50 protein-coding genes, 1 CRISPR repeat array and 1 riboswitch (1 of these 52 running past the window's edge) are annotated in these 57671 nt (G+C 58.8%); of the genes, 19 read left to right on the forward strand and 31 right to left on the reverse strand.

What is annotated here, in order from left to right; all coding sequences use genetic code 11:
* Nucleotides 1-49 precede the first annotated feature (49 nt).
* Nucleotides 50-798: direct repeats of the CRISPR family, unit length 28 nt; unit sequence TTTCTAAGCTGCCTGTACGGCAGTGAAC.
* A 251-nt stretch (nt 799-1049) separates the two neighbouring features.
* Entirely contained in the window at nt 1050-1493 is a 444-nt protein-coding gene (locus tag ACR6A7_RS16875) for an NUDIX hydrolase (protein ID WP_434126238.1), read from the forward strand.
* A 53-nt stretch (nt 1494-1546) separates the two neighbouring features.
* Here the strand turns inward: ACR6A7_RS16875 and lpdA are convergent, their stop codons facing one another.
* The 4 genes from lpdA to pdhR all read right to left on the reverse strand — a co-directional run bounded on the left by lpdA (nt 1547) and on the right by pdhR (nt 8733).
* Entirely contained in the window at nt 1547-2971 is a 1425-nt protein-coding gene (lpdA, locus tag ACR6A7_RS16880; protein WP_033749657.1) for a dihydrolipoyl dehydrogenase, read from the reverse strand.
* Nucleotides 2972-3269: 298 nt separating this feature from the next.
* Entirely contained in the window at nt 3270-5165 is a 1896-nt protein-coding gene (gene aceF / locus ACR6A7_RS16885) for a pyruvate dehydrogenase complex dihydrolipoyllysine-residue acetyltransferase (RefSeq protein WP_434126240.1), read from the reverse strand.
* Between the two features lie 14 nt (nt 5166-5179).
* Entirely contained in the window at nt 5180-7846 is a 2667-nt protein-coding gene (gene aceE, locus ACR6A7_RS16890) for a pyruvate dehydrogenase (acetyl-transferring), homodimeric type (RefSeq protein WP_434126242.1), read from the reverse strand.
* 122 nt (nt 7847-7968) lie between these two features.
* Entirely contained in the window at nt 7969-8733 is a 765-nt protein-coding gene (gene pdhR / locus ACR6A7_RS16895; RefSeq protein WP_434126243.1) for a pyruvate dehydrogenase complex transcriptional repressor PdhR, read from the reverse strand.
* A 515-nt stretch (nt 8734-9248) separates the two neighbouring features.
* On the opposite strand from pdhR, the gene aroP reads away from it, so the two are divergent.
* From aroP to ACR6A7_RS16915, 4 genes are all read left to right on the forward strand, one after another.
* Nucleotides 9249-10607, forward strand: coding sequence for an aromatic amino acid transporter AroP (gene aroP / locus ACR6A7_RS16900; protein ID WP_434126245.1), 1359 nt, complete (start codon nt 9249-9251; stop codon nt 10605-10607).
* Nucleotides 10608-10724: 117 nt separating this feature from the next.
* Complete coding sequence (locus ACR6A7_RS16905; protein ID WP_434126247.1) at nt 10725-10979, forward strand: hypothetical protein; 255 nt, start codon at nt 10725-10727, stop codon at nt 10977-10979.
* Between the two features lie 158 nt (nt 10980-11137).
* Nucleotides 11138-12550 carry a glycoside-pentoside-hexuronide (GPH):cation symporter gene (locus ACR6A7_RS16910; RefSeq protein WP_434126249.1) on the forward strand — a complete coding sequence of 471 codons (1413 nt, stop codon included), beginning with the start codon at nt 11138-11140 and terminating at the stop codon, nt 12548-12550.
* Entirely contained in the window at nt 12547-13506 is a 960-nt protein-coding gene (locus tag ACR6A7_RS16915) for a glycoside hydrolase family 43 protein (RefSeq protein ID WP_434126250.1), read from the forward strand. Before ACR6A7_RS16910 ends, ACR6A7_RS16915 begins: the two co-directional genes overlap by 4 nt.
* Here ACR6A7_RS16915 and ampE read toward each other — a convergent pair.
* Nucleotides 13488-14342, reverse strand: coding sequence for a beta-lactamase regulator AmpE (gene ampE, locus ACR6A7_RS16920; protein ID WP_434126251.1), 855 nt, complete (start codon nt 14340-14342; stop codon nt 13488-13490). The two genes, ACR6A7_RS16915 and ampE, sit on opposite strands and share 19 nt — an antisense overlap.
* Nucleotides 14343-14358: 16 nt before the next feature.
* Nucleotides 14359-14910, reverse strand: a complete 552-nt coding sequence (gene ampD, locus ACR6A7_RS16925; RefSeq protein WP_434126252.1) for a 1,6-anhydro-N-acetylmuramyl-L-alanine amidase AmpD — start codon at nt 14908-14910, stop codon at nt 14359-14361.
* 197 nt (nt 14911-15107) lie between these two features.
* Here ampD and nadC point away from each other — a divergent pair, with 197 nt between their 5' ends.
* The 4 genes from nadC to hofC all read left to right on the forward strand — a co-directional run bounded on the left by nadC (nt 15108) and on the right by hofC (nt 19205).
* Nucleotides 15108-16004, forward strand: coding sequence for a carboxylating nicotinate-nucleotide diphosphorylase (gene nadC / locus ACR6A7_RS16930; protein ID WP_434126253.1), 897 nt, complete (start codon nt 15108-15110; stop codon nt 16002-16004).
* A gap of 181 nt (nt 16005-16185) precedes the next feature.
* Complete coding sequence (gene ppdD / locus ACR6A7_RS16935) at nt 16186-16641, forward strand: prepilin peptidase-dependent pilin (protein WP_434126255.1); 456 nt, start codon at nt 16186-16188, stop codon at nt 16639-16641.
* Entirely contained in the window at nt 16628-18019 is a 1392-nt protein-coding gene (gene gspE, locus ACR6A7_RS16940) for a type II secretion system protein GspE (protein WP_434126257.1), read from the forward strand. The genes ppdD and gspE overlap by 14 nt, the downstream gene beginning before the upstream one ends.
* A complete protein-coding gene (gene hofC, locus ACR6A7_RS16945; protein WP_434126258.1) occupies nt 18006-19205 on the forward strand; it encodes a protein transport protein HofC in 1200 nt (399 codons plus the stop codon). Before gspE ends, hofC begins: the two co-directional genes overlap by 14 nt.
* 32 nt (nt 19206-19237) lie before the next feature.
* Here hofC and ACR6A7_RS16950 read toward each other — a convergent pair whose 3' ends face one another.
* Complete coding sequence (locus ACR6A7_RS16950; protein WP_434126259.1) at nt 19238-20278, reverse strand: GMP reductase; 1041 nt, start codon at nt 20276-20278, stop codon at nt 19238-19240.
* Nucleotides 20279-20494: 216 nt separating this feature from the next.
* Between ACR6A7_RS16950 and coaE the strand changes: the two genes are divergently transcribed.
* The 3 genes from coaE to yacG are packed head-to-tail and all read left to right on the forward strand — an operon-like array spanning nt 20495 to nt 22057.
* Nucleotides 20495-21103, forward strand: a complete 609-nt coding sequence (gene coaE, locus ACR6A7_RS16955; protein ID WP_434126260.1) for a dephospho-CoA kinase — start codon at nt 20495-20497, stop codon at nt 21101-21103.
* 4 nt (nt 21104-21107) lie between these two features.
* The gene (zapD, locus tag ACR6A7_RS16960) at nt 21108-21851 is read left to right on the forward strand and encodes a cell division protein ZapD (protein ID WP_434126262.1); all 744 of its coding nucleotides are present in this window, start codon (nt 21108-21110) and stop codon (nt 21849-21851) included.
* 8 nt (nt 21852-21859) lie between these two features.
* Nucleotides 21860-22057 (forward strand): DNA gyrase inhibitor YacG, encoded by a 198-nt coding sequence (gene yacG, locus ACR6A7_RS16965; RefSeq protein WP_434126263.1) that lies wholly within the window; start codon nt 21860-21862, stop codon nt 22055-22057.
* 24 nt (nt 22058-22081) lie between these two features.
* On the opposite strand, the gene mutT is transcribed toward yacG, so the two are convergent.
* The 22 genes from mutT to ilvI all read right to left on the reverse strand — a co-directional run bounded on the left by mutT (nt 22082) and on the right by ilvI (nt 48057).
* Complete coding sequence (mutT, locus tag ACR6A7_RS16970) at nt 22082-22477, reverse strand: 8-oxo-dGTP diphosphatase MutT (protein WP_434126264.1); 396 nt, start codon at nt 22475-22477, stop codon at nt 22082-22084.
* Nucleotides 22478-22764: 287 nt separating this feature from the next.
* On the reverse strand, nt 22765-25470 hold the full coding sequence (gene secA / locus ACR6A7_RS16975; protein ID WP_434126266.1) for a preprotein translocase subunit SecA: 2706 nt from the start codon (nt 25468-25470) through the stop codon (nt 22765-22767).
* Nucleotides 25471-25540: 70 nt separating this feature from the next.
* Nucleotides 25541-26047 (reverse strand): secA translation cis-regulator SecM, encoded by a 507-nt coding sequence (gene secM, locus ACR6A7_RS16980; RefSeq protein ID WP_434126267.1) that lies wholly within the window; start codon nt 26045-26047, stop codon nt 25541-25543.
* A 302-nt stretch (nt 26048-26349) separates the two neighbouring features.
* Nucleotides 26350-27267: a UDP-3-O-acyl-N-acetylglucosamine deacetylase gene (gene lpxC / locus ACR6A7_RS16985; protein ID WP_033749496.1), complete on the reverse strand. Its 918-nt coding sequence runs from the start codon at nt 27265-27267 to the stop codon at nt 26350-26352.
* 101 nt (nt 27268-27368) lie between these two features.
* On the reverse strand, nt 27369-28523 hold the full coding sequence (ftsZ, locus tag ACR6A7_RS16990) for a cell division protein FtsZ (RefSeq protein ID WP_033749494.1): 1155 nt from the start codon (nt 28521-28523) through the stop codon (nt 27369-27371).
* Between the two features lie 69 nt (nt 28524-28592).
* Nucleotides 28593-29849, reverse strand: a complete 1257-nt coding sequence (gene ftsA, locus ACR6A7_RS16995; protein WP_033749492.1) for a cell division protein FtsA — start codon at nt 29847-29849, stop codon at nt 28593-28595.
* Nucleotides 29846-30682, reverse strand: a complete 837-nt coding sequence (gene ftsQ / locus ACR6A7_RS17000) for a cell division protein FtsQ (protein ID WP_434126270.1) — start codon at nt 30680-30682, stop codon at nt 29846-29848. Before ftsQ ends, ftsA begins: the two co-directional genes overlap by 4 nt.
* 1 nt (nt 30683) lies before the next feature.
* Nucleotides 30684-31604, reverse strand: a complete 921-nt coding sequence (locus ACR6A7_RS17005; RefSeq protein ID WP_434126271.1) for a D-alanine--D-alanine ligase — start codon at nt 31602-31604, stop codon at nt 30684-30686.
* Nucleotides 31597-33072 carry a UDP-N-acetylmuramate--L-alanine ligase gene (murC, locus tag ACR6A7_RS17010; RefSeq protein WP_434126273.1) on the reverse strand — a complete coding sequence of 492 codons (1476 nt, stop codon included), beginning with the start codon at nt 33070-33072 and terminating at the stop codon, nt 31597-31599. The genes ACR6A7_RS17005 and murC overlap by 8 nt, the downstream gene beginning before the upstream one ends.
* A gap of 68 nt (nt 33073-33140) precedes the next feature.
* On the reverse strand, nt 33141-34199 hold the full coding sequence (gene murG / locus ACR6A7_RS17015; RefSeq protein WP_434126274.1) for an undecaprenyldiphospho-muramoylpentapeptide beta-N-acetylglucosaminyltransferase: 1059 nt from the start codon (nt 34197-34199) through the stop codon (nt 33141-33143).
* The gene (gene ftsW / locus ACR6A7_RS17020) at nt 34196-35422 is read right to left on the reverse strand and encodes a cell division protein FtsW (protein ID WP_434126276.1); all 1227 of its coding nucleotides are present in this window, start codon (nt 35420-35422) and stop codon (nt 34196-34198) included. The genes murG and ftsW overlap by 4 nt, the downstream gene beginning before the upstream one ends.
* Nucleotides 35422-36738: a UDP-N-acetylmuramoyl-L-alanine--D-glutamate ligase gene (gene murD, locus ACR6A7_RS17025; protein ID WP_434126277.1), complete on the reverse strand. Its 1317-nt coding sequence runs from the start codon at nt 36736-36738 to the stop codon at nt 35422-35424. The genes ftsW and murD overlap by 1 nt, the downstream gene beginning before the upstream one ends.
* 2 nt (nt 36739-36740) lie before the next feature.
* Complete coding sequence (gene mraY / locus ACR6A7_RS17030; RefSeq protein WP_033749483.1) at nt 36741-37823, reverse strand: phospho-N-acetylmuramoyl-pentapeptide-transferase; 1083 nt, start codon at nt 37821-37823, stop codon at nt 36741-36743.
* A complete protein-coding gene (murF, locus tag ACR6A7_RS17035; protein ID WP_434126279.1) occupies nt 37817-39175 on the reverse strand; it encodes a UDP-N-acetylmuramoyl-tripeptide--D-alanyl-D-alanine ligase in 1359 nt (452 codons plus the stop codon). The genes mraY and murF overlap by 7 nt, the downstream gene beginning before the upstream one ends.
* Entirely contained in the window at nt 39172-40659 is a 1488-nt protein-coding gene (murE, locus tag ACR6A7_RS17040) for a UDP-N-acetylmuramoyl-L-alanyl-D-glutamate--2,6-diaminopimelate ligase (protein ID WP_434126281.1), read from the reverse strand. The genes murF and murE overlap by 4 nt, the downstream gene beginning before the upstream one ends.
* A complete protein-coding gene (locus ACR6A7_RS17045) occupies nt 40646-42415 on the reverse strand; it encodes a peptidoglycan glycosyltransferase FtsI (RefSeq protein WP_434126284.1) in 1770 nt (589 codons plus the stop codon). The genes murE and ACR6A7_RS17045 overlap by 14 nt, the downstream gene beginning before the upstream one ends.
* A 16-nt stretch (nt 42416-42431) precedes the next feature.
* Nucleotides 42432-42752: a cell division protein FtsL gene (gene ftsL / locus ACR6A7_RS17050; protein WP_434126286.1), complete on the reverse strand. Its 321-nt coding sequence runs from the start codon at nt 42750-42752 to the stop codon at nt 42432-42434.
* Nucleotides 42749-43690, reverse strand: a complete 942-nt coding sequence (gene rsmH / locus ACR6A7_RS17055; RefSeq protein WP_434126287.1) for a 16S rRNA (cytosine(1402)-N(4))-methyltransferase RsmH — start codon at nt 43688-43690, stop codon at nt 42749-42751. Before rsmH ends, ftsL begins: the two co-directional genes overlap by 4 nt.
* 2 nt (nt 43691-43692) lie before the next feature.
* Entirely contained in the window at nt 43693-44151 is a 459-nt protein-coding gene (mraZ, locus tag ACR6A7_RS17060; RefSeq protein ID WP_434126288.1) for a division/cell wall cluster transcriptional repressor MraZ, read from the reverse strand.
* Nucleotides 44152-44638: 487 nt separating this feature from the next.
* A complete protein-coding gene (cra, locus tag ACR6A7_RS17065) occupies nt 44639-45649 on the reverse strand; it encodes a catabolite repressor/activator (RefSeq protein ID WP_434126290.1) in 1011 nt (336 codons plus the stop codon).
* Between the two features lie 189 nt (nt 45650-45838).
* Nucleotides 45839-46330, reverse strand: a complete 492-nt coding sequence (ilvN, locus tag ACR6A7_RS17070) for an acetolactate synthase small subunit (RefSeq protein WP_434126291.1) — start codon at nt 46328-46330, stop codon at nt 45839-45841.
* A gap of 2 nt (nt 46331-46332) precedes the next feature.
* On the reverse strand, nt 46333-48057 hold the full coding sequence (gene ilvI, locus ACR6A7_RS17075) for an acetolactate synthase 3 large subunit (RefSeq protein ID WP_434126293.1): 1725 nt from the start codon (nt 48055-48057) through the stop codon (nt 46333-46335).
* A 728-nt stretch (nt 48058-48785) separates the two neighbouring features.
* On the opposite strand from ilvI, the gene leuL reads away from it, so the two are divergent.
* The 5 genes from leuL to leuD all read left to right on the forward strand — a co-directional run bounded on the left by leuL (nt 48786) and on the right by leuD (nt 53626).
* Nucleotides 48786-48869, forward strand: a complete 84-nt coding sequence (leuL, locus tag ACR6A7_RS17080) for a leu operon leader peptide (protein WP_127908400.1) — start codon at nt 48786-48788, stop codon at nt 48867-48869.
* A gap of 90 nt (nt 48870-48959) precedes the next feature.
* The gene (leuA, locus tag ACR6A7_RS17085; protein ID WP_033749470.1) at nt 48960-50516 is read left to right on the forward strand and encodes a 2-isopropylmalate synthase; all 1557 of its coding nucleotides are present in this window, start codon (nt 48960-48962) and stop codon (nt 50514-50516) included.
* 2 nt (nt 50517-50518) lie between these two features.
* The gene (leuB, locus tag ACR6A7_RS17090; protein WP_048785145.1) at nt 50519-51610 is read left to right on the forward strand and encodes a 3-isopropylmalate dehydrogenase; all 1092 of its coding nucleotides are present in this window, start codon (nt 50519-50521) and stop codon (nt 51608-51610) included.
* Nucleotides 51611-51614: 4 nt separating this feature from the next.
* Entirely contained in the window at nt 51615-53018 is a 1404-nt protein-coding gene (gene leuC, locus ACR6A7_RS17095; RefSeq protein WP_434126294.1) for a 3-isopropylmalate dehydratase large subunit, read from the forward strand.
* A gap of 2 nt (nt 53019-53020) precedes the next feature.
* Nucleotides 53021-53626, forward strand: a complete 606-nt coding sequence (gene leuD, locus ACR6A7_RS17100; RefSeq protein WP_434126295.1) for a 3-isopropylmalate dehydratase small subunit — start codon at nt 53021-53023, stop codon at nt 53624-53626.
* A 177-nt stretch (nt 53627-53803) separates the two neighbouring features.
* Here the strand turns inward: leuD and ACR6A7_RS17105 are convergent, their stop codons facing one another.
* Nucleotides 53804-54982, reverse strand: a complete 1179-nt coding sequence (locus ACR6A7_RS17105; RefSeq protein ID WP_434126296.1) for an MFS transporter — start codon at nt 54980-54982, stop codon at nt 53804-53806.
* The gene (locus ACR6A7_RS17110; protein WP_434126298.1) at nt 54948-55208 is read right to left on the reverse strand and encodes a hypothetical protein; all 261 of its coding nucleotides are present in this window, start codon (nt 55206-55208) and stop codon (nt 54948-54950) included. The genes ACR6A7_RS17105 and ACR6A7_RS17110 overlap by 35 nt, the downstream gene beginning before the upstream one ends.
* A gap of 16 nt (nt 55209-55224) precedes the next feature.
* Between ACR6A7_RS17110 and sgrR the strand changes: the two genes are divergently transcribed.
* Nucleotides 55225-56886 carry an HTH-type transcriptional regulator SgrR gene (gene sgrR, locus ACR6A7_RS17115; protein WP_434126299.1) on the forward strand — a complete coding sequence of 554 codons (1662 nt, stop codon included), beginning with the start codon at nt 55225-55227 and terminating at the stop codon, nt 56884-56886.
* A gap of 35 nt (nt 56887-56921) precedes the next feature.
* A riboswitch (TPP riboswitch) is annotated at nt 56922-57014 on the forward strand.
* 44 nt (nt 57015-57058) lie between these two features.
* A protein-coding gene (gene thiB, locus ACR6A7_RS17120) for a thiamine ABC transporter substrate binding subunit (protein ID WP_434126300.1) crosses the window boundary here: on the forward strand, nt 57059-57671 show its 5' portion. It continues 374 nt past the right edge of the window; the window shows 613 of its 987 coding nt (coding positions 1-613); it begins with the start codon at nt 57059-57061; the stop codon falls past the right edge of the window.

The raw sequence follows: 57671 nt of genomic DNA on the forward strand, positions 1-57671 counted from the left end.
CCTGTACGGCAGTGAACCCGGCGCATCTACTCTGCAGGTTACCGTTGCTTTTCTAAGCTGCCTGTACGGCAGTGAACACTCCCGGTGGTGGATTACTATTTTTGTGCGTTTTCTAAGCTGCCTGTACGGCAGTGAACCCGGCGCATCTACTCTGCAGGTTACCGTTGCTTTTCTAAGCTGCCTGTACGGCAGTGAACCATCATCTGAACGCGCCAGCGTCTTGCCACCATTTCTAAGCTGCCTGTACGGCAGTGAACTTTCTGACAGTGATTGATGTTGTCATCTGCACTTTCTAAGCTGCCTGTACGGCAGTGAACGGCACTTTTACGCGTATCCAGCCATTTTTGCTCTTTCTAAGCTGCCTGTACGGCAGTGAACGTAGCCTGCCTGTTTTAAAAGTTTTTTCGAGTTTTCTAAGCTGCCTGTACGGCAGTGAACGATTGTATCGTGCGCTACACCGAAGCGGGCAATTTCTAAGCTGCCTGTACGGCAATGAACGCGGCTATCGCCGTGTTGCGAGTCATGCCAGCTTTCTAAGCTGCCTGTACGGCAGTGAACTTCCGGCATGTATGGAGCAAGGAATGCAGGCATTTCTAAGCTGCCTGTACGGCAGTGAACAGTTCGATACATCCTGGAAAACGCTGCATAGCTTTCTAAGCTGCCTGTACGGCAGTGAACTGCGGATTGCGAGCGCTCATCGATAACAATCATTTCTAAGCTGCCTGTACGGCAGTGAACGTAACGTAAATTGGGCGTACCCAGGCGCAAGCTTTCTAAGCTGCCTGTACGGCAGTGAACTGTTGCTCATACACTCTAACCTACTCAAAAGAAGTCATTTTTGACCAAAATCTCTTAAAAAACCCTTTTTTACAGGGCTAATATAAAAACATTAAAAATCAGCCAGTTATAAAATGGATGAAAAAAAGGGTCTTCCCCATGGTGCTTATCGTTCATCCTGTTCCTTAATCTGCATCCTGTAATCGCCAGCCCTCAGCGCTTACAGCCTGAAGTTAACCTAAGCCATTCCCAGCCATACCGAGAGAATGATTATGCGCACACGTTCGGCCTCAAGATTGATTGTTCTGTCATCTGAAAATCGTATCCTCCTCTTTCATTTTCATCACCAAAATGATGCACTTGAAGGTGAATCGTACTGGGCAACGCCAGGTGGCGGGCTTAAAGGGGATGAATCTTTCGAAGAGGCGGCCTTGCGCGAATTGTGCGAAGAGACGGGCTTTATATGTAAAACGGTCGGCCCGCAGTTAGCGAAAAGAAGCTTTACGATGATGCTGCCAGATGGAGAGGCCGTTCTCGCCGAGGAGCGTTTCTTTAGGGTGTGGGTGAAGGGTCAGGAGATCGACGTTACCGGCTGGAGTCATACTGAACAGCGCGTCATTCGAAGATATCACTGGTGGACAATAGATGAGATTGAGCAATCGGAGGAAACTATTTTTCCTCGCGAGCTCATCATCAATTTGGCGAAACCAAAATAAAGCCGCCAATAAAAAAGCCCCCTTTCGGAGGCTTTCTCTGAACCAGCAAAAAATTACTTCTTCTTCGCTTTCGGGTTCGGCAGGTCGGTAATGCTGCCTTCGAAGATCTCAGCCGCCAGGCCAACCGACTCGTGCAGCGTCGGGTGCGCATGGATGGTCAGCGCCATATCTTCCGCGTCGCAGCCCATCTCGATTGCCAGACCGATTTCGCCCAGCAGCTCGCCGCCGTTGGTGCCGACAACCGCGCCGCCGATGACGCGATGCGTCTCTTTGTCGAAAATCAGCTTGGTCATGCCGTCAGCGCAGTCAGAGGCGATAGCACGGCCAGAGGCCGCCCACGGGAAGGTCGCCGTCTCGTAGCTGATGCCCTTCTCTTTCGCTTCTTTCTCAGTCAGGCCGACCCATGCCACTTCCGGCTCGGTGTAGGCGATTGACGGGATCACTTTCGGATCGAAATAGTGCTTCATACCGGCGATAACTTCTGCCGCCACGTGGCCTTCGTGCACGCCTTTATGCGCCAGCATCGGCTGGCCCACGATATCGCCGATAGCGTAGATGTGCGGAACGTTGGTGCGCATCTGCTTGTCGACGCGGATAAAGCCGCGATCGTCCACTTCCACGCCCGCTTTACCGGCATCCAGACCTTTACCGTTCGGCACGCGGCCGATTGCCACCAGCACCGCGTCGTAACGCTGCGGTTCGGCCGGCGCTTTTTTGCCTTCCATGGTGACGTAGATGCCGTCTTCTTTCGCTTCAACCGCGGTAACTTTGGTTTCCAGCATCAGATTGAACTGCTTCGCGATACGCTTGGTGAAGACCTTCACCACGTCCTTATCGGCGGCCGGGATAACCTGATCGAACATCTCGACCACGTCAATCTGCGAACCCAGCGCATGGTAAACGGTACCCATTTCGAGACCGATAATACCGCCGCCCATCACCAGCATACGCTCCGGCACTTCTTTCAGCTCCAGCGCATCGGTAGAGTCCCATACGCGCGGGTCGTCATGCGGAATAAACGGCAGCGTGATCGGACGAGAACCGGCCGCGATAATAGCATTGTCGAAGTTGATGGTGGTCGCACCGCCTTCACCTTCCACAACCAGAGTATTTGCCCCAGTGAATTTGCCCAGGCCGTTAACCACTTTGACTTTACGACCTTTCGCCATACCAGCAAGACCGCCGGTCAGCTGGTTAATGACTTTCTCTTTCCAGGTGCGGACTTTATTGATGTCCGTAGAGGGCTGACCAAACACGATGCCGTGCTCTTCCAGGGCTTTCGCCTCTTCGATCACTTTAGCAACGTGCAGCAGCGCTTTTGACGGGATACAGCCCACGTTAAGACAGACACCGCCGAGGGTGCTGTAACGCTCTACCAGTACGGTTTCCAGACCTAAATCAGCGCAACGGAAGGCTGCAGAGTAACCTGCAGGACCAGCCCCAAGTACCACGACCTGGGTTTTAATCTCTGTACTCATCATGACCTCTTAGTTGTGATCCGGCGGGTCAGACGTAGAGCGCTTCTCATCAGGCTGGTCGGCCACTTGCATCCGGGCAGTGCGCGGCGCTTTGCGTATCTTGAGTACGCTGCGGGTGCTGCGCGCTGGGCGTTAACAACTGACTGCGCCAGATACGCCTGACGAAACAGGCTCACGATGTCCTTTGCTCCACCGGGACATTTATCACCGCAAGAGTTTACAGAATTGTTAATAAACTGCAAACCGCGATGCCACGAATCTTTACAACAAGGCCGGCGATTGCCGGCCTTGATTGTGCTTACATCACCAGACGGCGAATGTCGGACAACATATTGCCGATGATGGTGATGAAACGTGCACCATCTGCTCCGTCGATCACGCGGTGGTCGAAGGACAAGGAGATCGGCATCATCAGACGCGGCACGAACTCTTTGCCGTTCCAGACCGGCTCCATCGCCGATTTGGAGACGCCGAGGATAGCCACTTCCGGCGCGTTGACGATCGGCGCGAAGTGCGTCGTGCCGAGGCCGCCAAGGCTGGAGATGGTGAAGCAGCCGCCCTGCATGTCGCTGGCGGTCAGCTTGCCGTCGCGCGCTTTCTTCGAGGTCGCCATCAGCTCGCGAGAGAGCTCGGTGATGCCCTTCTTGTTCACGTCTTTAAAGACCGGAACCACCAGGCCGTTCGGCGTATCAACCGCCACGCCAATGTTGATGTACTTTTTCAGCGTCAGGCGCTGCGCATCTTCAGACAGCGAGCTGTTGAAGCGCGGCATCTGCTCCAGCGCGGCAGCGACCGCTTTCATGATGAACACCACCGGGGTGTACTTCACGTCCAGCTTGCGCTTCTCGGCTTCAGCGTTCTGCTGCTTACGGAACGCTTCCAGATCGGTGATATCGGTTTTGTCGAAGTGGGTAACGTGCGGGATCACCACCCAGTTACGGCTCAGGTTAGCGCCAGAAATTTTCTGGATGCGGCCCAGCTCCACCTCTTCCACTTCACCGAACTTGCTGAAGTCGACTTTCGGCCACGGCAGCAGGCCAGGCAGGCTTCCGCCGCTGGCGGCAGCAGCCGGTGCCGCTTCGGCGCGTTTCACCGCGTCCTTCACGTAGCTCTGCACATCTTCTTTCAGGATGCGGCCTTTGCGGCCGGTGCCTTTAACCTTCGCCAGGTTAACGCCGAATTCGCGCGCCAGACGACGGATAACCGGCGTCGCGTGCACGTAGGCATCGTTCTCGGCGAAGTCGCCTTTCGCGTCAGCCTTCGGCGCTGCCGGTGCGGCAGGTGCTTCAGCTTTCGCCGGCGCCTGCGCAGGCGCAGCTTCCTGCTTCGGCGCTTCAACTTTCGCCGCGCCTTCCACTTCGAAGACCATGATCAGCGAGCCGGTGCTGACTTTATCGCCGGTAGAGACTTTCAGCTCTTTGACGGTACCGGCGAACGGTGCAGGCACTTCCATTGACGCTTTGTCGCCTTCGACAACGATCAGTGACTGCTCGGCTTCCACTTTGTCGCCGACTTTCACCAGCACTTCGGTGACTTCGACTTCATCGCCGCCGATATCCGGCACGTTGACCTCTTTCGCGCCAGCAGTCGCCGCCGGTGCAGAAGTCGCCTCTTCTTTCAGCGCAGGCTTCGCGGCAGCGGCAGGTGCAGCGCCTTCCGCTTCGAAGACCATGATCAGCGAGCCGGTACTGACTTTCGCGCCGGTTTCGATTTTGATCTCTTTGACGGTGCCCGCGAACGGCGCAGGCACTTCCATCGAGGCTTTGTCGCCTTCGACGACGATCAGCGACTGCTCAGCTTCGATTTTGTCGCCAACTTTTACCAGGATCTCGGTGACTTCCACTTCGTCGCCGCCGATATCCGGCACGTTGACATCTTTAGCTTCGGTAGCGGCAGCCGTCGGCGCCGGAGCGGCGTCGGCTTTCTTCTCTTCCGCCGCTGGCGCAGCGTCTGCCGCCGCGCCCTCTGCGTCAAAAATCATAATCAGGGAGCCGGTTTCAACTTTGTCACCGGTGGCGATTTTGATCTCTTTCACCACGCCGGCCTGCGGCGAGGGGACTTCCATAGAGGCTTTGTCGCCTTCTACAGTGATCAGCGACTGCTCGGCTTCCACCTTGTCGCCAACCTTCACCAGAATTTCGGTGACTTCAACTTCATCAGACCCGATATCCGGTACCTTAATTTCAGTAGCCATTACTCTCTTACCTCTTAAGCCAGACGCGGGTTAACTTTATCGGCATCGATGTCGAACTTAGCGATCGCGTCCGCCACCACTTTCTTGTCGATTTCGCCACGTTTAGCCAGTTCGCCCAGCGCAGCTACCACCACGTAGGAGGCGTCCACTTCAAAGTGGTGACGCAGGTTTTCGCGGCTGTCGGAGCGGCCAAAGCCGTCGGTGCCCAGCACGCGGTAATCGCTGGCCGGAACATAGCTGCGAACCTGTTCTGCGAACAGCTTCATGTAGTCGGTCGATGCCACCGCCGGCGCGTCGTTCATCACCTGAGCGATGTACGGCACGCGCGCTTCTTCGGTCGGATGCAGCATATTCCAGCGCTCACAGTCCTGGCCGTCGCGCGCCAGTTCGGTGAACGAGGTGACGCTGTAGACGTCGGAGCCGATGCCGTAATCTTTCGCCAGGATCTGCGCCGCTTCACGCACGTGACGCAGGATAGAGCCTGAGCCCAGCAGCTGCACTTTGCCTTTGCTGCCTTCCACGGTTTCCAGCTTGTAGATACCCTTGCGGATACCCTCTTCGGCGCCTTCCGGCATCGCTGGCATGTGGTAATTTTCGTTCAGCGTGGTGATGTAATAGTAAACGTTCTCTTGCGCTTCACCGTACATACGTACCAGACCGTCATGCATGATGACGGCCACTTCATAGGCGTAAGCCGGATCGTAAGAGATACAGTTCGGGATAGTCAGCGACTGAATATGGCTGTGACCATCTTCGTGCTGCAGACCTTCACCGTTCAGCGTGGTACGACCGGAGGTGCCACCTACCAGGAAGCCGCGCGCCTGCTGGTCGCCCGCCAGCCACATCAGGTCGCCGATACGCTGGAAACCGAACATGGAGTAGTAGATGTAGAACGGGATCATCGGCAGGTTGTTGGTGCTGTAAGAGGTCGCCGCCGCCAGCCAGGATGAACCTGCGCCCAGCTCGTTGATCCCTTCCTGCAGAATCTGGCCTTTCTCATCTTCTTTATAGTAAGCAACCTGCTCGCGGTCCTGCGGGGTGTACTGCTGACCGTTCGGGCTGTAGATACCAATCTGACGGAACAGACCTTCCATACCGAAGGTACGGGCTTCGTCCGCGAGGATCGGCACCAGACGATCTTTGATCGACTTGTTCTTCAGCATCACGTTCAGGGCGCGCACGAAAGCGATAGTGGTCGAGATCTCTTTGCTCTGCTCTTCCAGCAGCGCTTTGAACTCTTCCAGCTTCGGCATATCCAGTTTTTCAGTGAACTGCGCCTGACGGGTCGGCAGGTAGCCGCCCAGCTTCTCGCGCTGGCCGTGCAGGTAGTTGTACTCTTCCGAACCTTTTTCGAAGGTGACGTACGGTAGCTCTTCGATCTTGTCGTCGGCAACCGGCACGTTGAAGCGATCGCGGATGTAGCGAACGCCATCCATGTTCATCTTCTTGACCTGGTGCGCGATGTTCTTACCTTCCGCGGTGTCACCCATACCATAGCCTTTAATGGTATGCGCCAGGATCAGCGTCGGCTGACCTTTGGTCTCCTGCGCTTTCTTCAGTGCCGCGTAGATTTTCTTCGGATCGTGGCCGCCGCGGTTCAGGGCGAAGATCTCTTCGTCTGACCAGTCTTTAACCAGCTCCGCCGTCTCCGGGTATTTGCCGAAGAAGTGTTCGCGCACGTAGGCGCCGTCACGGGATTTAAAGGTCTGATAGTCGCCGTCGACGGTTTCGTTCATCAGTTGAATCAGCTTGCCGCTGGTATCTTTTTTCAGCAGCTCATCCCAGCGACCGCCCCAGATCACTTTGATGACGTTCCAGCCAGCGCCCGCAAAGATGCCTTCCAGTTCGTTGATGATCTTACCGTTGCCGGTAACCGGACCGTCCAGACGCTGCAGGTTACAGTTGATGATGAACACCAGGTTGTCCAGCTTCTCGCGGGTCGCGATAGTGATCGCGCCTTTGGACTCCGGCTCATCCATCTCGCCGTCGCCGAGGAAGGCGTAAACGGTCTGGTTAGAGGTGTCCTTCAGGCCGCGGTGCTCCAGATATTTCAGGAACTTCGCCTGGTAGATGGCGTTCAACGGACCCAGACCCATAGAAACGGTCGGGAACTGCCAGAAGTCAGGCATCAGTTTCGGGTGCGGATAAGATGAGAGGCCGTTGCCGTGCACTTCCTGACGGAAGTTGTTCATCTGCTCTTCGGTCAGACGACCTTCAAGGAAGGCGCGTGAGTAGATACCCGGCGAGATATGCCCCTGGAAGTAAACCAGATCGCCGCCGTCTTTGTCGCTGCGTGCACGGAAGAAGTGGTTAAAGCACACTTCATAGATGGTCGCAGAAGACTGGAATGAGGAGAGATGGCCGCCCAGCTCCAGATCTTTCTTCGAGGCGCGCAGCACCGATACGATGGCGTTCCAGCGAATAGCGGAACGGATACGACGCTCCAGAGACGTGTTACCCGGATACTCCGGCTCGTCTTCAACGGCAATAGAGTTGATATAGTTGCTGATGGCGTTACCGCCTGCCGCCACTTTCACACCGCCTTTGCGGGCCGCGCTCAGCACCTGATCGATCAGATACTGCGCACGCTCAACACCTTCTTCACGGATGACCGATTCGATCGCCTGTAGCCAGTCACGAGTTTCGATCGGATCCACGTCATTCTGTAAACGTTCTGACATGGGGGGTATTCCTTATCTGTGTCTAATACGTTGAATTGTCAGGAGCCTGTCTCTCTGTGCTCTGTTATAAAAGCACAAGGAGACAGGCCCGTCGTTGGTATCCGCGCGTTCTTTGTCGCGCGTTATTCCTTACGTTGCTGTAAACGACGCAGGGAGCGTTCACGACGAGTCTGCTCCCGACTTCTGTCCAGCAAGATTTCCTCTATGAACGCCAGATGACGATGTGAGGCTTCGCGCGCCTGCTCCGGCTCGCGAGCCACAATCGCCGCGAAAATACTGGCGCGGTGACCGCTCACTTTCGCCAGCATTTCCCGGCGCGAGTAGAGCAATTCAAAATTCTGTCGAACGTTTTGTTCCAGCATCGGGCCCATCGAGCGCAGTAAATGCAGCAGCACCACATTGTGGGCGGCTTCTGTGACAGCGATCTGATACTGCATCACCGCATTCGCCTCGGCGTCGAGATCGCCGCTCTCCTGAGCCTGCTGTATTTGCATGTGGCAGTGGCGGATACGCTCAATATCCTCTTCCGTGCCGCGTAGCGCCGCGTAATATGCCGCAATCCCTTCCAGCGCATGGCGTGTTTCCAGTAAATCGAACTGGGATTCCGGATGCTTGGTAAGCAGGCTGACGAGCGGATCGCTCAGGCTTTGCCAGAGATTCTGCTGGACGAAAGTGCCGCCACCCTGACGGCGCAGCAGCAGGCCTTTCGCTTCCAGACGCTGTATGGCTTCGCGAAGGGATGGACGTGAGACATCAAATTGTTTGGCGAGTTCGCGCTCAGGCAATAGCTTCTCGCCAGGACGCAGCGTCCCTTCCATAATCAGCGATTCCAGCTGCTGTTCAATGGCATCTGAGAGTTTGGGTTGGCGAATCTTGCTGTAAGCCATCTTCCCTTCTTATCAAGCCGTCGTCCGGAGTAAATTGGTAATACCAATTTCAAAAAGTTGGCCGTAAAGTAACAAAGTATTCACCTTGTGTCTATATGACGCCAGTCACATTCCTTATGCTGGAAGGCGCTTCACGGCCTTAAGTTGCCGCAGGAAAAACAGAAATGGCGCTGCGCGGGAAAGGTTAATTCTCGCTACTTTTACCAAACCTTACACAGCGTTAAGGGCGATTCTCTTACGCACCATAAGACAATCTTATTCGTCTTCAGGAACGATTCATGGCAGAAAAGGCGCAGGCGGCAATGTGATGGCGGCGGTGCTTTTTCAGTCAGGTCTCAGCACGAAAAGAGAAAGCAGGTGCAAAGCGCATCGCATATCACTATTCTTGTCGCCAGGGTAGCCTGCGCAGGCAGAGAGCGCGCCTGATACCGTAAATAAATCAGTACGTTAATGTAACCACTTCCTGACAGCCATCGCGCGCTGCAAAAGAAGAATTAAAACAATATGAGGTTCGTATGGAACAACAGCATGGCGATACGCTGAAGCGCGGGCTAAAAAACCGTCATATCCAGCTGATCGCGCTGGGCGGTGCCGTGGGCACCGGCCTGTTTCTGGGCAGCGCATCGGTAATTCAGGCGGCCGGGCCGGGCGTTATTCTGGGCTACGCCATTGCCGGTTTTATCGCCTTTCTGATTATGCGTCAGTTGGGAGAGATGGTAGTTGAGGAGCCGGTCGCCGGCAGCTTCAGCCACTTCGCCTATAAATACTGGGGCAACTTCGCCGGCTTTGCCTCGGGCTGGAACTACTGGGTACTTTATGTGCTGGTGGCCATGGCCGAGCTGACCGCCGTCGGCAAATACGTTCAGTTCTGGTGGCCCGATATCCCAACCTGGATCACCGCCGCCGTCTTTTTCGTGCTGATCAACGCCATTAACCTGACTAACGTGAAAGTCTATGGCGAGATGGAATTCTGGTTCTCCATCGTCAAAGTCGTCGCCGTTATCGCTATGATCCTGTTTGGCGGCTGGCTGCTGCTCAGCGGCACCGGCGGCCCGCAGGCCAGCGTCAGCAATCTCTGGGCACAGGGCGGCTTCCTGCCGCACGGCTTCAGTGGACTGGTAATGATGATGGCGATCATTATGTTTTCGTTCGGCGGCCTGGAGCTGGTCGGCATCACCGCCGCAGAAGCCGATAATCCCGAGCAGAGCATCCCGAAAGCCACCAATCAGGTTATCTACCGCATCCTGATTTTCTATATCGGTTCGCTGGCGGTGCTGCTGTCGCTGATGCCCTGGACGCGCGTCACCGCAGACACCAGCCCCTTCGTGCTGATCTTCCATGAACTGGGCGATGCGCTGGTGGCGAATGCGTTGAACGTGGTCATCCTGACCGCCGCGCTGTCGGTCTATAACAGCTGCGTCTACTGCAACAGCCGCATGCTGTTCGGCCTGGCCCAGCAGGGCAATGCGCCGAAAGCGCTGCTGAAGGTTGATCGTCGCGGCGTGCCGGTAACCACCATTCTGGTTTCAGCCGTGGCGACCGCACTCTGCGTGCTGATCAACTATCTGATGCCGGGAGAAGCTTTCGGTCTGCTGATGTCGCTGGTGGTCTCCGCGCTGGTGATCAACTGGGCGATGATTAGCCTTGCTCACCTGAAGTTTCGCCGTAAGAAAGATCAGCAGGGCGTGACAACGCGCTTTAGGGCGCTGCTCTATCCGTTCGGCAACTGGCTTTGCCTGGCGTTTCTGGCCGGCATTCTGGTGATTATGCTGATGACACCGGGCATGGCGATATCGGTCTGGCTAATCCCGGTCTGGCTGGTCGTCCTGGCCATCGGCTACGCTATCGCGCGCAAGAGCACGGCAAAAAACTAACGTTCCTCCGGTGCGCGTAACAGACGCGCACCGGCTTAAATGGCCTTTTTACTATATTTTTCTCCCCGCCCTGACTGTTAGCATTTCCTTTCTTTTAAACACAAAAGGAAATATTTAATGCGTCAACTCACTTCTTGCGAACTTACCGCCGTAAGCGGCAGCGGTGTTATTCAGGATCTGGCCGCGACCATTGGCCAGCAGGCTGGTTCACTTATAGGCACTTCACTGGGGTCAGCCTTACCTGTTCCGTTTATCTCAGGATTCATTTCCAAAGTCGCCGGTTCGCTTTTCGGCAATATCGGTGGCTGGCTGGGCAATATGCTTGGCGGCCTGGTGGAAAACGCTGCCAGCACCTCAGCAACAAGCCGCTAATCTTTGCCTCCCCTCCCTGGCGCCTGTCTCCTGATACGCGCCAGTTCACGTTTTTGCCCACCCGCGGATTTTATCCATCTCTGCAACCATTTGTTACTGCAACGCTCTCTCAATCTGCGCTAATAATCACTGGCGTCATGATTCGCAGGAGAAGCGATATGAAGTCTACGGTGCTTACCTTTAAAGAGAAACTCGGCTACGGCATGGGTGATGCTGGCTGTAATATGATTGGCGGCGCCATCATGCTGTTTCTCAACTATTTCTATACCGATGTTTTTGGCCTGGCGCCTGCTCTGGTAGGCACGCTGCTGCTCTCGGTGCGCGTGCTGGATGCCATTACCGACCCCATTATGGGTGCCATTGCCGATCGTACCCAGAGCCGCTGGGGCCGCTTCCGTCCCTGGCTGCTGTGGATCTCAGTGCCGTATGTGCTCTTTAGCGTATTGATGTTCACTACGCCGGACTGGAGCTACGAAAACAAAGTTATCTGGGCCTTCGTCACCTACTTCCTGATGTCCCTGACCTACACCGCCATCAACATCCCTTACTGTTCACTGGGCGGCGTAATCACCAGCGATCCCGGCGAGCGCGTCTCCTGCCAGTCCTACCGCTTTGTGATGGTCGGCATTGCGACGCTGATCCTCTCCCTGTCGCTGCTGCCGATGGCGGAATGGTTCGGCGGTGAGGATAAGGCGCGCGGCTATCAGCTGGCGATGAGCGTGCTGGCGCTGATTGGGCTGGGGATGTTCCTGTTCTGCTTCGCCACGGTGCGCGAACGTATTCGCCCGGCGGTGCCGACCCATGACGCGCTAAAAAGCGATCTGCGCGACGTATGGAAAAACGACCAGTGGGTGCGCATTTTGCTGCTCACCTTCTGCAACGTCTGCCCGGGCTTTATCCGTATGGCCGCCACCATGTACTACGTCACCTGGGTGATGGGCCAGACGACCCACTTCGCCACGCTGTTTATCAGCCTCGGCGTCGTAGGCATGATGCTCGGCAGTACGCTGGCGAAACTGCTTACCGATCGCTGGTGCAAACTGAAGGTTTTTTTCTGGACCAATATCGCGCTGGCTTTATTTTCCTGCGGCTTTTACTGGATCGATCCGCACGCCACCGTCGCGGTAGTGATCGCCTATTTCCTGCTGAACGTGCTACATCAAATCCCGTCGCCGCTGCACTGGTCGCTGATGGCCGACGTCGACGATTACGGCGAGTGGAAAACAGGCAAGCGCATTACCGGCATCAGCTTCTCCGGCAACCTGTTCTTCCTTAAGGTCGGCCTGGCGGTCGCGGGCGCGATGGTCGGCTTTTTACTCTCAATTTACGGCTACGACGCGGGCGCGAAACAGCAATCCTCGCAGGCGGTAAACGGCATTATGCTGCTCTTCACCGTTATCCCGGGCGTTGGCTACCTGATTACCGCAGGCGTCGTGCGCCTGCTGAAGGTTGATCGGACGCTAATGCGCACGATTCAGGACGATCTTGCGCTGCGCCGCGCCAACTTCCGCGAACTGCATGAAATTCATCAGCGCGACGGCGTCACTACCCAACCTGGAGAAGCGAAATGAGCACACCCTGGCCGAATCCCTTTATTGAACAGCGGGCCGACCCCTTTATCCTGCGCCATGAGCAGCACTACTACTTTATCGCCTCCGTCCCTGCCTATGATCGGCTGGAGCTGCGTCGCGCCAGCACGCTGCTCGATCTGCGCCATGCCGAACCGGTCGTGGTCTGGCGCAAGCCGGAGAGCGGCCCCTGCAGCGAGCTGATCTGGGCACCGGAGCTGCACCGCATCGACGAACAGTGGGTGATCTATTTCGCCGCTGCACCGACGCGCGACATAAAAGACGGGCTGTTTCAGCATCGCATGTACGCGCTGGTATGCGACGACGCCGATCCGCTTAGCGGACGCTGGCAGGCGCCGCGCCGGGTGTTTAGCCAGTTCGATACCTTTGCCCTGGACGCCACCCACTTTGTGCATCAGGGCAAAAACTGGTATCTGTGGGCGCAGAAGGATCCGGCGATCCCAGGCAACTCCAATCTCTACCTGGCGGAGCTGCTTAACCCCTGGACGCTGAAAGGCGCGCCGACGATGCTGAGCCGACCGGAGTATGAGTGGGAGTGCGCCGGGTTTAGCGTCAATGAAGGAGCGGCGGTGATCAAGCATGGCGATCGGCTGTTCGTCACTTATTCGGCCAGCGCCACCGACGAAAATTACTGTATGGGGCTGCTGTCGATCGGCATTGAGCAGGATCTGCTTGATGCCGCTAACTGGCACAAATCGGCGCGGCCGGTCTTTACCTCAAACTGGGATAACCACCAGTACGGACCGGGCCACAACTGTTTTACTCAGGATGAGAACGGCGAGGATGTGCTGGTCTATCACGCCCGCAACTACACGGAAATCGAAGGGGATCCACTGTGGGATCCCAATCGCCATTCGCGGCTGAAACATTTTGTCTGGCGCGACGACGGCACGCCCGATTTCGGCGTGCCGCCTGCGGATTATACCAGCGTGCCGTAGATGGTGAGCAGCGCGACCACTACCACCAGCACCAGCGAGATGCGCTTCGCCAGCGCCACCGCAATGCGCGGGGTTTCGACCTTGTCCAGGTGCGGATCGCGCTCCAGCGAAAACTGCGCCAGGCTGGTCAGCACCTGATATTGCGAACGGTGACGGTCAGTCAGCGCAGCGAACCAGGCGGGCAGTGCTTTTTCGCCGTGCCCCAGCAGCGCATAGGCAACCCCAGCCAGCCGCGCCGGGATCCAGTCAATCACGTGCAGCAGGCCGTCGACGCCTGACTGCGCGCGCGCCATCGGCGACTGATGTTTCGCCAGCCAGCTCTGCCAGGCTCGCAGGAAGGCATAGCCCACCAGCAGCACCGGCCCGTAGGGGCCGCCCGCCACAAACCAGAACATCGGCGCCAGGTAAAAGCGGAAGTTAATCCAGATCAGCGCGTTTTGCAGCTCGCGCAAAAATTCTCGCTCGCTGCACTCCACCGGCACGCCGTGGATCAGCGTCAGCTCGGCCGCCATCGCCTGATGCGCCGCGACATCGTCATGGCTCGCCGCTTTTAAATAGGCGTGATAGTGCAGGCGCGCCGATCCGGCGCCGATACAGAGCAGGCCGATCAGGATCCAGAACAGCAGCTGCACGATGCCGAACAACAGCCCTTTTATGCTCCAGATCGCCACCGCCGTCAGCGCCATCGCCAGCAGGGTCATACCAAGCGTGCGCAGCAGCGAAAAACGGCGACGGCGGCGAAAGATCGGCTCCAGCCGATGATCGAGCTGCCAGTGCTCGCCCAGCTTAAACAGGCGCTCCCAACCTAAAACCAGTAACAACGAAAACAACGTCATATCCGCTCCGCGAAAATCAAAAAGAAGTCTGCGCCAACCGCTGCTGATACTGCTCCCAGTCAAAAGCCGGACCCGGGTCGGTTTTGCGCGTCGGGGCGATATCGCTGTGCCCGGTAATGCGCGAGGGCGTTAAAGGATAGTGCTGCAGCAGGAGCTGCGTGACGGCGGCCAGCGCCTGGTATTGCGCATCGGTGTAAGGTAGATCGTCAGTGCCTTCCAGCTCAATGCCGATGGAAAAGTCGTTGCAGTTTTCGCGGCCCTGATAGCAGGAAACCCCAGCGTGCCAGGCGCGATGATCGAAAGAGACATACTGCACGATTTCGCCGTCGCGGCGAATCAGGCAGTGCGCCGCGACCTGCAGGTGGGCGATATCAGCAAAATAGGGATGGGCGTCGGGCGGCAGGGTGCCGGTAAACAGCCGATCGATCCACGGCCCGCCGAATTCGCCCGGCGGCAGACTGATATTGTGGATCACCAACAGCGAGGGAGCCTCGTCGTTGGGACGTTGATTAAAATGCGGCGACGGCACCTGACGAATGTCGGTCAGCCAGCCCTGTTCCAGTTTCATGCTGGTTTTTCCTTAGCAAAGTCCGGCTGAGAATAGCATGATTTTCGATAACTTTTTGCAGCCTAAAGGTGCGGCGGTGCCGCCTCCCGTTTTCAAGTTAAGTATACTAAACAAAAATTCGACTTCGACTGGTGAAATGCGCCGTTTCGATCTATTGTGGCTTCCTCTTTGTTCAGGTCATCAGGAGCGAAATCGCTATGCCAACCCGCCGTTATAATGCCGATAGCCGTCGCCAGGCGCTAATCGCCCGAATCGAACAGGACATTCCTGCCACGGTCGCGCGCGCTTTGCAGGAGGATCTGGGCGGCGAAATCGACGCCGACCGCGACATCACTGCCCAGCTGCTTCCTGAAGAGAGTGAGGCCCAGGCGCGTGTCATCACGCGCGAGGCGGGTGTTTTCTGTGGTAAACGCTGGGTGGAGGAAGTGTTTAATCAGCTTGGCGGCCATGCCACGCTGAGCTGGCAGGTCGAGGATGGCGATAGCCTGACGCCCGATCAGACGCTGTTTACCCTGAGCGGCCCTTCTCGCCTGCTGCTGACCGCCGAACGCACCGCCCTGAATTTTGTCCAGACGCTGTCTGGCGTCGCGACCGAAACCCGACGCTATGTACAACTGCTGGAAGGCAGTCACACGCAGCTGCTGGACACGCGCAAAACCCTGCCGGGCCTGCGCACCGCGCTGAAATATGCGGTGCTGTGCGGCGGCGGTGCGAACCATCGTCTCGGCCTCTCGGACGCCTTCCTCATTAAGGAAAACCATATCATCGCCAGCGGGTCGATTCGGCAGGCAGTAGAGAAAGCGTTCTGGCTGCATCCGGACGTGCCGGTGGAGGTTGAAGTGGAGTCGCTGGAGGAGCTGGATCAGGCGCTGGCAGCGGGCGCTGACATCATTATGCTGGACAATTTTACCCTCGAGGCGATGCGCGAGGCTGTGGCGCGTGCGCAGGGACGCGCGCAGCTTGAGGTCTCCGGTAACGTGACCGAAGCGACGCTGCCGCAGATTGCCCAAACCGGCGTCGACTACGTTTCCGTCGGCGCGCTTACCAAGCATGTGCGTGCGCTCGATCTCTCGATGCGCTTCACCAGCCTGTAACGTCCCTACGCCGTGCCGCCGTGCACGGCTTTTTTTGCGCGTCAGCTTCCGCTTCATTGTTCTCCGCACTGCAACCCAACTCTTTTATTGCGCACCTTTTTCCGGCCTGAAAATCCGCCGCTGGGTTTAGCGCCCATGCTTTTCTACTCTGCCCCCTCTTCTCCGTGAAAGAGGCGATGTCATGACCAATCAACAAGGTTTTACCCTGGTCGAGCTGATGATTGTGGTGGGGATCGTCGCGATCCTCAGCGCTATTGGCTTACCGGCCTATCAAAACTACCTGCAGCGCGCGGCGCTCACCGACATGCTGCAAACCATGGTGCCTTATAAAACGGCCGTAGAGCTGTGCGCCATGGAGCGCGGCGGCCCTGCGCAGTGTCAGGCTGGCGAGAAAGGCATTCCGGCGGCGAAAGGCTCGCGTTACGTCTCCGCGCTCAGCGTGGTAAACGGCGTCATTACCTTAACCGGTCAGGAGAGCCTGAACGGCCTGAGCGTCGAAATGACGCCGGTATGGGACAGCACGGAAGGTAGCCTGAGATGGCAGCGCAGCTGTACCAGCAGCAGCGACAACCTGCGCGATAACTGTCTGGAGCAGTTCCGCTTCGATGATAAAGGAGCTAACGATGGCGATGCCTGATTCCGCTATACGTGCGCTATGCCAGCGCTATCGGGCCGTGTTGCTGCATCATGATGCGACGCTGCTGCGCGTCGCCGTGGCGGAACAGGTGCCAGAGGGCCTCAGCGAGGCACTGCACTTCGCCAGCCAGTGTCAGATCGAGATCGAATGCTGGCCGCAGGCGCGGCTTGACCTTCACCAGCACGGCAGCACCTCAGCGGAAGTACCGCGCGAGGCGCTGCCGGAATCGGCGGTCGACGCCGTCAACCAGATGCTGCAGCAGGCGCTGCGGCGGCGGGCCTCTGATATTCATATCGAACCGCAGCGCGACGGCGTACGCATCCGGCTGCGCATCGACGGCGTGCTGCAGCCGCTGACGCCTTTGAGCGAGGCGCCGCCCGCCGCGCTGATCGCCAGGCTGAAAATCCTCGGCGGGCTGGATATTGCCGAGCGGCGGCTACCTCAGGATGGACAGTTTACGCTAACGCTGGAGGGCAAACCCGCCGCCTTCCGTCTGGCGACGCTGCCGGTGCAGTATGGCGAAAAAGCGGTGATCCGTCTGCTGCAGAGCGAAAGCAGCACCCTGTCGCTGGATAAGCTGGGCCTGCCCGCCGCGCAGCGCCGTCTGCTGAGCGCCGCACTGGCGCAGCCACAGGGACTTATCCTGGTGACCGGGCCAACCGGCAGCGGGAAAACCTTTACGCTCTATAGCTGCCTGAGCACGCTGAACCGGCCGGAGATGAATGTCAGCAGCGTCGAAGATCCGGTGGAAATTCCGCTTGCCGGCATTAACCAGACGCAGATCAACCCTAAATGCGGACTCGACTTCAACCGGGTGCTGCGTGCCCTGCTGCGCCATGATCCCGACGTCATTATGGTAGGTGAGATCCGCGATGCGGAAACGGCGGAGATTGCGGTCAAGGCGGCACAGACCGGCCACCTGGTGCTATCGACGCTGCATACCAACTCGACGGCGGAAACCCTGACGCGACTGCGCCAGATGGGCATTCCTGGCTACCTGCTCGGGCCGGCGCTGCGGCTCATCGTGGCGCAACGGCTGGTGCGGCGCCTCTGTCCGCACTGTCGTCAGCCAGCGCAGGCGATGGCGCATTTTCCGCCCGACGTCTGGCCCGGCACGCTGCAAACCTGGCGCGCGCCCGGCTGCGACCACTGCTTTTCCGGCTATTTCGGACGGCTCGCGCTGTTTGAGATATTACCGGTCGGCAGCAAGCTGCAAAACGCCATCGCCGCCGAGATGCCGCTCGACAGCGTACTGGCGCTGGCGAAAAAACAGGGTATGCGCCCCCTGTTCATCGGCGGGCTGGAGGCGGTCAGCCGCGGCGAAACCTCACTGGAGGAGATGCAGCGCGTGACCGGTCTGGAAGATGTCCCGGCTTAGCCTCTATTGCTGGCAGGCGGTCAATGGCCAGCAGCAGCTGCATGAAGGCCAGCTGCTGGCGGCTGATGAAGAGAGCCTGCTGCGGCAGCTGGCGGAACAGGATCTGCTGCCGGTTAGCTGGCAGCGCCGCAGGACGTGGCGCGCGCGCGACTGGAAATGGCAGCAGAAGATCGACCTTATCAGACAGCTTGCCACGCTGCTCAAAGCGGGCCTGCCGCTGGCACAGGGGCTGGCGCTGCTGTCGCAAGGTCATCCGCATCCCGGCTGGCGCGTACTGCTGCATGCGCTGCGGCTGCGGATAGTGCGCGGCGAGCCCTTTTCGCAGGCGTTAAGCCAGTGGCCGCAGATTTTTCCGCCTTTGTTCGCCGCGCTGATGCAAGTGGGCGAACTGACTGGGCAGCTTGACGTCTGCTGCGCCCAGCTGGCCGATCAGCAGGCGCGTCAGCAGCACCTGTGGAATAAAGTGGTCAAGGCGCTACGCTATCCGCTGTTTATTTTACTGGTGGCCGTGGCGGTAAGCGTCGGCATGCTGCTGTTCGTACTGCCGGAATTCGTCTCGGTCTACGCCTCGTTTAATGCTCCGCTCCCCGCCTTTACCGCGGCGGTGATGGCGCTCTCCGTCGGTCTGCAGCGCTGGGGCGGCTGGGTTGCGGTCGCGCTGCTGGTCGTGGCTGCCGCCTGGCGCGCGCTGCGTCGGCGCTCGCCGGCGTGGCAGCTGTGGGAGCAGCGTCTGATGCTGCGTCTGCCGCTGCTTTCGGATCTGTGGCGTGGCAGCCAGCTCAGCCAGATCTTTGCGGTTTTGCAGCTCACGCAGCGGGCGGGCATTACTCTGCTACAGGGGTTACAGGCGGTGGAGGCGACGCTGACCACGCGGCTGTGGCGCGAAGCCGTTGTGGCGCTTCAGCACCATATTGCGCAGGGTGCGCCGCTGCACCAGGCGATGCAGGATCATCCGCTGTTTACGCCGCTCTGCATGCAGCTGGTGCATGTCGGGGAAGAGGCTGGCGCGCTCGACACCATGCTGGCACGGCTCGCGGAGTGGCATGAGGCACAAACTCTGGCGCTGGCCGATATGCTCGCCGCCTCGCTGGAACCCGCAATGATGGTGATTGTTGGCGCCATCGTCGGCACGCTGGTGATCGCCATGTATCTGCCGGTGTTTGGGCTGGGAAATGTGATGCATTAGGGTGCGCCAGGCACCCTGATGAAAGAGAGAGGTTAACGGTTAAAAACGCGGTTTTCCTGTTCGGCGACGCGAATGAAGGTGGTTCGCTTGGTCAGCTCTTTCAGCCGCTCTGCGCCGACATAAGTGCAGGCTGAGCGCAGGCCGCCGAGGATGTCGCGCGCCGTCTCGGCAACCGGACCACGTAGCGGCAGCTTCACCGTTTTGCCTTCCGCCGCGCGATACTGCGCGACGCCGCCAACGTGGCGCTTCATCGCCGATTCCGAGCTCATGCCGTAAAACAGCATAAACTGCTCGCCGTTCTCCTCGACTACGGTTCCCTCACACTCGTCATGCGCGGCGAGCATGCCGCCCAGCATGACGAAATCGGCGCCGCCTCCGAACGCTTTGGCGATATCGCCCGGCACCGCGCAGCCCCCGTCGCTGACAATCTGGCCGCCCAGGCCGTGCGCCGCATCTGCGCATTCGATAACCGCAGAGAGCTGAGGATAGCCGACGCCGGTTTTCACACGCGTGGTACAGACCGACCCCGGGCCAATGCCGACCTTAACGATATCTGCGCCGGAGAGGATCAGCTCCTCTACCATTTCGCCGGTGACCACGTTGCCTGCGCAAATGGTGCGATCTGGAAAGCGTTCGCGCGCGCGCTGCAGGAAGGTGACAAAGTGCTCGGAATAGCCGTTTGCTACGTCAATACAGATGAATTTGAGATCGGCAGAGAGCGCCAGAATCGCCGTCAGCTTCTGCAGGTCGGCATCTGAAGTGCCGGTCGACACCATAATGTGATTCAACAACGACACCGGCGAACGCTCAATAAAGGCGCGCCAGTCGTCGACGCCGTAGTGCTTATGCACGGCGGTAAGAATATCAAAGCTGGCCAGCGCTTCCGCCATACTGAAGGTGCCAACGGTATCCATATTCGCGGCGATCACCGGTACGCCGCTCCAGCTCAGGCCGGAATGCTTAAAGGTAAAATGACGCGCCAGTTCGACCTCAGAGCGGCTTTTCAACGTGGAGCGCTTAGGGCGGATCAGCACGTCTTTAAAACCCAGCTTTAAATCTTCTTCAATACGCATAAAAATTGTCCTGGTAAGTGGCAGCGAATCGCAGTTCGGGTAGCGCACACGGCTCCAGTGGCATAATCATACGCGCCCTGCGTCTGCCGACAAGACTGCGAATTTCACTTTATTTAAGCTACAATCCGATAAATTTAGCTGAGAATTTTCATTGTGATCGCGCGCTCAGTTTTGCGCTTCGGCTTGCCCGCTGCGTAGCGCGCCTGAGAGAGTAATATGCCTTATACCGTGGCGCTGACCGGAGGAATCGGCAGTGGAAAGAGCACCATCGCCAATGCTTTTGCGGCGCTTGGCGTGCCGATTATTGACGCGGACGTTATCGCGCGCGAAGTGGTCGAGCCGGGATCGGCGGCGCTGCGGCAAATAGCGGAGCGGCACGGCGAAAGCATTCTGACAGCGCATGGCGCACTGAATCGCGCCCGACTGAGAGCAATTATTTTCCAGTCGCCCGATGAAAAAACCTGGCTGAATAATCTGCTTCATCCCCTGATTAATGCCCGCACGCAGCAGCTGAAAGCGTTGTCGACCGCGCCCTATGTGCTGTGGGTCGTGCCGCTGCTGGTCGAGAATGGCCTGCAGCATCAGGCGGATCGCGTTCTGGTGGTCGACGTCGATGAAGCGACGCAGCTCAGGCGCACCATCCAGCGTGACGGCATCGATCGCCAGCAGGCGCAAAATATTCTGTCCGCTCAGGCGACGCGCAGCGCGCGCCTCGCCGTAGCCGACGACGTCATTAATAACAGCGGCACGCCCGATGAGGCGCTGCCGCAGGTTGCCGCTCTGCACCAGCGCTATCTGACGCTGGCGGCAACGCAACAGGATTAACGCCATGAGTACAGTCGTTCTGTTTGAACATCCCCTGAATGAAAAAATGCGCACCTGGCTGCGCGTGGAATTCTTGATTCAGCAGCTGCATGAAACGGTCCCGGTTACCCGCACCGCCTCGGCGCTGACCTTTTTCCGCATCATCGGCGAGCTGCTGGATATTTTTGAGCGCGGCGATATGCGTACCGAACTGCTGAAGGAGCTGGAGCGTCAGCAGCAAAAGCTGCGCGCCTGGGCAGACGTACCGGGCGTTGACATGGCCGTGGTTGATGCGCTGCGCGACAAGCTCAAAGCGCAGGCGGTTCAGCTCAACAGCGCGCCGAGGATGGGGCAGCAGCTGCGCGAAGATCGACTTATCGGCCTGGTGCGTCAGCGGCTCAGCATTCCGGGCGGCTGTTGCAGCTTCGATCTGCCAGGACTGCATATCTGGCTGCATCAGCCGCAGGAGGTGCGCGACGGCCATGTCGCCGCCTGGCTGGAGACGCTGACGCCGCTGCATCAAAGCCTGGCGATGATTCTGGATCTTATTCGCCAGTCAGGCGCGTTCCGCCATCAGACCAGCCTGAACGGTTTTTATCAGGATAACGCCGAAGGTGCCGATCTGCTGCGCCTTCAGCTCCTGCTGGAGGATGCGCTTTATCCCCAGGTTTCCGGCCACAAAAGTCGTTACGCCATCCGCTTTCTGCCGCTGGACAGCGAACGCGGCGAAGTGCCCGCACGACTCAACTTTGAACTGGCCTGTTGTTAGAGGTAGCTATGCAAAATGAAGTGATTACCGTTCAGTGTCCGCACTGCGGGAGAGATGTAATCTGGGATGAGCTCAGTCCGTGGCGCCCGTTCTGCAGCAAGCGCTGCCAGCTGATCGATTTAGGCGAATGGGCAGACGAAGAGAAGCGGATCCCTAGCGAAGGCGATCTGAACGAAAGCGATGACTGGAGTGAAGCACAGCACTGACAGCAGGGGCTCGCGCCCCTGATATTAAAGCTCGTTGGCGACCAGACGCGCAACCAGCGCATGGTTAGCTGGCGGGAACTCTTCTGCGACCAGATTGCGTTGCGCAACCCAGCGCTGTGGCTGCCCTTCGCGTCCCCACGGCTCGCCTTCCCAGCCTTCCACCAGAAAGAAGTTGAGCGTGACGCGCAGCGCGTCATAGGTATGATCTGCCGCACCAATCGCCGTCGCCTGCGTCACTTCGATGCCGGTCTCTTCCAGCAGTTCGCGCTTCAGCGCCTCTTCCGCGCTCTCGCCTGGCTCGATTTTACCGCCGGGAAACTCCCACATATTCGCCATATGGGACGACGCCGGGCGCTGAGCCAGAAAAATCTCTTTATTGGCGTTACGGATGATGCCAACGGCAACCTGCAGGTGCTTCATAAATTTTTTCCACATCGGATAAGTGAAGGTGCGCTGATTTTAAAGCATGGATGGCGCAAAGTTAACCGCGCCGCGTCGACATGAAAAAAGGCGCCGAAGCGCCTTTTAAAAGCTGACATATTTTAAACGCGGGTGACATGGACTGAAGAGCAAAGCGTCCCGCGCAAGGGAGTGCGCGGGCCGAGCTGACATGGATGCCGCTTTTGCGTCTTTGCGATCGGGCCTTGTCACCCGCGTCTGCAATTTTTAACAAGCTCAAAGGCGCCGAAGCGCCTTTTTTGCGACTGTCAGGCCAGTCGGCCATGACACTGCTTATATTTTTTACCGGAGCCGCACGGGCAAAGATCGTTACGTCCGACCTTGCGCTCGCCGCCCTGCGCCGCCAGTGATGCGGCTGCGGCCGCCTCATCGTCAACATGGCTAAGCTGCTGCTGCTGCGCCAGACGCTCAGCCTCTTCGCGACGCTGCTGCTCCATCGCTTCCACCTCTTCTGGCATGCGCACCTGCACCTTGCTCAGCGTGCTGACCACTTCATACTTCAGCGACTCAAGCATGGCCGCGAACATCGCGAAGGATTCGCGCTTGTACTCCTGCTTAGGATCTTTCTGCGCATAGCCGCGCAGATGGATGCCCTGACGCAGGTAGTCCATCGCCGCCAGATGCTCTTTCCACAGCGAATCGAGCGTCTGCAGCATCACGCCTTTTTCGAAGTTGCGCATCATCTCGACGCCGACAATCTCTTCCTTGCTGGCGTAACTCTCGCGGGCGCGCGTCATGATGCGCTCGCGCAGCGTCTCTTCGTGCAGATCCGGCTCTTTATCCAGCCACTCGGCGATCGGCAGGTCGAGGTCGAAGTCAGCGCGCAGGCGCTCTTCCAGGCCCGGCACGTCCCACATCTCTTCAAGCGACTGCGGCGGGATGTAGGTGTCGATAGTGGTTTTAAACACGTCTTCGCGAATGCTGTTGATGGTTTCGCTGACGTCGGAAACGTCCAGCAGCTCGTTGCGCTGACTGTAGATGGCGCGACGCTGGTCATTTGCCACATCGTCATACTCCAGCAGCTGCTTACGAATATCGAAGTTGCGGCTCTCGACTTTACGCTGCGCGTTGGCGATAGCTTTGGTCACCCACGGGTGTTCGATCGCTTCACCAGGCTTCATGCCCAGTTTACGCATCATGTTAGAGACGCGATCCGAGGCGAAAATACGCATCAACGCATCTTCCATCGACAGGTAGAAGCGAGACGAACCGGCATCGCCCTGACGACCGGCGCGGCCGCGCAGCTGGTTATCAATACGACGCGACTCGTGACGCTCGGTGCCGATAATATGCAGACCGCCTGAAGCCAGTACCGCATCGTGGCGCTGCTGCCAGGCCGCTTTAATCGCTTCAATTTGCGCTTCGGTCGGCTCTGCCAGCTCGGCGACTTCCGCATGCCAGCTGCCGCCCAGCATAATGTCGGTACCACGACCCGCCATGTTGGTGGCGATGGTAACCGCACCCGGCTGCCCCGCCTGTGCGACGATATCCGCTTCGCGGGCGTGGAACTTGGCGTTCAGCACGTTGTGCTTGATACCCGCACGCGTCAGCTCGTTAGAGACCACTTCCGATTTTTCAATGGAAATGGTCCCCACCAGCACCGGCTGGCCATTAGCGGTACGCTCGCGGATATCTTCAATAATCGCGTCGATCTTCTCTTTTTCGGTCATATAGACCAGATCGGGCAGATCTTTACGCACCATCGGGCGGTTGGTCGGCACGACGATGGTGTCGAGTTTATAAATAGAGCTGAACTCGAAGGCCTCGGTGTCCGCCGTACCGGTCATACCGGCCAGCTTATCGTAGAGGCGGAAGTAGTTCTGGAAGGTGATGGAAGCCAGCGTCTGGTTCTCGTTCTGGATCTCCACACCCTCTTTGGCTTCAATCGCCTGGTGCAGACCATCCGACCAGCGGCGGCCCTGCATGGTACGGCCGGTGTGTTCGTCGACGATAACCACTTCGCCGTCCTTCACGATGTAATCCACATCGCGCGTAAACAGCGCGTGGGCGCGCAGAGCCGCGGTGACGTGATGCATCAGCATAATGTTGGTCGGCGAATAGAGCGATTCGCCCTCTTCCATAATGCCCTGGCTCACCAGCAGCTCTTCCACCTTGACCAGACCGCGCTCGGTCATGTGCGCCTGACGCGCTTTCTCGTCGACCCAGAAATCGCCTTCGCCCTGGAAGTTGTCAGAGCCCTCTTTCTCCTGACGGATCAGGCCAGGAATGATTTTGTTAACCCGGGTATACATTTCCGAGCTGTCTTCTGCCGGACCGGAGATAATCAGCGGCGTACGCGCTTCGTCGATCAGGATGGAGTCGACCTCATCCACCAGCGCATAGTTCAGCTTGCGCTGCACGCGCTCTTCCGGGCTGAAGGCCATGTTGTCGCGCAGATAGTCGAAGCCATATTCGTTGTTGGTGCCGTAGGTGATATCCGCCGCGTAGGCCTCACGCTTCGCCACCGAAGGCATGCCCGGCAGGTTGATGCCGACGCTCAGCCCCAGGAACTCAAACAGCGGACGGTTATTTTCCGCATCGCGCTGCGCCAGGTAGTCGTTGACGGTGACGACGTGCACGCCTTTACCGCTCAGCGCATTGAGGTAGGCTGGCAGGGTCGCGGTCAGCGTTTTACCTTCACCGGTACGCATCTCCGCGATGCAGCGATCGTTCAGCACCATGCCGCCAATCAGCTGCACGTCAAAGTGACGCATGCCGAAGACGCGTTTACTGGCTTCACGCACTGTCGCAAAGGCTTCCGGGATCAAATTTTCCAGCGTCTCGCCTTTTTTCAGGCGTTCGCGAAACTCGTCGGTTTTTGCTTTCAGCTCGTCGTCTGAAAGTTTCTCAAAATCCGGTTCCATCTTGTTGATGACGTCGACGACTTTGCGCATGCGGCGCAGGGTACGATCGTTGCTGCTGCCAAACATTTTGGTTAAAAGCTTGATTAACATATTAAAAACTTCTCAATTCAGCCGCGTAATGCGGGCTGCGATAATGAATATAGGTATTTTAAAAGACGTTTCAGACAAGCAGCGTAGACGGTCCGGCGCGAATTGCATGGGTTTTACTGCGCCAGTCGGCCAGTGAAGTGGCAGGAGCAAGCGCATCGTGCGGCGCGTTGGCGACCGGCTGCGACGGCTGGCGCAAAGAAGTATGAGTGGTCAGCAATGCCTGAAGCGAATCGATCAGCGCCAGCCTGTGCGCAGCCAGCGGCAGGTTATCGGGCGTTTCCGCCTGCGGCGTCAGGGTAAAAGAAAGATGGCGGATAACGGTACGGATGGCGTGCTGATGCCAGTAATCTATCGTAAAGCTGGGACGGCGCGCCGTTTCCTGCAGTCGGATCAGATGATCGAAGCGCGCGGCATTGCCGACGAAAAGGCTGCTGGAAGAGGATTCGGATGAAGGGTTGAATTCAGCGCTCTGGGCGCAGACAGGCAAGCCAAAGCTGGCCGCCACCATCCCCAACAGGAGATGAGGCCAGAAATAGCGTCTGCCTAAATGTCGCCAGCGTAGAAAAATTCCGATCACAACTCTTCCATTGCGCATCAACGATCGCGTCGTTGTCAGGGGGTTGCCGCTCTCTTTGAACAGCGGCGCTCAGCTTCTCAGAGCGCCTGATAGTACCATTAATGTGGGGCGCCCACATCAGTGTTTAAAGTCGCTCTGGAAGAAAAGCCGCCTGTTTGTTCAGCGTTTCAGCAACGTTTCACGCTTTGCTGCGAAGCATGCCGAAAAATTCAGGGGACCAAAAAAAGCGCAATAAAAAAGGCTGGCACTGCTGACCGGAGAGGGTTGTCAGCAGATACCAGCCTTTAAAGATTCCGGGGTAATTAAGCCAGAACCAGATTCGGTGCCTTGAACGCCAGCGGCAGTTCCGCTTCGTCTTCGAAGGTAGCCCATTCCCAGGCTTCTTGTTTCGCCAGGACGGCCTGCAGCAGCTTGTTGTTCAGTGCGTGGCCTGATTTGAACGCGGTAAACGCGCCGATAATGTTGTGGCCGCACATAAACAGGTCGCCGATCGCATCCAGCATTTTGTGACGAACGAATTCATCTTCAAAACGCAGGCCTTCTTCATTCAGCACGCGGAAGTCGTCGAGGCCGATCGCACAATCCAGACTACCGCCCAGGCACAGGCCTTTGGATTGCAGATACTCGATTTCACGCATAAAGCCGAAAGTCCGCGCGCGGCTAATCTGACGAACAAAAGAGTCGGCAGAGAAGTTCAGCTGATAGCGCTGAGAGCTGGAGTCGATCGCCGGATGGTTGAAGTCGATGGTAAAGTCGAGAGAGAAACCATTGTATGGCTTGATCTCGGCCCACTTATCGCCATCTTCCACGCGAACAGTCTGCTTAACGCGCACAAATTTCTTGGCGCTGTTCAGCTGTTCGATGCCCGCATCCATCAGCAGATAGATAAAGGGCGCGGCGCTGCCGTCCATAATCGGAATTTCCGGCGCATCCACTTCAACAATGATGTTGTCGATACCCAGACCAGCCAGCGCGGCGTTCAAATGCTCAACCGTCGAAATACGTACGCCTTCATCATTCACCAGGCAGGTACTCAGCATGGTGTCGCGCACGTATTTTGCATCAGCCGGGAAATCAACCGGTGGATTCAAGTCAGTGCGACGATAGATGACCCCGGTATTAGCCGGCGCAGGGCGTAATGTCAGCGTGACTTTCTTGCCGGTATGTAAACCGACGCCAGTCGCCTGAACAATACGTTTTAATGTCCTTTGTTTGATCATCGTATTATCTCGCAATATTACCCATCCGACCGCCAGTATACTTTACCAGCGGGCGAACACTTTAGCACAAAGAGCGGAGAATCCCAATTCTCAGCTTATTCCTAATCGGCCTGCTTACGCAGAAACGCTGGAATATCAAGGTAATCGGGCTCTTTGTTTGACTGCGCAGTCTGGTCGTTGACCACTTTAGCCGCCGGCTTTTGCTCCTGCGGCAGCGGCGACATGCCGTGCTGCTGGTAGCGATGATCCATCACAGGCTGGCTGGCTGGCTTATTGGTCACCAGGGTAATTTCCGGACGCTTGTCCATGCCAATGCCGGTTGCCACGACGGTAACGCGCAGTTCGTCGTTCATTTCCGGATCCAGCGAGGTACCGATAACCACGGTGGCGTTGTCAGAGGCGAAGGCGCGGATGGTGTTACCCACGGTTTCGAACTCATCCAGACGCAGGTCGAAGCCCGCCGTGATGTTGACCAGCACGCCGCGCGCGCCAGACAGGTCGATATCTTCCAGCAGCGGGCTGGAGATCGCCATTTCGGCTGCCTCTTCCGCGCGATCTTCGCCGCAGGCGACACCGGAACCCATCATCGCGTAGCCCATTTCGGACATCACGGTGCGTACGTCAGCAAAGTCGACGTTCATCAGGCCCGGACGTGTAATCAGCTCAGCGATGCCCTGTACAGCGCCTTTCAGGACGTCGTTTGCTGCGCCAAAAGCGTCAAGCAGAGAGATGCCGCGACCCAGCACTTTCAGCAGCTTGTCGTTCGGGATAGTAATCAGTGAATCGACATGCTTAGAGAGTTCGGCGATGCCCTGCTCAGCAAAGGCCATGCGCTTTTTGCCTTCGAAGTTGAACGGCTTGGTCACGACCGCAACGGTCAGAATGCCCAGGTCTTTAGCCACTTCCGCCACCACCGGCGCAGCGCCGGTGCCGGTACCGCCGCCCATACCGGCAGCGATAAAGACCATGTCTGCTCCCTCCAGCGCAGAACGCAGTGCTTCGCGATCTTCTTCCGCCGAGGTACGACCCACTTCCGGATTCGCGCCGGCACCCAGACCTTTGGTGATATTGGTGCCGATCTGGATAGTCTGGCCAACCGCTGTTTTACGCAACGCCTGAGCGTCGGTGTTCACAGCAAAGAATTCCACACCTTCGATACGCTCGCGCACCATGTGCTCTACGGCATTGCCGCCGCCGCCGCCGACGCCGATGACTTTAATCACCGCGTCATTGGTTAATTCCATCGGTTCAAACATGATTTCTCTCCGTTATGTGCCTGTCGCCTGGAGACCATAAACAGTGCCAGCATGGTCTCCTTTCTAAAATCAAAATTCTTTCTTCAACCAGCTATTAATGCGCTTGAACCAGTTACCCACTGATGCGCGTTTTTCCGTCTCTGCATCGCCGTTCATATGGGACTCTTTGCCGTAGTGCAGCAGTCCCACTGCGGTCGAGTAATAAGGTTCCTGCGCGTAATCTGTCAATCCAGTGATATTGAGCGGCTGCCCGATACGCACCTGCGTATGGAAAACGCGTTGTGCGCAGGCGGCCAGCCCTTCAATTTGCGCCGCGCCACCGGTCAGTACGATCCCGGCTGCCAGATGGTGCTTAACGCCCTGCTGACGCAGTTGTTCCTGTAGCTGCAAAATCTCGTCATTGACCAGATTCAGCAATTCGGTGTAGCGCGGCTCGATGACTTCGGCCAGCGTCTGCCGTTGCAGACTACGCGGCGGACGTCCGCCCACGCTCGGCACTTCAACATTTTCATCTTTGCCGACAATCGACCCCAGCGCGCAGCCGTGGCGAACCTTGATCGCTTCAGCGTCTGTCGGCGGCGTGCCGAAGGCGTAGGCGATGTCGCTGGTGACCACGTTACCCGCATAGGGGATCACTTTAGTGTGACGCAGCGCGCCGCCTGTATAAACAGCAATATCCATTGTACCGCCGCCGACGTCGACAACACAGACGCCAAGCTCACGTTCGTCTTCGGTCAGCACCGCAAAACTGGACGCCAGACCGGCAAAAATCAGTTGGTCAACTTTCAGGCCACAACGTTCAACAGCCTTGACGATATTTTTCGCCATATCGTTGTGACATGTGATCAGGTGCACTTTTGCCTGCATGCGCACGCCCGACAAGCCGACCGGATTTTTGATGCCTTCCTGATAATCGATAGCGTATTCCTGAGGAATAACATGCAGGATGCGGTGCTCATCACGCACGCGCACTGACTTTGCAGTGTGTACGACGTTTTCCACATCATCCTGAGTCACTTCCTCTTCGGAAATCGGAACCATCCCGATTTCGTTCTGGCAGCTGATATGTTTACCCGATAAGGCGAGATAGACGGAAGAGATCTGGCAATCCGCCATCAGTTCGGCCTGATCGATGGCGCGCTGTACGCATTTCACCACCGACTCAAGGTCGTTTACGCCGCCTTTATCCATACCGCGAGATGGGCAGCTGCCCACCCCGATAATGTTGACCATACCATCGGGCAGAATTTCCCCAACCAGGGCGGCGACCTTCGCGGTGCCAATTTCGAGTCCAACTACCAGTTTTCTGTCCGTTGCCTTGATCATTGTTTAGCCTGTGCCTGGTTCTGTTGCTGATTACTGTCCTGGAGCTCTACGGGCTCCGGCGTCCAGCCCACGGCTGCACCCGAGTCGTACCGCAAATCCACATAGCTGATGAGCTTGTGCTCGTTCTGCCCTTGCTGCTGCAACGCCGGATAGAGCTCAATAAATCGGTTAAGACGCTTCATAGGCTCGCCGCGCCCCAGTTCGATGCGCACATCGTCGCTGGTGACCAGCTGCCATGACCGTCGCGCCGTCATCGACGCGACCTTCAGGGTAAATTTGTTGGCTTTCAGCACGTCGCTCATGCTGTGGTAACCCGCCAACACCTCTTTTTCGCTGCCTTCCGGTCCGTAGAGCATCGGCATCGTTTCTTTGCCGATGTGGCTGGCCGGCACGCTGAAGGAGACGCCGTCTGCATCCACCATGTGCAGATCGTTCCAGCGCGCCACCGGCACATACTCCACCAGGTGGATCTTCAGCTCGTCAGGCCACTGCTTGCGCACGCTGACCTGTTTAATCCACGGCAGCCGCTCAATCTGCTGCTGAAGGATGTCGACATCCTGCGACATAAAGGTGCCCGGCGCGCCCAGCGACAAAATCGCCTGGCGGATATCATCGTGCGTGGTGTAGTGGGTTTCGCCCGTCACCACCAGCCGTGAAAGCGGCAGGCGCGACGCGTCGTTCATCCATTTCAGCACCACCAGCCCGCCGAAAATCATAATGCCAATAACCATCAGCAAAAACACGATGCCGAACAGTCTGGCCCCGTTGCTGCGCCCCGTGCGCACGCGCTCCTGGGGCTCGCGGTTCCGTGCGTTAAGTGCCGCCTGTGACATATCAGTCAGCCAGTTCCAGAATGCGCGCCACCAGCTGCGAGAAGCCTATGCCCGCAACGCTTGCCGCCATCGGCACCAGACTGTGGCTGGTCATGCCTGGCGAGGTGTTCGCCTCCAGCAACTGGAAGTTGCCTTCGCCATCCGCCATCACGTCTACGCGTCCCCAGCCGCTACAGCCCAGCGCGCGCCATGCGTCCCAGACCAGCGTCTGTAGCTCCGCTTCCCGCTCCGCGCTCAATCCTGCCGGGCAGAAGTATTGAGTATCGTCAGAAATGTATTTTGCTTCATAGTCATAAAATTCACTGGCGGTCTGAATGCGTATGGCAGGCAGAATCTGGTCGCCAATAATGCCGACCGTATACTCCGCCCCGCTGAGAAACGCTTCAATCAGCACGTTGTCATCATGGCGGAACGCTTCATCCAGCGCAGCAGGCAGCGTTGCCAGCGTATTGACGCGGCTGATGCCGACGCTGGAGCCTTCGCTGCTCGGTTTGACGAACAGCGGCAGGCCAAGCGCTTCAACGGCGTCGCGCATTTCTGCGTTCAGACCCGCCTGATACTGCTCGCGCGTCAGCCAGACAAAACGGCCCGAGGGCAACCCGCGCCCCTGCCAGAGCAGTTTGGTGCGCAGCTTATCCATGGTAATGGCCGACGCCATCACGCCGCTGCCGGTATAGGGCAGCTGTAAAAATTCCAGCACCGCCTGCAGCGTGCCGTCTTCGCCTCCGCGGCCGTGCAGCGCAATAAACGCGGCGTCGAAGCCCTGCTCTTTCAGCGTCAGTACCGAAACGTCGCGCGTGTCGACCGCATGCGCGTTAACGCCCGCCTCACGCAGACCGGCCAGCACCGCGCTGCCGGACATCAGCGACACGTCGCGCTCCGCCGAGGTGCCGCCCATCAGGACGGCGACTTTATCAGCCATGACGCTCCTCCGCTTTGCGCTCGGGCTGCAGCTTGCCATCCGCCAGCTTGCGCGCCACTTTGCCTACGTTACCGGCGCCCTGCACCAGAATGAGATCGTTGCCCGACAGCAGCGGCGCCAGCATCTCCGGCAGCGCATCGTGATCCGGCACCAGCACCGGATCGACCTTGCCGCGCCCGCGAATAGAGCGGCACAGCGCGCGGCTGTCCGCGCCCGGAATCGGCGTTTCGCCCGCTGAATAGACATCCAGCATCAGCAGCACATCGACCTGCGACAGCACGTTGGCGAAGTCGTCGAACAGGTCGCGGGTGCGCGTATAGCGGTGCGGCTGAAACACCATCACCAGTTTTTTATCCGGCCAGCCGGCGCGCGCCGCCTTAATGGTGGCGTCAACTTCGGTCGGATGATGGCCGTAATCGTCGACCAGCATCGCCGTGCCCGGATTGCCGTTTACCGGCTCCGTCGGGAATTCGCCCAGCAGATCGAAGCGACGGCCTGTCCCCTGGAAGCTTTCCAGCGCGGCAAGAATCGCGTTGTCGTCAATGCCCTCTTCGCTCGCCACCGCAACGGCGGCGGCCGCGTTGAGCGCATTATGACGGCCTGGCGCATTCAGCGTGACCTGCAAAAGGGGCTTGTCGTGGCGCACCAGGGTAAAGTGCCCCTGCGCGCCGCGCTGCTCATAGTGTTCAATGCGCACATCGGCATCATCGCTAAAGCCGTAGGTGGTGATATGACGCCCCACGCGCGGGATCAAATCGCGGATCACCGCATCATCGATGCACATTACCGCACGGCCGTAAAACGGCAGGTTGTGCAGAAAGTTGATAAACGTCTGCTTCAGGTTTTCGAAGTCGCCCTGGTAGGTATCCATATGGTCAGCTTCAATGTTGGTCACTACCGCCACCATCGGCTGCAGATGCAGGAAAGAGGCGTCGCTCTCATCCGCTTCAGCAATCAGGTAACGGCTGCTGCCGAGCCGCGCGTGCGTGCCCGCCGCCTTAACCAGCCCGCCGTTGACGAAGGTCGGATCCAGACCGCCCTCTGCATAGATGCTCGACACCATCGCCGTGGTGGTGGTTTTGCCGTGCGTGCCGGCAATAGCGATGCCGTGGCGAAAACGCATCAGCTCCGCCAGCATCTCGGCGCGACGGATCACAGGAATACGCTGTTCGCGCGCTGCGACCAGTTCCGGGTTGTCCTGCGCCACCGCGCTGGAGACCACCACCACGCTGGCGTCGGTGACGTTTTCCGGGCGATGGTTAAAATAGATGGTGGCGCCCAGCGCCGCCAGATGCTGCGTCACCGCGTTCGGCGCCAGATCGGAGCCGCTAATATGGTAACCCTCGTTCGCCAACACTTCGGCAATACCGCCCATGCCGGCACCGCCGATGCCGACAAAGTGAATGTGCCGGACGCGACGCATCTCGGGCACAATGGAGCGCAGTTTTGCCAGTTGTTGTGTATTCATCGTTCTCAGTTACCTGTCATCTCTATCCGTGCCTGTTGCGGCACCGGCCAGCACGCTGGCCCGATTATTCACTTCGCGGCGCGCGCCACTTCACGCGCGACCCTGTCGGTCGCATCGGGGATCGCCACCTGGCGGGCTTTTTCCGCCATGCTCAACAGCGTGGGGCGATCCCAGCGACGCAGCGTCTCCGCCACGGCATCCGCGGTAAACTGCGGCTGCTCAAAAATTTTGGCCGCGCCCGCTTTTTCCAGCGGCAGCGCATTCCAGTACTGCTGACGATCTTTATGCTGAAAAGGCACGAAAATCGCCGGTAAGCCCGCTGCAGCGATTTCGCTGACGGTAAGCGCGCCGGAGCGGCACACCACCACATCCGCCCAGGCGTAGGCGGCCGCCATATCGTCAATAAATTCCGTGACCTTGTGCTGCGTCTGGCCGACCTGCTGGTACGCCTTAAGCACATCCTGCTGTGCGCCTTTGCCGGTCTGATGCCACAGCGTCACGCTGTCGCCCAGCGCGGCCGCGACCTGAGGCAGCGTCTGGTTCAGCACGCGCGCGCCCTGACTGCCGCCGACCACCAGCACGCGAATTGGACCGCTGCGGTTGGCCAGGCGCGCGTCCGGCAGCGGCAGCGCCAGCACGTCGGTGCGCACCGGATTGCCGACGACGTCCGCATGCGGGAAGGCGCCGGGAAAGGCCTGCATCACTTTGCTGGCGATCTTCGCCAGCCACTTGTTGGTCAGCCCGGCAATGCCGTTCTGCTCATGCAGCACCACCGGAATGCCGCAGCTCCAGGCCGCAAGGCCACCAGGCCCGGAAACATAGCCGCCCATGCCCAGCACCACGTCCGGCTGCCATGCCCGCATAATGGCGCGCGCCTGACGCCAGGCGTTGAAAATCCGCATCGGCGCCAGCAGCAGCGCTTTCAGGCCTTTGCCACGCAGACCGCTGATGCGAATAAACTCAATCTCGATACCGTGTTTTGGCACCAGATCCGCTTCCATTCTGTCGGCGGTGCCGAGCCAGCGAACCTGCCACCCCTGTTCCATCAGATGATGGGCAACGGCCAGACCGGGGAAAACATGTCCGCCGGTTCCACCCGCCATCACCATCAAACGCTTCCCACTCATCGGGCACCTCGGGTAAACGCCTGCGCTTTGGTCAGGCGCGTTTCATAATCAATACGCAGTAAAAACACAATCGCCGTCGACATAATCAACAGGCTGGAGCCACCGTAGCTGATCAGCGGCAGCGTCAGCCCTTTCGTCGGCAGCATGCCCGCTGCCGCGCCGACGTTAACCAACGCCTGGAAGCTGAACCACACGCCGATAGAACAGGCGAGAAAGCCGGAAAAACGCTGATCGATCTCCAGCGCGCGGCGGCCGATCGACATCGCACGAAAAGCGACGAAGAATACCATCAACAAGGCTAAAACCACACCGATATAACCCAGTTCTTCGCCGATGATAGAGAAGATAAAGTCGGTGTGCGCTTCCGGCAGATACTCCAGTTTTTGCACCGAGTTGCCGAGCCCTTGCCCCCAGAATTCGCCGCGGCCGAACGCCATCAGCGACTGCGTCAGCTGATAGCCGCTGCCGAAAGGATCTTCCCAGGGGTTCCAGAACGAGGTTACGCGGCGCATACGGTAAGGTTCCGCGATAATCAGCAGCACCACGGCGAACATGCCGGAGCCGATAATCGCCAGAAACTGCCACAGCTTCGCGCCCGCCAGGAAGAGCATCGCCAGGGTGGTGACAAACAGCACGACCACGGTGCCAAGGTCAGGCTGCGCCAGCAGCAGCACTGCCAGCACCACCATCACGCCCATCGGTTTGCAGAAGCCCCAGAAGTTATTGCGCACCTCTTCTACCTTGCGCACCAGATAGCTGGCGAGATAGCAGAAGAGCGACAGCTTCGAGAGTTCCGCTGGCTGGATACGCAGCGGGCCGAGAGCGATCCAGCGCGAGGCGCCGTTCACCGAGCTGCCCACCACCAGTACGATAAGCAGCATCACCACCGTGGCCAGCAGCATCGCGTTGCTGTAGCGCTGCCAGAAATCCATCGGCACGCGCAGCGTGACCAGCGCGATGCCGAGCCCGAGCACGATATAGAAGGCGTCGCGCTTGGCAAAGTAAAAAGGATCGTCGTTGAGACGCTGCCCCACCGGCATCGAGGCCGAGGTCACCATCACGAAGCCGATAATCGCCAGGCCGAAGGTGAGCCACAGCAGCGTGCGGTCATAGAGCACCAGAGCGGAATCGTCGCTTTCGCGCGCGCCCATGACCCAGTCTTTAAGCCGGCTGCCGATAAAGGCGAAGAGTCCAATTATCATTCCGCCGCCAGGAATACGCATCAGCCTAACTCCTTCGCCAGCTGCGCGAAGCGATCGCCGCGCTGTTCAAAATTACGGAACTGATCCAGGCTGGCGCAGGCGGGCGACAGCAGCACCATATCGCCAGGCTGCACCTGCGGCGCGATCAGCGCCATCGCCTGCTGCATTGTCTCGGTGCGCACGGCGTTGTCGGGACGCAGCGCCGCCAGCGCGTCGCCATCGCGGCCAAAACAGTAAAGGCGAACCTTCTCGTCCTGCACATAGCGCGCCAGCGGCGTGAAATCCGCCGATTTGCCGTCGCCGCCCAGCAGCAGCCAGAGTCGGCCATTGACCTGCAGGCCGTTAAGCGCCGCTTCGGTGCTGCCGACGTTGGTGGCTTTCGAATCGTTGATCCAGCGCACGCCGTTGGCTTCATGCACCAGCTGGAAGCGATGCGCCAGCCCGCTAAAGCTGGTGAGCGCCGCCAGGCTGGAGGCGCGCGGCAGGCCCACGGCATCGGCCAGCGCCAGCGCGGCCAGCGCATTGGTATAGTTATGCTGGCCTACCAGCTTCATCTCATCGGTGTTGAGTACTTTTTCACCCTGCACGCGCAGCCAGGTGGCGCCCTGCTGACGATTAAGGTGATAGTCGCCGAAATCGATGCCGAAGCTGACGCAGCGCGCATCGGCGCCGCGCACCGGCAGGGTCAGCGCATCGTCGGCATTGACGACGCAAACCCGCGCGTTTTCATAGATGCGCAGCTTCGCGGCGCGGTACTGCTGCATACCGAGCGGATAGCGATCCATATGATCTTCGGTGACATTGAGAATGGTCGCCGCCGCGGCTTTCAGGCTCCAGGTGGTTTCGAGCTGGAAGCTGGAGAGCTCCAGCACGTAAAGCTGTGCGGGCGATTTCAGCAGCGACAGCGCCGGCAGGCCAATATTGCCGCCCACGCCGACCTGCCATCCTGCAGCGCGCGCCATCTCGCCAACCAGCGTGGTAACGGTGCTCTTGCCGTTGGAGCCGGTGATCGCCACGATCGGTGCCTGCGCTTCGCGGCAGAACAGCTCAATATCGCCGACGATTTCCACGCCCGCCTCGGCCGCTTCAGTTAATGCCGGATGCGCCAGCGCCATGCCTGGGCTGGCGACGATCAGATCAGCCGCCAGCAGCCAGTCGCTGTTCAGCCCGCCGGTATAGCGCTCTACCTGTTGAGGCAGCTTGTCGAGTCCCGGCGGCGACACACGGGTATCCATCACGCGCGGCGTTACGCCTTGCGCTAAAAAGAAATCAACACAGGAGAGCCCCGTGAGGCCCAGCCCGATAATGACGACTTTTCTGCCCCGATAGTCAGCCATAATTAACGTACCTTCAGCGTGGCCAGGCCAATAAGCACCAGCATCAGCGAAATGATCCAGAAGCGCACGATGACGCGCGGTTCCGGCCAGCCTTTCAGTTCATAGTGATGATGAATCGGCGCCATGCGGAAAATGCGCTGTCCGCGTAGCTTGAACGATCCTACCTGCAGGATCACCGACAGCGTCTCAACCACGAACACGCCGCCCATGATCACCAGTAAAAATTCCTGACGCAGCAGCACGGCGAGCGTGCCGAGCGCGCCGCCCAGCGCCAGCGATCCCACATCGCCCATAAAGACCTGCGCCGGATAGGTGTTGAACCACAAAAAGCCCAGCCCTGCCCCGACGATGGCGGTACAGACGATCACCAGCTCGCCCGCATGGCGCAAGTAGGGAATATGCAGATACTCGGCGAACTTGACGTTGCCGGTTGCCCAGGCCACTAGCGCGAACCCGGCAGCGACAAACACGGTCGGCATAATCGCCAGGCCGTCCAGACCGTCGGTGAGATTCACGGCATTGCCGGTGCCAACGATAACGAAGTAGGCCAGCACGACGTAGAACAGGCCAAGCTGGGGCATGATGTCTTTGAAAAACGGCACTACCAGCTGCGTGGCGGGCGTCCCTTTGCCAGCGGCGTAGAGCGCGAACGCCACGCCGAGCGAAATCACCGACATCCAGAAATATTTCCAGCGCGCGATCAGTCCTTTGGTATCTTTGCGCACCACTTTGCGATAGTCATCGACAAAGCCGATGATGCCAAAGCCCACCAGCACGACCAGCACGCACCAGACGTAGGGATTAGAAGGATAGGCCCACATCAGTACCGAAACGGTAATTGAGGTGAGGATCATAATCCCGCCCATGGTCGGGGTGCCGCGCTTGCTGAAGTGCGACTCCGGACCGTCATTGCGCACTACCTGACCAATTTGCAGCTTTTGCAGCCAGGCGATCAGGCGCGGCCCCATCCATAAAGAGATAAATAAAGCGGTCAGCAGGCTGACGATGGCGCGAAACGTCAAATATGAAAAGACGTTGAAGCCGGAATAAAAAGCGACCAGATGCTCGGCCAGCCAGACTAACATGTTCCCATCTCCTGTAGATTCTGCACGACCTGCTCCATGGCAGCACTCCGCGAACCTTTAATCAAAACGGTTAATTCCCGATGTTCGGACAACAACGTCCGTAAACGTTCAGTCAGCGCGGTCTTAGTGGCGAAATGTTCGCCAACCCCGCTGCTTTCACTAATGCTGGCGCTCAGCGCGCCCACGCTCAGCACGCGATCGACGCCTGCGGCTTTCGCCGCCAGGCCGACTTCGCGATGACACTGTTCCGCCTCATCGCCCAGCTCCGCCATATCGCCCACCACCATCACGCGATAGCCGGGCATCTCGCCCAGCACCTGCGCGGCGGCCGTCATTGAGCCGACGTTGGCGTTATAGCTATCGTCAAGCAGCAGCTGATGCTCGCCGAGGCGAATGGGAAACAGGCGGCCAGGCACGGCCTGCAGCTTTTTTAACCCGCTCTGAATGGCGCTAAGCGGCGCATCGACCGACAGCGCCAGCGCGGCGGCGGCCAGCGCGTTGGCGATATTATGGCGGCCAGGCAGCGGCAGCGTGACGTCGATGTCGCCGCGCGGCGTCTGCAGGATAAAGTGGGTGCCGTCTACGCCCAGGCGGATATCGCGCGCGGTAAAGTCGATGTCGGATGCCTGCGGCGAAAAGCGCCAGACGCGCTTGCCGTGCAGGTTGGCCTGCCAGTGCGGCCAGTCGTTGCTGTCGGCGTTGAGGATAGCGGTGCCGTTCGCCGGCAGACCGTTGAAGATCTCCCCTTTCGCCTTCGCCACGCCCGCCAGCGAACCGAAGCCTTCCAGATGCGCCGCCGCCAGGTTATTCACCAGCGCGCTCTCTGGGCGCGTCAATTCGGTGGTATAGGCGATTTCGCCCTGATGATTGGCGCCCAGTTCGATCACCGCATACTGATGCTGTTCGGTGAGGCGCAGCAGCGTCATCGGCACGCCAAAATCGTTATTCAGGTTGCCGGCGGTATAGAGCGTTTCGCCGCACTCGCGCAGGATGGCGGCAGTCATCTCTTTGACGGAGGTTTTACCGGAGGAGCCGGTCAGCGCCACGACGCGCGCCTTCGACTGCTGGCGCACCCAGGCGGCCAGCTTGCCGAACGCGATACGCGTGTCGGCCACGACGACCTGCGGGACAGAAAAAGGTAAATGCTTACTCACTAATAACGCCTGCGCGCCGCTGGCGATAGCGTCAGCGGCAAAATCGTGGGCGTCGAAGCGTTCGCCCACCAGCGCGACGAACAGGCTGCCGGGCGTCACTTTGCGCGTATCTGTCGTGACGTCGCTCAGCACAAGATCGCTGCCGTAAAGCGCGCCGCCGCTGATCTCGGCCAGCGTGGTAAGGGAAACCGGGATCATGCCGTTACTCCTAATAACGCGGCAACCGTGGCGCGGTCGGAATAATCCAGACGACGATTTCCCACGATTTGATAATCTTCATGACCTTTGCCCGCCACCAGCACGATGTCGTCAGGCTGGGCCTGCAGAACGGCGTTAGTGACCGCTTGCGCCCGTCCAGCGACAACGCGCGCGCGGTGCGGCTCAAGCAGGCCGGTCAAAATGTCGTTAACGATAGCCTGCGGATCTTCGCTGCGCGGGTTATCGTCGGTAATTACTACGACGTCCGCGAACTGCTCGGCGATAGCGCCCATCAGGGGACGCTTGCCTTTGTCGCGATCGCCACCGCAGCCAAATACGCACCACAACCTGCCTTTACAGTGCAGGCGCGCGGCTTCCAGCGCCTTCTCCAGCGCGTCTGGCGTATGGGCATAATCCACCACTACGGTCGGCTTGCCCGGCGCGCTGAAGACCTCCATGCGCCCGCATACCGGCTGCAGCTGCGGCGCCGTCCGCACCAGATCGGCGAGCGGATAATCGAGCGCCAGCAGCGTGGCGAACGCCAGCAGCAGATTGCTGACGTTGAAGGCGCCCATCAGATGGCTGCTGAATTCACCTTCGCCCCAGCTTGAGCTGAAGCGAATATGCGCGCCATTGTCCTGATAAGTCACCTCTTCGGCTTTTACCCACCGGCCGTGACAGCAAGGCTGGAGATTGTTTTCCATGGTAACGGCAACGGCGTCGGGCAGGGTCGCCAGCCAGCGGCGCCCTGCTTCGTCGTCGGCGTTCAGGATCATTTCGCCGACCTGATGGTCGGTAAACAGCCGCTTTTTAGCCGATTCGTAGCTCTGCATATCGCCGTGATAGTCGAGATGATCGCGGCTCAGATTAGTAAAGACCGCGGCGGCGAACGGCAGCGCGGCAACGCGATGCTGCACCAGACCGTGTGAAGAAACCTCCATCGCGGTCAGCGTCGCGCCCTGCTGCGCCAGCTCCTGCAGCAGATGCTGGACCTCCACAGCCGAGCCGGTGGTGTTATCTGCGGCGGTCAGCTGTCCGAGCAGGCCGTTGCCGACCGTGCCCATCACCGCGCCGGTTTCGCCCAGCCGCTGCGCCCACTGCGCCAGCAGCTGCGTGGTCGTGGTTTTGCCATTGGTGCCGGTCACGCCAATCAGCTTCTGCTTTTCGCCGGGCTGACCATAGAAGCGGCCCGCCAGCGCGGAGAGCCGCTGCGCCAGCTGCGCCAGGTAAATCACCGGCACGCCGTGCATTTCGCGAATATCGCCATCGCTGGCTTCGCCTTCGGCCTCTGCAATCACGGCGGCCACGCCCTGCGCGATCGCCTGCGGAATAAAACGCCGTCCATCGGCGTGGTGGCCTGCGACGGCCACAAACAGATCGCCGGACGCCGCCTTGCGGCTATCCAGTGTCATGTCACCCAGGGGACGCGCCGGCGCGCCTGGCACCCACGGGTCCAGCAAGTCGCGCAGGTTACGATCTGTCACTTTTTTCCTCACTTCTGTTTGTCACCAGCTCGTTTTTGTCATTGGTCGGCAACGCGTCCGGTTCGATATTCATGGTGCGCAGAACGCCGCCCATGATGGCACCGAACACCGGCGCGGAAACCGCACCACCGTAATACTTGCCGGCCTGGGGATCGTTGATCACCACCACCAGCGCAAAACGAGGATGACTGGCAGGCGCGACGCCTGCGGTATAGGCGATATATTTATTGACGTAGCGGCCATCCGGGCCGACTTTTTTCGCCGTACCGGTTTTGATCGCGATGCGATAGCCTTTAATGGCCGCTTTTACGCCGCCGCCGCCCGGCAGCGCGACGCTTTCCATCATATGAACCACGGTTTTCACCAGCGGTTCCGGGAAGACGCGCTCGCCTGCGACAGGCGGATCGACTTTGGTAATCGACAGCGGCCGGAAGATGCCGTAGCTGCCGATGGTCGCGTAGACACGCGCTAACTGTAACGGCGTTACCATTAGCCCGTAGCCGAAAGAGAAGGTGGCCCTCTCTATGTCAGACCACCGTTGTTTTTGAGGGTATAAGCCACTACTTTCCCCGACCAGCCCCAAATTGGTCGGTTTACCCAGGCCAAAGCGCGCATAAGTTTCTACAAGCGCTGAGGAGGGCATCGCTAACGCCAGCCGTGAAACGCCGACGTTACTCGACTTCTGCAGAACCCCGGTAAGGGTCAATTCGTTATAGCGCGCCACGTCTTTGATTTCATGGCCATTAACACGGTACGGCACCGTATTAAGCACGCTGTTTTCCCGCACCACGCCGCGCTGCAGCGCCGTCATCACCACCATCGGCTTGACGGTCGAGCCAGGCTCGAAGATGTCGGTGATGGCGCGGTTGCGCATCATCTCTTTTGGCGTGTTGCTGAGGTTGTTTGGGTTGTAGGCCGGGCTGTTGGCCATTGCCAGCACTTCGCCAGTATTGACGTCCACCAGTACGGCCGTGCCCGATTCAGCTTTGTTGAACGCCACCGCGTTGTTAAGTTCGCGGTAGACCAGCGCCTGCAGGCGTTCGTCGATGCTGAGCGTCAGGTTATGGGCGGCACGACTGTCCACCGATGAGATATCTTCAATCACGCGGCCGTTACGGTCTTTACGCACCGTTCGCTCGCCCGGCGCGCCGGTCAGCCATTTATCGAAGCTCTTCTCGATGCCTTCGATCCCCTGGCCATCAATATTGGTAAAGCCGATCAGATGAGACGTCACCTGACCGGCCGGATAGTAGCGGCGCGACTCTTCGCGCAGATGGATGCCGGGCAGTCGCAGCTTTTTGATGTAGTCGCTGATGGCGGGATTGACCTGCCGCGCCAGATAGATGAAGCGTCCTTTGGGATTGGCGTTGACGCGCGTCGCCAGCTGATCGAGGGGAATAGAGAGCGCGTCGGCGAGCGCTTTCCAGCGGCCGTCGAGGGTCACGCCGCCCGCGTCGTGCAGCTCTTTCGGGTCGGCCCAGATGGCGTTGACCGGCACGCTGACCGCCAGCGGACGACCGGCGCGATCGCTGATCATGCCGCGCGCGGTAGGCACCGCCTGTACGCGCAGCGAGCGCAAATCGCCCTCTTTCACCAGCTTATCGGGGCTGATGACCTGCAGCCAGGCGACACGTGAGAGCAGGCCAAACAGCGCCAGTAAAATACAGCCGCACAGCAACGCAAAGCGCCAGCTTACAAAGCTGGCCTTATCTTCCTGTTTTTTCAACTTCTTCAGCGTTTTGCTTGCGCCGCTCATTGCGATTTAGCGTTCCTTATTTCTGTACCACGATATTTTCCTGGGATGGGTCTACGTGCTGTAGCTGCAGCTTTTCGGTGGCGATGCGCTCCACCCGGCTGTGATCGCCCAGCGCGTTCTCCTCAAGGATCAGGTTACGCCATTCAATGTCTAGCGCGTCGCGCTCTAATACCAGCTGTTCGCGCTGCGCGGTCAGCAGACGCGTTTTGTGTGTCGTCGTCACCACCATCACGGCCGACACCAGCACGGCGGTGAGCAAAATCAGCGGGATTTTGCCGAACCGCAGCAGATCGCCGCCGATGACGCCGGGCAGGCTGTGACGTTCGTTGCCGATCATGCGTCGGTTCTCTCTGCGATGCGCAGGACCGAACTGCGCGCGCGCGGGTTGTCCGCCACCTCCGCGTCACCCGGCGTCATTTTGCCGAGCAGCTTCAGCTGGCGTCCGCCTAGCGCTTTAAGCTGCGACTCGGTCATCGGCAGACCGGCTGGCACCTGTGGGCCGCGGCTCTGGTCGCGCATAAAACGCTTCACCAGACGATCTTCCAGCGAGTGGAAGCTGATGATGGAGAGGCGTCCTTCGGGCGCCAGCGCCGTTAGCGCCCCTTTCAGCGCTTTTTCAATCTCTTCCAGTTCGCTGTTGATCCAGATACGGATCGCCTGAAAGCTGCGCGTTGCCGGATGCTTAAACTTATCTTTCACCGGCGTTGCCGCCGCGATAACGTCGGCCAGCTCTTTGGTGCGCGTCATCGGCTGTTCGCGGTTGCGCTCGACGATGGCGCGCGCAATGCGTTTCGCAAAACGCTCTTCGCCGTAGGTCTTCAGCACAAAGGCGATATCAGTCTCTTCTGCTTGCAGCAGCCACTCGGCGGCGGAATGGCCTCGCGTTGGATCCATGCGCATATCCAGCGGCCCGTCACGCATAAAGGAGAAGCCGCGTTCCGCGTCGTCCAGCTGCGGCGACGAGACGCCCAGATCGAGCAAGATGCCGTTGATTTTGCCGCTTAAGCCCAGCTCCTCGACATAGTCAGCCAGCGCGGAGAAGGGGCCATGCACGATCGAGAAACGCGGATCGGCGATTTCGGCGGCGGCGGCGATAGCTTGCGGGTCGCGATCGATGGCGATAAGCCGTCCTTGCGGGCCCAGCTGCGACAGAATCAGACGTGAATGTCCGCCGCGACCGAAGGTGCCGTCGATGTAGATGCCGTCTTCCCTGATGTTGAGGCCGTTAACCGCCTCGTCCAGCAGCACCGTGGTATGTTTAAAATTTTCCTGCATAGCTATAGCGACAAGTCCTGCAACCGCTCAGATAAAGGTTCCTGAGCCGACTGTTCTGCGTCAATGTCATCCTTGACTTGTTGATACCAGGTCTGTTCATCCCACAGTTCAAACTTGTTGAACTGGCCGACCAGCATCACTTCTTTCGTCAGGTGCGCGTGTTGCCGAAGGGTATTCGCCAGCAGCAAACGGCCTGCGCTGTCCATCTGACACTCACTGGCATGCCCCAGCAGCAGGCGCTGTACGCGCCGCTCAACGGGGTTCATGCTGGATAAGCGAGACAGCTTTTTTTCGATGATTTCCCATTCGGGCAGGGTATAAAGCAACAGGCATGGCTGATGAAGGTCGATGGTGCAAACCATCTGCCCTTGAGATTCCCCGATCAGCGTTTCGCGATAGCGCGTTGGCACGGCCAGTCGCCCCTTGCTGTCGAGATTGACTAACGTTGCTCCACGGAACATGCCAGTCTTCCCCTCAGCTCCCCATTTTCACCACTTTACCCCACTTTTTACCACGCCACGAGTTTACGGAGGCGATGAAATCGTTGTCAAGCCGAAGCGCGGCGGGAATATAACTATTTACAAGGGGGGATTTCGCTGATTGAAAAGGGGCAAATTGGGCAAAAGGTCAATTTTAAAAATTAACCTGATGAATAATGGAATAAAAACCAGACTGCTAAAAAAAACGCTTAAAAATAAGCCTGACGTGATGCGCTAATATTCTTCACCATTTCTGAGACAGGGGCGTCATTTTAGGGGAGTTCCGAAAGCAGCGCCTACTGTTTCAGGCGGGGCGGGAGTGTGTACCGGCCCAAAGAAATGAACATTTAACAATCACATCGCCGCTAATTTGTTAGATGAGGTGTCGCAGCTTTACGCTTTTTTACCCTTAAAATTGACGAATGTTAATACAAAAAAATTTAAGGGCAGCGGTATTGCTGCCCGTCAGCTATTTAACTTTGCGGCTGAGCTGGCCGCGACGAAATAAATTTCGACGAATGCGCGTTAATCCCGGTTTCGGTTTTCGTGGTTCATCCAGCGAAGCCAGAACTAACTCCAGCACGCGCTCCGCCACGTCGCGATGACGCTGCCCCACCGCCAGCACCGGACACTCTAAAAAGTCCAGTAATTCGTGGTCGCCAAATGTGGCGATCGCGAGGTCAGTCGGCAGGCGTCCGTCACGTTTCAGCGTGACGTCCATGACCCCCTGCAGCAGACCGAACGACGTGGTAAAAAGCGCTTCCGGCATATCGTGGCCGTCAAGGTACTTCTCAAACAGCGCCGCTGCCGCCGTGCGCTCGAAGCTGTTGCAGTAGATATAGTCGATGGGGCGCGGATCCTCTTTCCAGGCGTCACGGAAACCCATTTCACGCAGAAAGCTGACGGAAAGCTCGGGCAGCGCGCCGAGAAACAGCACGTTTTTCACCGGCAGCTGACGCAATTCAGCCGCCAGCGTAAAGGCATCGTCCTGATCGGCGCCCACGACGCTGGTGAAGTGTTCACGATCCAGCGCACGGTCCAGCGCGATAATCGGCAGCGGATCGTTGATCCAGCGTTGATAGAACGGATGCTCAGGCGGCAACGAGGTTGAAACGATTATCGCATCAACCTGGCGCTGCAGCAGATGTTCGATGCAACGCATTTCATTGTCGGGCTGATCTTCCGAGCAGGCGATCAGTAGCTGATAGCCGCGCTGACGCGCCTGACGTTCAAGATAGTTGGCGATGCGGGTATAGCTGGTGTTTTCCAGATCGGGGATCACCAGGCCGATCGAACGCGTACGACCAGCACGCAGGCCCGCCGCCACGGCGTTGGGGTGGTAGTTATGCTCACGCACGACCGCCATCACTTTCTCGACGGTTTTTTCGCTGACACGATACTGCCGCGCTTTGCCATTGATGACATAACTGGCCGTGGTGCGCGACACGCCTGCCAGGCGCGCGATTTCATCCAGTTTCACGATAACTCCATACTTCACGGCGAGCCGCATTGCGGGCAGATGTCCGCAAATAAGCTAAGGGTAACTCGTTTGTAACATCTAACAGCAGAACTTCGCGCTGAGCAACCGCTTTTCTTAGCGATCCCTGCATAGCGCATAAAATAAAAAAACCCGGCATTACGCCGGGTTAGAGACTGTCACCCTGAGCAATTACCGCATAATGCGATCGCCGCGCGACACGCCGACGATGCCAGAACGCACTACTTCAACAATTTCCGCTACTTCGCGCACGGTATTGAGAAAGGCGTCAAGCTTGTCGCTGGTGCCTGCGAGCTGAACCGTGTACAGCGTCGGCGTCACGTCGATAATCTGGCCGCGGAAGATCTCCGCGCTGCGTTTCACCTCTTCACGGCCGTAACCGGTGGCCTGCAGCTTCACCAGCATGATTTCGCGCTCGACATAGGCGCCCTGCCCCAGCTCGCTGACGCGCAGCACATCCACCAGCTTATGCAGCTGCTTTTCAATCTGCTCCAGCACCTTTTCGTCGCCAACGGTCTGGATGGTCATACGCGACAGCGTGGGATCGTCGGTCGGCGCGACCGTCAGGCTCTCGATGTTATAGCCGCGCTGGGAAAAGAGGCCCACCACGCGAGACAATGCGCCGGATTCGTTCTCCAGCAGAACCGATAAAATACGACGCATAATTATGTCCTCTCCGTTTTGCTCAGCCACATCTCATCCATCGATCCGCCGCGGATTTGCATCGGGTAGACGTGCTCGCTGCCGTCGACGGTGACGTCGACGAACACCAGCCGCCCTTTCGCCAGCGTATCCAGCGCCAGCTGCAGCTTCTCTTCCAGCTCAGACGGATGCTGAATCGCAATGCCAACGTGACCGTACGCCTCAGCCAGGCGTACAAAGTCCGGCAGCGACTCCATATACGACTGCGAATGGCGGCCTGAATAGATCATATCCTGCCACTGCTTCACCATACCGAGCACGCGGTTGTTCAGGCTCAGCACCAGCACCGGCAAATCGTACTGCAGCGCGGTGGAGAGCTCCTGAATATTCATCTGAATGCTGCCGTCGCCGGTTACACAGATCACCGTCTCTTCCGGCAGCGCCATTTTCACGCCCAGCGCGGCCGGCAGCCCAAAGCCCATGGTGCCGAGCCCGCCGGAGTTGATCCAGCGGCGCGGTTTGTCAAAGGGATAATAGAGCGCGGCAAACATCTGATGCTGGCCAACGTCCGACGTGACGTAGGCGTCGCCGTTAGTCAGGCGAAAGATCGTTTCGATCACCGCCTGCGGCTTGATCTTTTCACTGTTGCGATCGAACGCCAGGCATTTACGACTGCGCCAGCCCTCGATGCTCTGCCACCAGTCGCGCAGGCTATCGAGATCCTGCTTCGTCTCGCTCTGCGCCAGCAGATCGAGCATCTGCTGCAGCGTCTGCTTCGCATCGCCGACGATGGGAATATCCGCCGCCACGGTTTTCGAAATCGAAGTCGGATCGATGTCGATATGCAGCACCGTCGCGTTCGGACAATATTTTGCCAGGTTATTGGTAGTGCGATCGTCAAAGCGCACGCCGACGGCAAAGATAAGATCGGCGTTATGCATCGTCATATTGGCTTCGTAGGTGCCGTGCATGCCGAGCATGCCCACCGACTGTCGATGCGTGCCGGGGAAAGCGCCCAGCCCCATCAGCGAACTGGTGACCGGAATGTTTAGCTGCTCCGCAAGCTGCAACAGCTCCGCCTCGCACGCCGAGGTAATTGCGCCGCCGCCGACGTACATCACCGGCTTACGCGCGGCAAGCAGCGTATTGAGCGCGCGCTTAATCTGTCCTTTGTGCCCCTGAATCGTCGGGTTGTAGGAGCGCATGCTCACTGATTCCGGGTAGGCATAAGGGAGTTTTTTGGCCGGATTCAGAATATCCTTCGGCAGATCGATCACCACCGGTCCCGGACGCCCGCTGGCCGCCAGCCAGAACGCTTTTTTCAGCACGGTCGGGATCTCTTCGGTGTTTTTCACCAGAAAGCTGTGCTTCACCACCGGGCGGGAAATCCCCACCATGTCGCACTCCTGAAAGGCGTCGTAGCCAATCAGCGAGGACGGCACCTGCCCTGACAGGATCACCAGCGGAATCGAATCCATATAGGCGGTGGCGATACCGGTAATCGCATTGGTTGCGCCGGGTCCCGAGGTCACCAGCACCACGCCGACTTCGCCAGTCGCGCGCGCCAGGCCGTCCGCCATATGTACCGCGCCCTGCTCATGGCGCACCAGTACGTGATCGATTCCGCCGACGGTTTGCAGCGCATCATAAATATCCAGCACCGCGCCGCCCGGATAACCAAATACCTGCTTCACGCCCTGATCGATTAACGAACGGACGACCATTTCGGCTCCTGACAACATCTCCATTTTCTGCCTCCAGGCTTGAGGAACTGAATCCACTGACGCTCGCTGTTCCTGCGCGCCACTGGCATCCTGCCCCACATTCGCCAGTTAAGATCAAAACCTTATGTTTATGCGCAGACGCCGGAACGCCTTTCCGACATCCAGATACAGAGAAATCTGCTTGGTTAATTGTTTTAAGAGTTGGTCGATTACCATAACCGTAGAAAACCTGGCAGGCAAACGTCAGAATCTGCGCTTATCGTTCCGCCGGCCGTAAAGCCTCTGCGCGATAAGTTAAGCGCGCGAGGAATTATCTAATTCACCGGAAGTTAGGCAGAAGAAAATGCTGAAGACAAAATCATTTTCAGCGGGTTATAAGAAATAATAAAAAATTAATTCTGCCAACATCAGCCCACAATTTTCCTGTGAAATTCATTTCTGGCGTTATCAACTCTAAAATAAAGGCAATGCACAACAATGTGCTGCCACGCAGCGGCAAAAGGGTTTTGCTGAGGCGGTCAAAGAAATTCATTCTAATGATTAAAAATCAAAGGGATATAGTAAAATCATTGCCGTACTCCGCCTCTCCTGCGCGCCATTTTTCCGCACATTGTCTGTTCCACTGATCTGGCGCGAAATCGCAGAATTATTTTCTTAACGTTCGCTGAAAATACCCTTTTACTTATGGTTGACATCCCGTCGCGATTCCAGTACCAATATGTGCAGCACAAAATTTTACGAGGCTCGAATCCATGTTTCATTCATTCCGCCTACTCGGTCTACTACTTAACGCATTCAGTTTGCGCGGTAGACTCGTGGGCAGAATCAAACACTGATTCGAACCTGCTGAAAGTTAAAAACCCGCGCCTTGCGCGGGTTTTTTTATGCTCGTTGCACGGTGAAGTTAACGCATAAGGATGAATACGATGAGCCAGCAAGTCATTATTTTCGATACCACTCTGCGCGACGGTGAGCAGGCATTACAGGCCAGCCTGAGTGTGAAAGAAAAATTGCAGATCGCACTGGCGCTGGAGCGCATGGGCGTCGACGTGATGGAAGTCGGTTTTCCGGTCTCGTCGCCGGGCGACTTCGAATCCGTACAGACCATCGCGCGCACCATTAAAAACAGCCGCGTCTGCGGGCTGGCGCGCTGCGTCGAGAAAGATATCGACGCCGCCTATGAAGCGCTGCGCGTGGCGGAGGCCTATCGTATCCACACCTTCATCGCCACCTCGCCAATGCATATCGCCACCAAACTGCGCAGCACCTTACCAGAGGTGATTGAACGCGCGGTGCACATGGTGAAGCGTGCGCGCAACTACACCAGCGACGTGGAGTTCTCCTGCGAAGATGGCGGCCGCACGCCCATCGACGATCTGTGTCGCGTTGTGGAGGCGGCGATTAACGCCGGCGCCACCACCATCAACATTCCGGACACCGTGGGCTACACCCTGCCGGGCGAATACGCCAGCATCATTAGCCAGCTGATTAATCGCGTGCCCAATATCGATAAAGCGATTCTGTCGGTGCACACCCATGACGATTTAGGCATGGCGACCGGCAACGCGCTGGCGGCCGTGCAGGCGGGCGCACGCCAGGTGGAAGGCACGCTGAACGGTCTGGGCGAGCGCGCTGGCAACTGCGCGCTGGAAGAGGTCATCATGGCGATTAAAACCCGCCAGCAGATCCTGAACGTGCATACCAATATCCAGCATCAGGAAATCTACCGCACCAGCCAGATGGTCAGCCAGATCTGCAATATGCCGATCCCGGCGAACAAAGCGGTGGTCGGCTCTAACGCCTTTGCCCACTCCTCCGGTATTCATCAGGACGGCGTGCTGAAAAACCGTGAGAACTACGAAATCCTGACGCCGGAGTCGATCGGCCTGCACAAAATCCAGCTGAACCTGACCTCGCGCTCCGGCCGCGCTGCGGTGAAGCACCGCATGGAAGAGATGGGCTATAAAGAGAGCGACTACAGCCTGGACGCGCTGTATGACGCTTTCCTGAAGCTGGCCGACAAGAAAGGCCAGGTGTTCGATTACGATCTGGAAGCGCTGGCCTTTATCAACAAGCAGCATGAAGAGCCAGAGTATTTCCAGCTGAACGAATTCAACGTGCAGACCGGCTCCAGCGTCACGGCGACCGCGTCAGTACAGCTGGGCTGCGGCGAAGAGACCAAAGCGGACGCCGCCACCGGCAACGGCCCGGTCGACGCGGTTTACCAGGCGATCAACCGCATTACCGGCTTCGAAGCCGAGCTGGTGAACTACAAGTTAACGGCGAAAGGCCACGGCGAAAACGCGCTGGGCCAGGTGGATATCGTGGTCAACTATAACGGCCGCAAATTCCACGGGGTGGGTCTGGCGACCGATATCGTCGAATCCTCCGCGAAAGCGATGGTGAACGCGCTGAACAATATCTGGCGCGCCAAAGAAGTCGAAAAAGAATTGCAGCGCAAATTTCAGAAGGAAACGGTGTAACTATGTCTACCTCTTCTCATATCGCAGTATTGCCCGGCGACGGTATCGGCCCGGAAGTGATGGCGCAGGCCCTGAAAGTGCTGGACGCCATTCGTCATCGCTTTGATATGCGTATTACCACCAGTGAGTATGACGTTGGCGGCATCGCCATCGACCGTCACGGTGAACCGCTGCCGCCTGCGACCGTCGCAGGCTGCGAGCAGGCCGACGCGATCCTGTTCGGCTCAGTCGGCGGCCCGAAATGGGAGCATCTGCCGCCCGCCGCGCAGCCGGAACGCGGCGCGCTGCTGCCGCTGCGCAAGCATTTCAGATTGTTCAGCAACCTGCGTCCCGCCGCGCTCTACCAGGGGCTGGAAGCTTTTTGCCCGCTGCGCGCCGATATCGCCGCAAAAGGTTTCGATATTCTGTGCGTGCGCGAGCTCACCGGCGGTATCTACTTCGGCCAGCCGAAAGGTCGTGAAGGCAGCGGTCCGCATGAGCGCGCCTTCGACACCGAGGTTTATCACCGTTTCGAGATTGAACGCATCGCCCGCATCGCCTTTGAGTCGGCGCGCAAGCGTCGCAATAAAGTGACCTCTATCGATAAAGCCAACGTGCTGCAGACCTCGGTAATGTGGCGCGAAATCGTCAATGAAGTGGCGCAGGATTATCCCGACGTGCAGCTGAGCCATATGTATATCGATAACGCCACCATGCAGCTGATTAAAGACCCGTCGCAGTTCGACGTGCTGCTCTGCTCCAATCTCTTCGGCGACATTCTCTCTGACGAGTGCGCGATGATCACCGGCTCGATGGGCATGCTGCCGTCAGCCAGCCTGAATGAAGAGAGTTTCGGTCTGTATGAGCCGGCAGGCGGCTCCGCGCCGGATATCGCCGGACAGAATATCGCGAACCCGGTGGCGCAGATCCTGTCGCTGTCGCTGCTGCTGCGCTACAGCCTGAATGCGGATGCCGCCGCTGACAGCATTGAGCGCGCCGTCAGCCGCGCGCTGGAAGAAGGCTACCGTACCCGAGATTTGGCCGGTGACGGCCCCGCCGTCACCACAGATGAGATGGGCAGCGTGATTGCCCGCTTTATCGCCGAGGAAAAATAAAATAATGAAAACCTTATACCAGAAGTTATTTGATGCACATGTCGTTCACGAAGCGCCCAACGAGACGCCGCTGCTCTATATCGATCGTCACCTGATCCATGAGGTGACGTCGCCGCAGGCCTTCGACGGTCTGCGCGCCCACGGCCGCAAAGTGCGTCAGCCGTCGAAGACGTTTGCCACCATGGACCATAACGTTTCGACCCAGACCAAAGATATCAACGCCTCCGGCGAGATGGCGCGCATTCAGATGCAGGAGCTGATGAAGAACTGCGCCGAGTTCGGCGTACAGCTCTACGATCTGAACCACCCGTTCCAGGGCATTGTGCACGTTATCGGGCCAGAGCAAGGCATGACGCTGCCGGGCATGACCATCGTCTGCGGTGATTCACACACCGCCACGCACGGCGCGTTCGGTTCGCTGGCTTTCGGCATCGGCACCTCAGAAGTGGAGCATGTTTTCGCGACCCAGACGCTGAAGCAGGGTCGCGCGAAGACCATGAAAATCGAGGTGCTGGGCGACGCCGCGCCGGGCATCACCGCGAAGGATATCGTGCTGGCGATTATCGGGAAAACCGGCAGCGCGGGCGGCACCGGCCACGTGGTCGAATTCTGCGGTCCGGCTATCGAAGCCCTGAGTATGGAAGGCCGCATGACGCTGTGCAATATGGCGATCGAGATGGGCGCCAAGGCGGGCCTGGTCGCCCCCGACGAGACTACCTTCAACTACCTGAAAGGCCGTCAGTTCGCGCCGCAGGGCGAGAAGTGGGAGCAGGCGGTGGAATACTGGCGCACCCTGAAATCGGACGCAGGCGCGCACTACGACGCGGTGGTTACGCTGAACGCTGCCGATATCGCGCCGCAGGTGACCTGGGGCACCAACCCGGGCCAGGTAATCGCCGTGGATGAGCCGATCCCGAACCCGGCCTCGTTTACCGATCCGGTCGAACGCGCCTCCGCCGAGAAGGCGCTCGCCTATATGAATCTGCAGCCGGGCATTCGCCTGACCGACGTGGCGATCGATAAGGTGTTTATCGGCTCCTGCACCAACTCACGTATCGAGGATCTGCGCGCCGCGGCGGCGATTGCTAAAGGACGCAAGGTCGCGCCGGGCGTGGTGGCGATGGTGGTGCCGGGCTCCGGTCCGGTGAAAGCGCAGGCGGAAGCGGAAGGCCTGGATAAAATCTTTCTGGAAGCCGGTTTCGAATGGCGCCTGCCGGGCTGCTCGATGTGCCTGGCGATGAACAACGACCGTCTGAATCCAGGCGAGCGCTGCGCCTCGACCAGCAACCGTAACTTTGAAGGGCGCCAGGGCCGCGGCGGACGCACGCATCTGGTCAGCCCGGCGATGGCCGCCGCCGCCGCGGTTTCCGGCCACTTTGCCGATATCCGTGAACTGACAGGAGCTTGATCATGGCGAAAAAATTCACTCAGCATACCGGCATTGTCGCCCCGCTGGACGCGGCGAACGTCGACACCGACGCCATTATTCCCAAGCAGTTCTTGCAGAAGGTAACGCGCACCGGCTTTGGCGCCCATCTGTTTCACGACTGGCGCTTTGACGACGACGCCGGCACCGTGCCGACCGCCAGCTTTGTGCTCAATAAGCCAGAGTTTCAGGGCACCAGCATTCTGCTGGCGCGCGAAAACTTCGGCTGCGGCTCGTCGCGTGAGCATGCGCCCTGGGCGCTGACCGATTTCGGTTTTCACGTGGTGATTGCGCCGAGCTTCGCCGATATTTTCTACGGCAACAGCTTTAACAACCAGCTGCTGCCGGTGCGCCTCAGCGACGAGCAGGTGGATGAGATGTTTAAGCTGGTGGCGGCGCAGCCGGGCATCCGTTTTACCGTCGATCTGGAAGCGCAGACGGTGACGGCGGGCGACAAAATCTACTCGTTCGAGATCGACAGCTTTCGCCGCCACTGCATGCTGAACGGCCTCGACAGCATCGGCCTGACGCTGCAGCACGAAGCGGCGATTACCGATTACGAACAGCGCCAGCCTGCGTTTTTGAATTAAGGCATCACTGTTTGCAGGTCAGGAGCTAACGCGAGTGGCAGGGTCCGATCGCAAAGTCGCTAAACGCATCCCTGCTCGCTCGGCCCGCACCATCCCTGGTGCGGGACGCTTTGCTCTTCGGACCCAGCCACCCGCGTTTTAAGTTTTAGCGCTGCCTGTAAGAAAAACAGTGCCCTCTTAGACGTTCTTCACGCGCGCCGACATGGCGAACGCCGCGACGGCCAGTCCCAGCGCCAGCCAGTAGACCGCAATATGCCCGAAGCGCTCGCTCAGCGTCCCCTGAATCACGCCTGCCAGAATCATCCCGGTCGAAATAGAATTGGTGAACATGGTGGTCGCCGCGCCCGGCCGACCCGGCATCAGATCCTGAAACCACAGCATGCCGATGCCGGCGATGATGCCGATAAACACCGCGTTAAACAGCTGCAGCGCCATCAGCGCGGTCTGCGAGGCGAACATCGCCAGCCCGGCGTAAAACAGAATGCCCGCCGCCACCGCGATCAGCATCAGATTGCGCTTGCCGACGCGTTTCGCGTAGTGCCCGGCCAGCAGCATTACCGGGATCTCCAGCCCGGCCGCCGTCCCCATCAGCAGACCCGCCAGCTTCTCCGGCAGGCCGAGCGTGACGCTGATATAGAGCGGCATATCGATGATGTACATGGTATTGCAGGTCCACATCGTTACCGAGGCGATAAACAGCAGGCGCACGTCGCGGTCGCGCCAGCCGCTCAGCGGCATGCCGCCGCTCCTCATCAGCGGCTCGGCGCGCGGCACCGACGGCAAGGTAAACTTGATCAGCAGGATACAGACCAGAAACAGCGCGGCCGCCACCAGAAAAAGCGTCACAAAGCCGAAATTAAGCGCCAGCGCGAACGACAGCGGCGGGCCGATGACCCAGGCGAGCGACAGCTGCGCGCGCATCACCGAGCTGAACATCACCGCTTCGCGCGCCGACTGGTCAGCATACTCGCGCGCCAGCGCGAAGATCTGCGGCATCGACACGCTGGCCAGCGCCGAGAGCAGCACGCCAAGGGTAATCAGCGTCAGGTAGTGGCGGGTAAAGGCGAACAGCAGCGCGTTGCAAAACGCCATCGCACAGCAAAAGAGGATCAGCGTACGGCGATCGCCGCGGCTGTCGGAGCGCTTCGCCACCAGCATGCTGACCACGATGCCCGCGATGGCGTTGACGGTAAAAAAGAGTCCGACCCAAAGGGGACGCGCCTGCACCTCGCGCGTCAGAAACAGACTCAGCGTCGGCGCCTGCAGCGCGCCGGCGACGCCGATCATAAAAGAGGCGGCCATAAAGGCGAGAAAGACCGGATTAATACGGCGTTTCCGGGTTAACAGCGGCTTCATAGCGACATCCCTTTGCAGTGGCGAAAACAGGAAAACGGATTCTAACGCAACAGAAAAAAGCCAGCAGGAAAAATCGCTGCTGGCGGTGTAACTGCACCCTACTCAGAAAAGATCCCGCCGCAGCGGCATCATGGTCGAGCGCCATTCCGTGCGGAATGCCTCCCGCTCTTCCAATAGCGCTAAGTTTGCCCTTAATATGAGGCAGGAAAAACTGAGCGCTTTTCACAGGGAGTTCCTCTTTTATGTCCTCATCACGCCTTAAGCAGCAGTTCATCCGCCTGTGGCAAAGCTGCCAGGGGGAAAGCCAGCTGGTCACGCTCAGCGAACTGGCCGAACGGCTGCACTGCTCGCGTCGCCATATGCGCAACCTGCTGAATGCGATGCAGGAGGCGGGCTGGCTCACCTGGCAGGCCGAGGCGGGACGCGGCAAGCGCTCACAGCTCAGCTTCTGCTACACCGGCCTGGCGCTGCAGCAGCAGCGCGCCGAGGATCTGCTGGCGCAGGATCGTATCGATCAGCTGGTGCAGCTGGTCGGCGACAAGGCGGAGGTACGCCAGATGATCCGCGCCCATCTCGGCCGCAGCTTCCGCCAGGGCAAACATATTCTGCGCGTGCTCTACTATCGCCCGCTGCTTAACCTGCTGCCCGGCTCGCCGCTGCGCCGCTCTGAAACGCATCTGGCGCGGCAAATTTTTAACGGCCTGACGCGTATAAATGAGGAAAACGGGGAAGTCGAGGCGGATATCGCCCATCACTGGCAGGCGATATCGCCGCTGCACTGGCGTTTTTACCTGCGTCCGGCGATCCGCTTTCATCACGGCCGCGAGCTGGAGATGGCGGACGTCGCATCGAGCCTGGAACGCCTGCGCCCGCTGCCGCTCTTTTCCCATATTCGACGCATCGATTCCCCCGCGCCCTGGACGCTCGATCTCCATCTCAGCGAACCGGACGACTGGCTGCCGTGGCTGCTCGGCAGCGTCAGCGCCATGATCCTGCCGCGCGAATGGCCGCAAATGCGCGACTTCGCGCGGCATCCCGTCGGCACCGGCCCCTATCGCGTGGTGCGCAATCAGCAGAGTCAGCTGAAGATCGAGGCGTTTGACGACTATTTCGGCTTTCGCGCGCTGATTGACGACGTCTCGATCTGGGTGCTGCCGGAGATCAGCGACGAGCTGGTCTACTCCGGCGTGCGCCTCCAGGGCGCCGCCGAGGATGAAAAGTCGGAAGAGAGCCGCCTTGAAGAGGGCTGCTATTTTCTCCTGTTCGATCAGCGCTCCGCCCTGGGACGCGATGCCGACGTCCGGCGCTGGCTCTGCCATTTGCTGAACCCCATCGCGCTGCTCAACTGCGCCGAGGCGGGCTATCAGCGCTACTGGTATCCCGCTTACGGCCTGCTGCCGCGCTGGCATCATCGCCGCGACCTGACGCCAGCGACCAGGCCGCCCGGCCTGGAGAGCCTGACGCTGACCTGGTACAGCCAGCACGTCGAGCATGAGGGCATCGCCAATGCGCTGCGCCCGCTGCTGGCGCAGCACAACGTGCGGCTGATTACCCGCGCGGTCGACTATGACACCTGGCATCAGGGCGAAGCAGAAAGCGATGTCTGGCTCGGCAGCGTCAACTTCACCCTGCCGCTGGAGTATGCGCTGTTTGCCCAGCTCTACGAGATCCCGCTGCTGCACCACTGTCTGCCGCTCGACTGGGAAGCGGACGCCGCGCGCTGGCGCCGCCGCGCGCTGCCGCTCGCCGAATGGAGCAAGCGGCTGCTCGACGCGGACAGTTTGCATCCGCTGTTTCACCACTGGCTGCTGCTGGAAGGCCAGCGCAGCATGCGCGGCGTGCGGCTCAATACGCTCGGCTGGTTCGACTTTAAATCCGCCTGGTTCGCGCCGCCGACGCTGTGACGCTTTCCCCCTGGCGGCGAAATGTCTAGAATGAGCCGTTCTCAACGGGGTGCCTGCAAAAGGCTGAGAAAAACCCGTCGAACCTGATTCGGTTAATACCGACGTAGGGATTTGAGAGGCTGCTACGCTCAGATCCTTTGCGACTCATAACAACTCTCCCCAGGAGCGCAAAGTGGTTAAACAGATTCTCCCTCTGCTGATGTTGCTGTCCGTGCCGGCGCTGGCGGCAAAACCTGCCCTGACCGTCTACACCTACGACTCCTTCTCCGCCGAATGGGGCCCCGGCCCGGCGGTGAAAAAAGCCTTTGAAGCAGAGTGCAACTGCGAGCTGCGCTACGTGGCGCTGGAAGATGGCGTCTCGCTGCTGAACCGCGTGCGCATGGAAGGCAAGAACAGCAAGGCGGACGTGGTGCTCGGTCTCGACAACAATCTGCTGCAGGCGGCGCAGCAGACCGGCCTGTTCGCCAAAAGCGAAGTCGATCTCCATAGCCTGACGCTGCCGGGCGGCTGGCAGGATCAGACCTTCGTGCCCTTCGACTACGGCTACTTCGCCTTCGTCTACGACAAAACCCGTCTTAAAAACCCGCCGACCAGCCTGAAAGCGCTGGTTGAAAGCCCGGAAAAATGGCGCGTGATCTATGAAGATCCGCGCACCAGCACGCCGGGTCTGGGCCTGCTGCTCTGGATGCAGAAAGTCTACGGCGACAAGGCGCCGCAGGCCTGGCAGAAGCTGGCGCAGAAAACCGTTACCGTGACCAAGGGCTGGAGCGAAGCCTACGGCCTGT

Source organism: Pantoea phyllosphaerae (genome assembly GCF_051025595.1).
Lineage (GTDB): Bacteria > Pseudomonadota > Gammaproteobacteria > Enterobacterales > Enterobacteriaceae > Pantoea.

Coding starts and splice junctions, on each gene's coding strand:
- rsmH (WP_434126287.1), bottom strand. CDS start 43,690: ATGCAGGAAAATTTTAAACATACCACGGTGCTGCTGGACGAGGCGGTT.
- ftsA (WP_033749492.1), bottom strand. CDS start 29,849: ATGATCAAGGCAACGGACAGAAAACTGGTAGTTGGACTCGAAATTGGC.
- aceE (WP_434126242.1), bottom strand. CDS start 7,846: ATGTCAGAACGTTTACAGAATGACGTGGATCCGATCGAAACTCGTGAC.
- lpdA (WP_033749657.1), bottom strand. CDS start 2,971: ATGAGTACAGAGATTAAAACCCAGGTCGTGGTACTTGGGGCTGGTCCT.
- aceF (WP_434126240.1), bottom strand. CDS start 5,165: ATGGCTACTGAAATTAAGGTACCGGATATCGGGTCTGATGAAGTTGAA.
- nadC (WP_434126253.1), top strand. CDS start 15,108: ATGCCAACCCGCCGTTATAATGCCGATAGCCGTCGCCAGGCGCTAATC.
- zapD (WP_434126262.1), top strand. CDS start 21,108: ATGAGTACAGTCGTTCTGTTTGAACATCCCCTGAATGAAAAAATGCGC.
- aroP (WP_434126245.1), top strand. CDS start 9,249: ATGGAACAACAGCATGGCGATACGCTGAAGCGCGGGCTAAAAAACCGT.
- ilvI (WP_434126293.1), bottom strand. CDS start 48,057: ATGGAGATGTTGTCAGGAGCCGAAATGGTCGTCCGTTCGTTAATCGAT.
- ftsW (WP_434126276.1), bottom strand. CDS start 35,422: ATGCGTATTCCTGGCGGCGGAATGATAATTGGACTCTTCGCCTTTATC.
- ampD (WP_434126252.1), bottom strand. CDS start 14,910: ATGAAACTGGAACAGGGCTGGCTGACCGACATTCGTCAGGTGCCGTCG.
- murD (WP_434126277.1), bottom strand. CDS start 36,738: ATGGCTGACTATCGGGGCAGAAAAGTCGTCATTATCGGGCTGGGCCTC.
- hofC (WP_434126258.1), top strand. CDS start 18,006: ATGTCCCGGCTTAGCCTCTATTGCTGGCAGGCGGTCAATGGCCAGCAG.
- murG (WP_434126274.1), bottom strand. CDS start 34,199: ATGAGTGGGAAGCGTTTGATGGTGATGGCGGGTGGAACCGGCGGACAT.
- murF (WP_434126279.1), bottom strand. CDS start 39,175: ATGATCCCGGTTTCCCTTACCACGCTGGCCGAGATCAGCGGCGGCGCG.
- ACR6A7_RS16905 (WP_434126247.1), top strand. CDS start 10,725: ATGCGTCAACTCACTTCTTGCGAACTTACCGCCGTAAGCGGCAGCGGT.
- murC (WP_434126273.1), bottom strand. CDS start 33,072: ATGAATACACAACAACTGGCAAAACTGCGCTCCATTGTGCCCGAGATG.
- ACR6A7_RS17005 (WP_434126271.1), bottom strand. CDS start 31,604: ATGGCTGATAAAGTCGCCGTCCTGATGGGCGGCACCTCGGCGGAGCGC.
- ACR6A7_RS16875 (WP_434126238.1), top strand. CDS start 1,050: ATGCGCACACGTTCGGCCTCAAGATTGATTGTTCTGTCATCTGAAAAT.
- gspE (WP_434126257.1), top strand. CDS start 16,628: ATGGCGATGCCTGATTCCGCTATACGTGCGCTATGCCAGCGCTATCGG.
- ftsQ (WP_434126270.1), bottom strand. CDS start 30,682: ATGTCACAGGCGGCACTTAACGCACGGAACCGCGAGCCCCAGGAGCGC.
- leuL (WP_127908400.1), top strand. CDS start 48,786: ATGTTTCATTCATTCCGCCTACTCGGTCTACTACTTAACGCATTCAGT.
- leuA (WP_033749470.1), top strand. CDS start 48,960: ATGAGCCAGCAAGTCATTATTTTCGATACCACTCTGCGCGACGGTGAG.
- yacG (WP_434126263.1), top strand. CDS start 21,860: ATGCAAAATGAAGTGATTACCGTTCAGTGTCCGCACTGCGGGAGAGAT.
- ftsL (WP_434126286.1), bottom strand. CDS start 42,752: ATGATCGGCAACGAACGTCACAGCCTGCCCGGCGTCATCGGCGGCGAT.
- mutT (WP_434126264.1), bottom strand. CDS start 22,477: ATGAAGCACCTGCAGGTTGCCGTTGGCATCATCCGTAACGCCAATAAA.
- mraZ (WP_434126288.1), bottom strand. CDS start 44,151: ATGTTCCGTGGAGCAACGTTAGTCAATCTCGACAGCAAGGGGCGACTG.
- ppdD (WP_434126255.1), top strand. CDS start 16,186: ATGACCAATCAACAAGGTTTTACCCTGGTCGAGCTGATGATTGTGGTG.
- ACR6A7_RS16950 (WP_434126259.1), bottom strand. CDS start 20,278: ATGCGTATTGAAGAAGATTTAAAGCTGGGTTTTAAAGACGTGCTGATC.
- leuB (WP_048785145.1), top strand. CDS start 50,519: ATGTCTACCTCTTCTCATATCGCAGTATTGCCCGGCGACGGTATCGGC.
- ftsZ (WP_033749494.1), bottom strand. CDS start 28,523: ATGTTTGAACCGATGGAATTAACCAATGACGCGGTGATTAAAGTCATC.
- sgrR (WP_434126299.1), top strand. CDS start 55,225: ATGTCCTCATCACGCCTTAAGCAGCAGTTCATCCGCCTGTGGCAAAGC.
- leuC (WP_434126294.1), top strand. CDS start 51,615: ATGAAAACCTTATACCAGAAGTTATTTGATGCACATGTCGTTCACGAA.
- ampE (WP_434126251.1), bottom strand. CDS start 14,342: ATGACGTTGTTTTCGTTGTTACTGGTTTTAGGTTGGGAGCGCCTGTTT.
- mraY (WP_033749483.1), bottom strand. CDS start 37,823: ATGTTAGTCTGGCTGGCCGAGCATCTGGTCGCTTTTTATTCCGGCTTC.
- ACR6A7_RS17045 (WP_434126284.1), bottom strand. CDS start 42,415: ATGAGCGGCGCAAGCAAAACGCTGAAGAAGTTGAAAAAACAGGAAGAT.
- ACR6A7_RS17105 (WP_434126296.1), bottom strand. CDS start 54,982: ATGAAGCCGCTGTTAACCCGGAAACGCCGTATTAATCCGGTCTTTCTC.
- lpxC (WP_033749496.1), bottom strand. CDS start 27,267: ATGATCAAACAAAGGACATTAAAACGTATTGTTCAGGCGACTGGCGTC.
- leuD (WP_434126295.1), top strand. CDS start 53,021: ATGGCGAAAAAATTCACTCAGCATACCGGCATTGTCGCCCCGCTGGAC.
- pdhR (WP_434126243.1), bottom strand. CDS start 8,733: ATGGCTTACAGCAAGATTCGCCAACCCAAACTCTCAGATGCCATTGAA.
- secA (WP_434126266.1), bottom strand. CDS start 25,470: ATGTTAATCAAGCTTTTAACCAAAATGTTTGGCAGCAGCAACGATCGT.
- ACR6A7_RS16910 (WP_434126249.1), top strand. CDS start 11,138: ATGAAGTCTACGGTGCTTACCTTTAAAGAGAAACTCGGCTACGGCATG.
- ilvN (WP_434126291.1), bottom strand. CDS start 46,330: ATGCGTCGTATTTTATCGGTTCTGCTGGAGAACGAATCCGGCGCATTG.
- coaE (WP_434126260.1), top strand. CDS start 20,495: ATGCCTTATACCGTGGCGCTGACCGGAGGAATCGGCAGTGGAAAGAGC.
- ACR6A7_RS16915 (WP_434126250.1), top strand. CDS start 12,547: ATGAGCACACCCTGGCCGAATCCCTTTATTGAACAGCGGGCCGACCCC.